The organism is Kibdelosporangium persicum, from assembly GCF_013280595.1.
Taxonomy (GTDB): domain Bacteria; phylum Actinomycetota; class Actinomycetes; order Mycobacteriales; family Pseudonocardiaceae; genus Kibdelosporangium; species Kibdelosporangium persicum.
On the sequence record NZ_JAAATY010000028.1, the window covers coordinates 1 to 57,671 of the forward strand.

22 protein-coding genes (1 of these 22 running past the window's edge) are annotated in these 57,671 nt (G+C 69.5%); 17 read left to right on the forward strand and 5 right to left on the reverse strand.

What is annotated here, in order from left to right:
- The 9 genes from GC106_RS35640 to GC106_RS35680 all read left to right on the forward strand — a co-directional run.
- Positions 1-10,346: type I polyketide synthase (locus GC106_RS35640; RefSeq protein WP_173139716.1), on the forward strand; the 10,346-nt coding region annotated here is incomplete at its 5' end.
- A 57-nt stretch (positions 10,347-10,403) separates the two neighbouring features.
- Positions 10,404-21,596 (forward strand): type I polyketide synthase, encoded by an 11,193-nt coding sequence (locus tag GC106_RS35645; protein WP_173139718.1) that lies wholly within the window; start codon positions 10,404-10,406, stop codon positions 21,594-21,596.
- 34 nt (positions 21,597-21,630) lie between these two features.
- Positions 21,631-30,432 (forward strand): type I polyketide synthase, encoded by an 8,802-nt coding sequence (locus GC106_RS35650; RefSeq protein WP_173139720.1) that lies wholly within the window; start codon positions 21,631-21,633, stop codon positions 30,430-30,432.
- A 7-nt stretch (positions 30,433-30,439) separates the two neighbouring features.
- Positions 30,440-33,385 (forward strand): type I polyketide synthase, encoded by a 2,946-nt coding sequence (locus GC106_RS35655; RefSeq protein WP_173139722.1) that lies wholly within the window; start codon positions 30,440-30,442, stop codon positions 33,383-33,385.
- On the forward strand, positions 33,382-34,227 hold the full coding sequence (locus GC106_RS35660; RefSeq protein ID WP_173139724.1) for a 3-hydroxyacyl-CoA dehydrogenase family protein: 846 nt from the start codon (positions 33,382-33,384) through the stop codon (positions 34,225-34,227). The genes GC106_RS35655 and GC106_RS35660 overlap by 4 nt, the downstream gene beginning before the upstream one ends.
- 39 nt (positions 34,228-34,266) lie before the next feature.
- Positions 34,267-34,521, forward strand: coding sequence for an acyl carrier protein (locus GC106_RS35665; protein ID WP_173139726.1), 255 nt, complete (start codon positions 34,267-34,269; stop codon positions 34,519-34,521).
- Positions 34,522-34,541: 20 nt separating this feature from the next.
- A complete protein-coding gene (locus tag GC106_RS35670; RefSeq protein ID WP_312873148.1) occupies positions 34,542-35,663 on the forward strand; it encodes an acyl-CoA dehydrogenase family protein in 1,122 nt (373 codons plus the stop codon).
- On the forward strand, positions 35,660-36,721 hold the full coding sequence (locus tag GC106_RS35675) for an HAD-IIIC family phosphatase (protein ID WP_173139728.1): 1,062 nt from the start codon (positions 35,660-35,662) through the stop codon (positions 36,719-36,721). Before GC106_RS35670 ends, GC106_RS35675 begins: the two co-directional genes overlap by 4 nt.
- Complete coding sequence (locus GC106_RS35680; RefSeq protein ID WP_173139730.1) at positions 36,718-37,467, forward strand: thioesterase II family protein; 750 nt, start codon at positions 36,718-36,720, stop codon at positions 37,465-37,467. The genes GC106_RS35675 and GC106_RS35680 overlap by 4 nt, the downstream gene beginning before the upstream one ends.
- Before the next feature lie 48 nt (positions 37,468-37,515).
- On the opposite strand, the gene GC106_RS35685 is transcribed toward GC106_RS35680, so the two are convergent.
- A complete protein-coding gene (locus GC106_RS35685) occupies positions 37,516-40,362 on the reverse strand; it encodes an ATP-binding protein (RefSeq protein WP_173139732.1) in 2,847 nt (948 codons plus the stop codon).
- A 659-nt stretch (positions 40,363-41,021) separates the two neighbouring features.
- Between GC106_RS35685 and GC106_RS35690 the strand changes: the two genes are divergently transcribed.
- A complete protein-coding gene (locus GC106_RS35690; RefSeq protein WP_173139734.1) occupies positions 41,022-41,462 on the forward strand; it encodes a hypothetical protein in 441 nt (146 codons plus the stop codon).
- A gap of 227 nt (positions 41,463-41,689) precedes the next feature.
- Here GC106_RS35690 and GC106_RS35695 read toward each other — a convergent pair whose 3' ends face one another.
- The 3 genes from GC106_RS35695 to GC106_RS35705 all read right to left on the reverse strand — a co-directional run bounded on the left by GC106_RS35695 (position 41,690) and on the right by GC106_RS35705 (position 47,214).
- Positions 41,690-44,008 carry a beta-L-arabinofuranosidase domain-containing protein gene (locus tag GC106_RS35695; protein WP_173139736.1) on the reverse strand — a complete coding sequence of 773 codons (2,319 nt, stop codon included), beginning with the start codon at positions 44,006-44,008 and terminating at the stop codon, positions 41,690-41,692.
- Between the two features lie 21 nt (positions 44,009-44,029).
- Complete coding sequence (locus tag GC106_RS35700) at positions 44,030-46,096, reverse strand: family 43 glycosylhydrolase (RefSeq protein ID WP_173139738.1); 2,067 nt, start codon at positions 46,094-46,096, stop codon at positions 44,030-44,032.
- Positions 46,097-46,527: 431 nt separating this feature from the next.
- Positions 46,528-47,214, reverse strand: coding sequence for a FadR/GntR family transcriptional regulator (locus GC106_RS35705; RefSeq protein WP_173139740.1), 687 nt, complete (start codon positions 47,212-47,214; stop codon positions 46,528-46,530).
- A 494-nt stretch (positions 47,215-47,708) separates the two neighbouring features.
- On the opposite strand from GC106_RS35705, the gene GC106_RS35710 reads away from it, so the two are divergent.
- Genes GC106_RS35710 through GC106_RS35720 form a run of 3 tightly spaced genes read left to right on the forward strand, consistent with a single transcriptional unit; the run spans position 47,709 to position 52,580 of the window.
- Positions 47,709-49,070 carry an extracellular catalytic domain type 1 short-chain-length polyhydroxyalkanoate depolymerase gene (locus GC106_RS35710; RefSeq protein ID WP_312873149.1) on the forward strand — a complete coding sequence of 454 codons (1,362 nt, stop codon included), beginning with the start codon at positions 47,709-47,711 and terminating at the stop codon, positions 49,068-49,070.
- A 43-nt stretch (positions 49,071-49,113) separates the two neighbouring features.
- The gene (locus tag GC106_RS35715) at positions 49,114-51,963 is read left to right on the forward strand and encodes a glycosyl hydrolase family 95 catalytic domain-containing protein (RefSeq protein WP_173139743.1); all 2,850 of its coding nucleotides are present in this window, start codon (positions 49,114-49,116) and stop codon (positions 51,961-51,963) included.
- Positions 51,964-52,016: 53 nt separating this feature from the next.
- Positions 52,017-52,580: a DJ-1/PfpI family protein gene (locus GC106_RS35720; protein ID WP_173139745.1), complete on the forward strand. Its 564-nt coding sequence runs from the start codon at positions 52,017-52,019 to the stop codon at positions 52,578-52,580.
- A gap of 17 nt (positions 52,581-52,597) precedes the next feature.
- On the opposite strand, the gene GC106_RS49525 is transcribed toward GC106_RS35720, so the two are convergent.
- Positions 52,598-53,341, reverse strand: a complete 744-nt coding sequence (locus GC106_RS49525) for a FadR/GntR family transcriptional regulator (RefSeq protein WP_312873150.1) — start codon at positions 53,339-53,341, stop codon at positions 52,598-52,600.
- A gap of 296 nt (positions 53,342-53,637) precedes the next feature.
- On the opposite strand from GC106_RS49525, the gene GC106_RS35730 reads away from it, so the two are divergent.
- The 4 genes in view from GC106_RS35730 to GC106_RS35745 are tightly spaced (at most 30 nt apart) and all read left to right on the forward strand, a layout consistent with a single transcriptional unit that may run on beyond the window.
- Positions 53,638-54,990, forward strand: a complete 1,353-nt coding sequence (locus tag GC106_RS35730; RefSeq protein WP_173139753.1) for an ABC transporter substrate-binding protein — start codon at positions 53,638-53,640, stop codon at positions 54,988-54,990.
- The gene (locus GC106_RS35735) at positions 54,987-55,862 is read left to right on the forward strand and encodes a carbohydrate ABC transporter permease (protein ID WP_173139755.1); all 876 of its coding nucleotides are present in this window, start codon (positions 54,987-54,989) and stop codon (positions 55,860-55,862) included. Before GC106_RS35730 ends, GC106_RS35735 begins: the two co-directional genes overlap by 4 nt.
- The gene (locus GC106_RS35740) at positions 55,852-56,787 is read left to right on the forward strand and encodes a carbohydrate ABC transporter permease (RefSeq protein WP_173139757.1); all 936 of its coding nucleotides are present in this window, start codon (positions 55,852-55,854) and stop codon (positions 56,785-56,787) included. The genes GC106_RS35735 and GC106_RS35740 overlap by 11 nt, the downstream gene beginning before the upstream one ends.
- Positions 56,788-56,817: 30 nt before the next feature.
- Positions 56,818-57,671 carry the start of a DUF8034 domain-containing protein gene (locus tag GC106_RS35745; protein WP_173139759.1) on the forward strand. It continues 1,057 nt past the right edge of the window, so 854 of the gene's 1,911 nt are visible here — the first part of the coding sequence; it begins with the start codon at positions 56,818-56,820; its stop codon lies beyond the right edge, outside the window.

The window sequence follows — 57,671 nt, forward strand, 5'->3', positions numbered from 1 at the left end:
TTGTGGCTGGGCATTCGATTGGTGAGATTGCGGCGGCTCATGTGGTGGGTGTGTTGTCGCTTGCGGATGCTGCTCGGTTGGTGGAGGCGCGTGGTCGGTTGATGCAGGCGTTGCCGTCGGGTGGTGCGATGGTGGCTGTTGAGGCGAGTGAGGACGAGGTCAGGGAGTACCTGTCGGATGAGGTGTCGCTGGCGGCGGTGAACGGACCTCAGGCGGTTGTTCTGTCTGGTGTGGACACAGCGACTGTTGCTGTGGCCGAGCATTTCAAGGCACTGGGTCGTCGGGTCAGGCGGTTGTCGGTGTCGCATGCGTTCCATTCGGTGTTGATGGAGCCGATGCTGGACGAGTTCCGTGCTGTCGTGCAGGGCTTGACCTTCAACGAGCCATCCGTTCCCGTGGTGTCCACTGTGGTCGGCGAGCCCACGGACCGGTTGGTTGATCCTGAATACTGGGTCGAGCACGTTCGTGCGGCTGTACGGTTCGGCGATGCGCTGTCTTGGTTGCGTGGCGCGGGCGTCAGGCGCTTCTTGGAAATCGGCCCGGATGGTGTCCTGTCGGCCATGGGTGCCGACGAATCCGGCGACCTGTACGCGTCGTTCCTGCGTAGGGACCGTGACGAAGTCACGACCGCGATGACCGCTTTGAGCACCGCGTACGTACACGGTGTCCCTGTTGACTGGCGCAGGTATTTCGCTGGCAGCGGTGCCCAGGTCATCGACCTGCCGACGTACGCCTTCCAGCATGAGCGGTTCTGGCTGGAGAGTGGTGCGGCGGTTGGTGATGTTGCTGGTTTGGGTTTGTCTGCGGCTGAGCATCCGTTGTTGGGTGCTGTTGTGCCGACTGCGGGCGGCGATGGGTTGATTTGTTTTGGGAGGTTGTCTCGTTCGGCGCAGCCGTGGTTGGCTGATCACACCGTGCTTGGTTCGGTGTTGGTGCCGGGTACGGCGTTGTTGGAGATGGTGGTGCGTGCGGGTGATGAGGTGGGTTGCCCGCGTGTGGTCGAGTTGAACCTGATGGCGCCGGTGGTGGTGCCGGAGCAAGGTGGTCTTGCGGTTCAGGTTGTGGTTGGTGGTGCTGGTGGCGACGGTGTTCGTGAGGTCGCGATTTATTCTCGGCAGCAGGGTGCTTCTGGTGAGATGCCGTGGACCGAACACGCCACTGGTGTGCTCGCTCCACAGGAGGCGCAACCGGCGACAGTGGCCGGTGTCTGGCCGCCCGAGGGCGCGGAACCTGTGGACGTGACCGATCTTTATGGCGATCTGGCTGGTGTGGGATTGGGCTACGGGCCCGTGTTCCAAGGCCTGAAAGCCGCTTGGCGGCGGGAGGACGAGGTTTTCGCTGAGCTTGCTCTGCCTCCGGCGGCGCATGGTGAGGCGGCCGGTTTCGGTTTGCATCCGGCGCTGCTGGATTCGGCTCTGCACGCGATCGGTTTGTTGCCGTCCGATGGGAACTCCGCTACCCGGCTGCCTTTCATGTGGCAGGGTTTCTCGTTGCACGCCACGGGCGCGACCGTGCTGCGTGTCCGGCTCCGCTCCACCGGTCCGGACTCGGTCGAGCTGGAACTGACCGACACCACAGGAACCCCAGTGGCCTCCGTCGGCTCGCTGACACTGCGCGAAGTTACGGCGGGGCAGTCGGTTTCGGCGCCTGCGGTGATGGATTCGTTGTTCCGGGTGGGTTGGGTTCCGGCGGCGTCGCAGGGTGAGGTGGGTGCTTGGGCGTTCCACGATGAGGTGGGCGACGAGGCGCCGCCGGTGGTTGTGCTTCCGGTTCGTTCGTCTGTTGAGGAAGTTCCGGGTGCTGTGCAGGCGGCGCTGACTGACACTTTGGCTGTCGTGCAGGCTTGGTTGGCCGATGAGTCGGACAGCAGGCTTGTTGTGTTGACGTGTGGTGCGGTGAAGGTGGTCGGGGCTGATGTGGTGGATCCGGTTGCCGCGTCGGTGTGGGGTTTGTTGCGGAGTGCTGAGGCGGAGAACCCGGGTCGTCTGGTTTTGGTGGATGCTCGGGACGAGGATGTCGAACGAGCCCTTGCTGCGGTGGGTGATGAGACGCAGTTGGCGGTGCGTGATGGTGAGGTGTATGCGTGTCGTTTGGTGCGGGCTGACAGTGTGGCGGAGTTGGTTCCGTCGGGGGGTGTGGTGGCGTGGCGGGTGGATTCGCCGGTTCGGGGGAATTTGGATCGGTTGGAGTTGCGGCCGTTCCCTGAGGCTGTCGACTCGCTGGAGCCGCATGAGGTGCGGATCGGGGTTCGTGCGGCGGGTGTGAACTTTCGGGATGTGCTGAACTTGCTGGGCATGTATCCGGGTGATGCTGGGTTGCCTGGTTATGAGGCCGCCGGTGTTGTCCTGGAGGTCGGCGAGGCCGTCACTGATCTGTGTGTCGGTGACCGGGTGATGGGCTTGGTGAACGGCGGTTTCGGTCCGATCACCCGGATCGACCGCGCATATGTCACACAGGTTCCGGACGGATGGACGTTCGAGGAAGCGGCGTCGGTGCCGTTGGTGTTCCTGACGGCCTGGTACGCCCTCAATGACCTCGCGGAGCTTTCAGCCGGAGAATCGGTGTTGATTCACGCTGCTGCTGGTGGTGTGGGTATGGCTGCGACGCAGATCGCTCGTCATCTTGGGGCGACGGTGTACGGCACGGCGAGCGAGGGTAAGTGGGATGTGCTGCGTTCGGCGGGTTTGCCGGACGAGCGGATCGCGTCGTCGCGAAACCTGGATTTTGAGGCGAAGTTCCTCAGCGTGAGCGGTGAGCGTGGTGTCGACGTGGTGCTGAACGCGTTGGCTGGTGACTTTGTGGATGCGTCGATGCGGTTGTTGCCGCGTGGCGGGCGGTTCGTGGAGATGGGCAAGACCGATGTCCGCGACGCCGATCAGCACAACGGCGTGAAATACCAGGCGTTCGACGTGATGGACGCGGGTCCTGAGCGGATCGCGTCGATGTGGGACGAGTTGAGCGCGTTGTTCGAGTCGGGCGCGTTGGCTCCGTTGCCGATTCGGACTTGGGATGTGCGGCAGGCGTCGGAGGCCTTCCGGTTTGTCAGTCAGGCCAAGCACATCGGCAAGGTCGTGCTGACCGTGCCACGTGATCTGGACGCCAACGGCACAGTGTTGATCACCGGTGGTACCGGTGGCCTGGGTGCGGTTTTGGCTCGGCACATGGTTGCCGTGCGGGGCGTACGGAACCTCGTCCTCACCAGCCGCCGTGGACTTGACGCGCCAGGCGCGGCCGAGTTGGCCGTCGAACTGGCCGAGCTCGGTGCCGATGTGCGGGTCGAGGCGTGTGACGCGGCCGATCGCGCGGCGTTGCAAGCCCTGCTGGCGGGGATTACCGACCTGACCGGGGTGATTCACGCCGCTGGCGTGTTGGATGACGGTCTGTTCACGTCGTTGACGCCGGAGCGATTGCACAAGGTGCTGCGTCCCAAGGTGGACGCGGCCTGGAACCTGCACGAGCTCACGCTGGACCGGGAACTGGCCATGTTCACGCTGTTCTCCTCCGTAGCGGGCGTGCTCGGCGGACCAGGGCAGGCGAACTACGCCGCAGCCAACACGTTCCTCGACGGATTGGCGGAATACCGTCGCTCGCAGGGACTTGTCGGCACGTCGCTCGCCTACGGCCTGTGGGCAGGCGACGGAATGGGCGACTCGGCAGACGCGGACCGGATGAACCGTGACGGCGTGGGAGCCTTGACACCGGCCGAAGGCTTGGCGCTGTTCGACCTGGCGACGTCGATGTACGCCCCGGCGACGGTTCCGGTGAAGCTGGACCTCGCGACACTGCGGACACACGCCCGTACCGCGGCCATTCCGCCGTTGTTGCAGGGCCTGGTCCGGACGCCGAAGCGACGGGCCGCGGCCAACGTTCAGACCGTGTCAGGCCTGACGGGTGAACTGTCGCGGCTGTCCGGTGCGGAGCAGCAGGCGCACCTGCTCGATTTGGTGCGTACCGAGGTCGCCTCGGTGCTCGGCCACAGCAAGCCAGAGGCGATCGGCTCGGACCGGGCGTTCACCGAGCTGGGCTTCGACTCGCTGACTTCGGTCGAGTTGCGGAACCGGCTGGGCGCAGCGACGGGGCTGCGGCTGGCGTCAACAGTGACGTTCGACTACCCGACTCCTGGCGCGCTGGCCGAGCACATCCGTGGTGAGCTCGTCGGCGATCTGGGTGCTGAGACAGAGGTGCGGGCACGCGTCGGCACCACGGACGAACCGATCGCGATCATCGCGATGGCCTGCCGGATGCCCGGCGGCGTGACCTCGCCGGAGGAGCTGTGGGAGCTGGTGGCCCAGGGCGGCGACGGCATGACCGGCTTCCCGGCCAACCGTGGGTGGGACCTGGACTCCCTGTACCACCCGGACCCGGAGCACCGCGGCACCACTTACGCCGACGTCGGCGGGTTCCTGCATGACGCCGACCAGTTCGACGCCGAGTTCTTCGGGATCTCGCCGCGGGAGGCCGTGGCGATGGATCCCCAGCAGCGGTTGCTGCTGGAGGTTTCCTGGGAGGCGTTGGAGCGGGCCGGGTTCGATGTGTCCTCGTTGAAGGGCAGCGACACCGGTGTGTTCGCCGGTGGTATGCGTGCGGACTACATGTCCGGGCTGAGCTCTGTGCCCGAGGAGATCGAAGGCTTCCTGGGCACCGGCACTTCGGGCAGTGTGTTGTCCGGCCGGGTCGCGTACGCCCTCGGCCTGGAAGGCCCAGCGGTGTCGGTGGACACGGCGTGTTCGTCCTCACTGGTCGCCATGCACTGGGCGGCGCAGGCGTTGCGCTCGGGCGAATGCTCCCTCGCCTTGGCAGGCGGTGTCACGGTGATGTCCACGCCGGAGACGTTCATCGACTTCTCCCGTCAGCGTGGTCTGGCCGCCGATGGCCGGTGCAAGGCCTTCGCCGCGTCGGCTGATGGCACAGGATGGTCCGAGGGTGTCGGCATGCTGGTGCTGGAACGGCTGTCCGACGCCCAGCGCAACGGTCACCGCGTTCTGGCTGTGTTGCGTGGGTCGGCGGTGAACCAGGATGGCGCGTCGAATGGCCTGACGGCGCCGAACGGTCCGTCGCAGCAGCGGGTGATCCGCCAGGCGCTGGCCAGTGCCGGCCTGCGGACGTCCGATGTGGACATGGTGGAGGCGCACGGCACCGGCACGCGGCTCGGTGACCCGATCGAGGCGCAGGCACTGCTGGCGACCTACGGCCAGGACCGGGAAGAACCGATCTTCCTCGGGTCGATCAAGTCCAACATCGGGCACACGCAGGCCGCCGCGGGCGTGGCGGGCGTGATCAAGGCCGTCGAGGCCATGCGGCACGGCATGCTGCCCAGGACACTGCACGTGGACGAGCCGTCGCCGCACGTGGACTGGGAAGCCGGCGCGGTGGAGCTGCTCACCGAGCAGCGGCCATGGCCGCAAGCCGGCCGGCCGCGCCGGGCCGGTGTGTCGTCGTTCGGTATCAGCGGGACGAACGCGCACGTCATCCTGGAGCAGGCACCGGAGCTTCCGGAGAAACCACGGGAGGTCAAGGCTCCCGCGTTGCTGCCACACGTGCTGTCCGGACGGACTGAGCAGGCATTGCGCGTCCAGGCTACGCGGCTGCTCACCGCGGATCTCAGCGAGCCGGTGGACGTGGCCTACTCGTTGGTCACCACACGGACCGCGTATGAGCGGCGTGCTGTGGTGTGGGGTAACCAGGCCGATGTACGGGCTGGGTTGGCCGCGTTGGCCGAAGGGCAGCCCGCGGCGAATGTGGTGACCGGTCGTGCGGTCGCGGGCAAGTTGGCGTTCCTGTTCACCGGTCAGGGTTCGCAGCGGCTCGGCATGGGTGCGGGTCTGTACGAGGAGTTCCCGGTTTTCGCTCGGGCGTATGACGAGGTGTGCGACCTCATTCCGGGTATCCGCGAGGTCACCGATCAGGAAACACTCGACCTGACTGGCCATGCGCAGCCTGCGATCTTCGCGCTTGAGGTCGCGCTGTTCCGGTTGATGGAGTCGTGGGGGATCAAGCCCGATTTTGTGGCCGGGCACTCGATCGGTGAGATCGCGGCTGCTCATGCGGCTGGTGTGTTGTCGCTCGCGGATGCTGCCCGGTTGGTGGAGGCGCGTGGCCGGTTGATGCAGGCGTTGCCGTCGGGTGGCGCGATGATCGCTGTCGAGGCGAGTGCGGACGAAGTCCGTGAGCACCTGTCGGACGAGGTCTCACTGGCGGCCGTGAACGGCCCGAACGCGGTGGTCCTGTCCGGTGTGGACAATGCGGTGCTCGCCGTGGCCGAGCATTTCAAGGCAATGGGTCGCCGGGTCAAACAACTCGCGGTGTCGCACGCGTTCCACTCGGTGCTGATGGAACCGATGCTGAGCGACTTCCGTGCCGTCGTACGGGACTTGACCTTCAACGAGCCGTCCGTTGCGTTCGTGTCCACGGTCACCGGGAAACTCGCCGACCGGTTGACTGATCCCGAGTACTGGGTCGAGCACGTGCGCGAGACTGTCCGTTTCGCCGACGGCGTCCGCGTCCTCGAAGAGGCTGGCGTCACGAAGTTCGCCGAGCTCGGCCCGGACGGTGTGTTGACCGCGATGGGCCAGGAATCGGTCGCCGGTACCGCGGTGTTCGTTCCGCTGTTGCGTAAGGACCAGGACGAATCATGGTCCACGGCGACCGCGTTCGGCCGCTTGGTCGCGAACGGGATGGCCGTCGACTGGGCGAAGTTCTTCGCGGGCACCGGGGCACGTCGTACCGCGTTGCCGACGTACGCGTTCCAGCGCCTCCGGTTCTGGCTCGACGGCGCCCCGCCGGCTGGGGACGCGGCCGGGCTCGGCCTGACCGCGACCGAGCACCCGTTGCTGGGTGCGGTTGTGCCGACCGCGGGCGGGGACGGGCTGATCTTCTTCGGCAGGTTGTCCCGTTCGGCCCAGTCCTGGCTGGCCGACCACGCCGTGCTTGGCTCGGTGGTGATCCCTGGTGCCGCCGTGGTCGAGCTGGCCGTTCGCGCGGGCGACGAGGTCGGCTGCCCGACGGTGACCGAACTGAGCCTCGAAGCACCGATGGTGCTGCCGGAACAGGGCGGGCTCGCGATCCAGGTGGTCGTTGGTGGTGCCGCTGAAGGCGGCAAGCGCGAATTCACCGTGTACTCAAGGAAGCAGAGTGCTTCCGGTGAGGAACCGTGGACCCAAAACGCGACGGGTGTGCTCAGCTCCGACGTGAGCCGTCCCGCGGCTACGGCCGGGGTTTGGCCGCCCGCGGGCGCCGAACCGGTCGATGTCACGGGCTTGTACGACGGTCTGGCCGCCGCCGGGCTTGCCTACGGCCCCGTGTTCCAAGGCCTCAAGGCCGCATGGCGGCACGGGGACGAAGTCCTCGCCGACGTGGCCCTGCCCGCCGACGCGCACGGTGACGTGCCGCGCTTCGGAATGCATCCGGCACTGCTTGACGCGGCACTGCACACGATCGGGCTGCTGTCCGGTGGTGAGCAGGCGACCCGGCTTCCGTTCGCGTGGCGGGACGTCTCGTTGTACGCCACCGGTGCGACGGCCTTGCGTGTCCGGGTCAAGTCCACTGGTGCCGGCTCCGTCCAGCTGGACCTGACCGACACCACAGGCGCCCCGGTGGCCTCGGTCGGGTCGTTGATGATGCGGGAGGTCTCGGCGGCCAACCTCGATACCGGCTCGTCCACTATGGACTGGATGTTCCGGGTGGGCTGGGTTCCGGTCGTGGGTGACGGTGCTCCGGTCGTCTGGGCTTACCACGACGACGACAGCCAGGACGTACCTCCGGTTGTCGTGCTTCGGGCGCCGAAGGCGTCCACAAGTGACATTCCGCGGGCCGTGCACGAGGTGTTGAACGACACCCTCATGACCGTTCAGGCATGGCTGGCGGACGAGCGCAACGCGGACAGCACGTTGGTCGTGCTTACCCGCGACGCGGTGAAGGTCGTTCCCACGGACGAGATCGACCCGGTCGCGGCGTCGGTCTGGGGTCTGCTCCGCAGTGCCCAGTCGGAGAACCCCGGGCAACTGGTGCTGCTGGACGCCGCCGAACAGCACGTCGAGACAGCGCTGGCACGCCTCGGTGAGGAAACACAGTTGGCGGTGCGCGACGGCGTTCTGCAGGCGTGCCGCCTGGTGCGGGCGAACACCGCATCGGAACTGGTCCCACCGCAAGGCGAACGGACCTGGCGGCTGGGCACGCGGGTCCAGGGGAGCCTGGACGAACTGGCATTCCAGCCGTTCCCGCAAGCCGCCGAGCCGTTGGCGGCCCACGAGGTCCGGATCGCGGTCCGGGCCGCGGGCGCCGACTCCCGCGACTTGCTCGACCCGGTGGGCCACGAAGCCGCCGGCATCGTGCTCGAGGCCGGCGAGGCGGTCACCGATCTGCGGGCCGGCGAGCCGGTGACGGGTTTGGTCCGCGGTGGTTTCGGCCCGGTCACGGTCGCTGAACGCGGGTGGATCACGCGGGTGCCGCAGGGCTGGTCGTTCGAGCAGGCGGCGTCGGTGCCGTCGGCGTTCCTCACCGCCTGGTACGCGCTCAACGACGTTGCCGGGTTGAAGGCGGGTGAATCCGTCCTGATTCACGCCGCCGCGGGGGATATGGCCGCCGCGCAGATCGCCCGCCACCTCGGCGCGGAGGTCTATGCCACCGCCGGTGAAGGCACGCACGTACACAGCGTGTGCGACTGGGAGGAGAAGTTCCTCGCGGCCAGTGGTGGTCGTGGTGCGGACGTGGTGCTGAACCTGCTCGCCGGTGACTTCGCGGGCGCGTCGCCGCGCCTGTTGCCGCGCGGTGGGCGGTACGTGGAAATGGGGAAGGCCGGCGTACGTCCCTCAGGCGATCTCGACGGGCAGTATCCAGGTGTGACTCACCAGGCGTTCGACGTGATGGACGCGGGCACCGAGCGGATCGCGGCGATATGGGAGGAGTTGGTCGGCTTGTTCGAGTCCGGCACGCTCACCCCGTCGCCGATCCGCACGTGGGATCTCCGCGAGGCCCCCGAGGCGCTCCGCTTCCTCAGTCGCGCCGACCACAACGACAAGGTCGTGCTGACCGTGCCGCGGGCGCTTGACCCCGAGGGTGCCGTGCTGGTCACCGGAGGTACCGGTGGGCTGGGTGCGGTGTTGGCCCGGCACTTGGTCACCGAGCGCGGTGTCCGGAAGCTGGTGCTGACCAGTCGTCGTGGTCTCGACGCGCCGGGTGCGGTGGAGTTGGTGACTGAACTGGATGCGTTGGGTGCGCAAGTGCGGGTCGAGGCGTGCGACGCCGCGGATCGTGCGGCGTTGGCCGCGTTGCTCGACAGGATTCCGGCGCTGACTGGTGTCGTGCACGCGGCTGGTGTTCTGGATGACGGCCTGTTCACGTCGTTGACGCCGGAGCGGTTGTCGAAGGTGTTGCGGCCGAAGGTGGACGCGGCGTGGAACCTGCACGAGCTGACGCTGGGCCGGGACTTGGCGATGTTCGTGATGTTCTCCTCGGTCGCGGGTGTGTTCGGTGCGGCGGGGCAGGCGAACTACGCCGCCGCGAACTCCTTCCTGGACGCTCTCGCCGAGTACCGGCGTTCGCAGGGGTTGCCCGGCACTTCGTTGGCGTTCGGTCTGTGGTCCGACGGGATGGGCGACGCCGTGGACGCCGGACGGATGGCCCGCGACGGTGTCGGGGCGCTGACCACGGCCGAAGGGCTGGCGCTGTTCGATCTGGCCACGTCGATGCCGGCCCCGGCGACGGTGCCGGTGAAGCTGGACGTGGCCGGGATGCGGGCCACCGGACGGACCGCCGCCGTGCCCCCGATGTTGCGGGCACTGGTTCGCTCGGTCGCTCGCCGGGCTGCCTCGGCGGACGCCGGGGAGCGGGCCGGCGAGCTGAAGCGGCGCCTGACCGGGCTGTCCGCGGCCGACGCCGAACTGACGCTGCTCGGCCTGGTCCGCGGCCGGGCGGCCGCGGTGCTCGGCCACGCCGGTCCGGACGCGATCGAGCCGGACAAGGCGTTCACCGAACTGGGCTTCGACTCGCTGACCTCCGTGGAACTGCGCAACGGCCTGAGCGAGGCCACCGGCCTGCGGCTGCCCGCGACGCTGATCTTCGACTACCCGACTCCCGGCGCGCTGGCGAAGTTCCTGGTGGCCGAGGTGGCGCCCGCGGACGGTGCCGCCGCGGGCGGCGGGGTCGAGGCGGAGATCGCCAGGCTGGCAGCGGCGCTGTCGGCGCTCGACCCGGCGGGCACCGACGGCGGCCGTGTGGAGGCGAAGCTGCGGCACCTGGTCTCGCTGTGGCAGGACAAGACCCGTGCCGCGGCAGGCGAACAGGACAACGCGGACGTCGAGTCGGCCACTTTGGACGAGATGCTTTCCCTGCTGGACAACGAACTCTGACTTCCTTTTCGTTCCAGGCGACGGCCACACCGGACGTCGCCGCAAGGAGGACTCGGCATGACCACCGACCACGACCGGACCCTTGACTACCTGAAACGGCTGACCACCGAACTGCGCGACACCAGGCGCCGCCTGCGTGCCGCCGAGGAGAGCGGGTCGGAGCCGTTGGCCGTCATCGGGATGGCCTGTCGGTTCCCCGGCGGGGTGAGCTCGCCGGAGGAGTTGTGGCAGCTGGTGGCCGAAGGCGGTGACGGCGTGTCCGGCTTTCCGGTCAACCGGGGCTGGGACCTCGCCTCGCTGTACCACCCGGATCCGGACCACCGGGGCACCAGCTACACCGACTCGGGCGGTTTCCTGCACCGGGCGGACGAGTTCGACGCGGAGTTCTTCGGCATCTCGCCCCGTGAGGCGCTGGCGATGGACCCCCAGCAGCGGTTGCTGCTGGAGGTCGGCTGGGAGACGTTCGAGCGGGCCGGGATCGACGTCACCACGCTCAAGGGCAGTGACACCGGGGTGTTCGCCGGGGTGATGTACGCGAACTACACCGCCGCGCTGGGCTCGGTGCCCGAGGAGATCGAAGGTTTCCTGAGCACAGGGACCTCCGACAGTGTGCTGTCCGGCCGGGTCGCCTACACCCTGGGTCTCGAAGGTCCGGCGGTCTCGCTGGACACGGCGTGCTCGTCCTCGCTCGTCGCCATCCACCTGGCGGGGCATGCACTGCGCACCGGCGAGTGCTCACTCGCCTTGGCGGGCGGCGTCACCGTCATGTCCACAGCGGACACGTTCGTCGAGTTCTCCCGCCAGCGTGGGCTGGCCAAGGACGGCCGGTGCAAGTCCTTCGCCGCCTCGGCCGACGGCACCGGCTGGGCCGAAGGCGTCGGCATGCTCCTGCTGGAGCGCCTGTCCGACGCGCAGCGCAACGGCCACCGTGTCCTCGCGGTGGTCCGTGGTTCCGCGGTCAACCAGGACGGGGCGTCCAACGGGCTCACCGCCCCCAACGGCCCGTCGCAGCAGCGGGTGATCCGTGCCGCGCTCGCCAACGCCCGGCTGTCCACATCGGACGTCGACATGATCGAGGCACACGGCACCGGCACGCAGCTCGGCGACCCGATCGAGGCACAGGCACTGCTGGCCACCTACGGCCAGGACCGGACGGAGCCGGTCTACCTGGGGTCGTTCAAGTCCAACGTCGGGCACACCCAGGCGGCCGCGGGCGTCGGCGGGGTGATCAAGGCGATCCAGGCGATGCGCCACGGGGTCATGCCGCGCACGCTGCACGTCGACGAGCCGTCGCCGCACATCGACTGGGAAGCGGGCGCGGTCGAACTGCTCACCGAACAGCGGCCATGGCCTGAGGTGCGACGGCCGCGCCGGGCCGCGGTGTCGTCGTTCGGTATCAGCGGTACGAACGCGCACGTCATCCTCGAACAGGCGCCGGAGCAGGAGCCGGTCGACGCCGATCGGACTCCTCCCGCGGTGCTGCCGTGGGTGCTGTCGGCCAAGAACGAGACGGCCCTGCGGGCCCAGGCTTCCCGTGTCCTGGCGGCCATGGACGAGCTCGACCCGCTCGATCTGGCCTGGTCACTGGCGACGACGCGATCCCCGCTCGAACGCCGGGCGGCAGTCGTCGGCTCGACGCGAGACGATGTCGTCGCCGGGCTGACCGCGCTCGCGGCAGGCGAGCCCGCGGTGAACGTCGTCGAGGGCACGCCGCTGCTTGGCCGCACTGCGTTCCTGTTCCCGGGGATCGGTTCGCAGCGCTGTGGCATGGGGCGGGAGCTTTACGAGGCTTTCCCCGCCTACGCCGAGGCGTTCGACACCGTGGTGGCCGCGCTCGACGAGCACCTGGACCGGCCGCTGGCCGGCGTCGTCTTCGGCGACGATCAGGAACTGCTTGACCGGATGACCTACGCCCAGCCCGCGATGTTCGCCGTCCAGACGGCGTTGTTCCGGCTGCTGGAGTCCTGGGGCGTCCGTCCCGACTTCATGGTCGCCCACTCGGCGGGCGAGCTGACCGCGGCGCACGTCGCCGGGGTGTGGACGCTCGCCGACGCGGCCAGGATGGTCGCCGCGCGCGGCAGGCTGATGGAGGCGCAGCCCGCGGGCGGCGCCATGGTGAGCGTGCAGGCGACCGAGGACGAGGTCCGGGCCGAGCTCACCGACGGCGTCGAGATCGGCGCGATCAACGGACCGGACTCGGTGGTGCTGTCCGGCCACGAGGACGCCGTTCTCGCGGTGGCGGAGAAGTTCGCCGCACGGGGCCACAAGATCAAGCGCCTGCGGATCACGCACGCGTCCCACTCGGCGCGGATGGACGGCATGCTCGCCGAGTTCGGCGAGATCGCCGAGAGCGTCGCGTACGGCACCGCGGCCATTCCGGTGGTGTCCAACGTGACCGGCAAGCTCGCCGGTCCCGACGAGGTCACCACGCCTGGCTACTGGCCGCGGCACGTCCGCCAGCCGGTCCGGTTCGCCGACGGGATCACCTGGCTGCGTTCCGAGGGCGTCTCCCGGTTCGTCGAGCTGGGCCCGGACTCGGTGCTTGCCGGAATGGCCGCGAACATGCTGCCCGCCGAGGGCGTGCTGAGCGTGCCGATGCTGCGCCGCGACCGTGACGAGCCGACAACAGCGATGCGCGCGCTGGCCTCGTTGCACACCCACGGTGCTCGCGTCGACTGGACGGCGTTCTACGCGGGCACCGGGGCACGCACGGTGGATCTGCCCACCTACCCGTTCCAGTGGGAGAGCTACTGGTTGTACCCCAGCGGCGCCGCGGGCGACCCGGCCGGGCTGGGCCTGGCCGACGCCGATCACCCGTTGCTCGGTGCGTCGGTGACGCTCGCCGACGGCGCCGGACTGGTCTTCACCGGCCGCGTGTCACCCGCCGCCCACCCATGGCTGACGGACCACGCCGTCGCGGGCACGGTCCTGCTGCCCGGCACCGCGCTGGTCGAGCTGGCGCTGCGCGCGGGCGACGACGCGGGCTGCGCGCATCTGGAAGAGCTGACCCTGCACGAGCCGATGTTCCTGACGGACGCCCTTGACATCCAGGTCGTGCTGACCGCTCCGGACGAGTCCGGCCGCCGTGGGGTTTCCCTCTACTCGCGCGCCGGCGACGCGGACTGGACGCGGCACGCTTCCGGCACGCTCGCTCCGTCCGCTCCCGCCGCGGACTTCGACCTGACCGAGTGGCCACCCCGAGGCGCCACCGCCATCCCGCTCGACGGCGTCTACGAGGAACTGGCCCGCAACGGCCTGGAGTACGGGCCGGTCTTCCGTGGCCTGCGCGCTGCCTGGAATCTCGGGGACGAGGTCTACGCCGAGGTCGAGCTGCCCCAGGGGACCGGCGCGGTGGGCGACACCCACAAGCAAGCGGCGAAGTTCGGCCTGCACCCGGCGTTGCTCGACGCGGGCCTGCACGCCATCGGCCTGATGACCGGCGAGGGCTCCGGCGCCCGGCTGCCGTTCGAGTGGCAGGACGTGGCCCTGCACGCCGTCGGCGCGACCGCGTTGCGGTTGCGGCTGTCGCCCGGCCGGTCGGGCGGCGTCACCCTGCGGGCCGCGGACGGCACAGGCACGCCAGTCGCCACCGTCGGTTCGTTGGTACTGCGGGAGATTTCGGCGGACCAGTTCACGGCAGCCGCGCCGTCCGGGCTGGATTCCCTGTTCCGGCTGGAGTGGACGCCAGTGCCCACGCCCGACGCGGACCAGGTCGAGTGGGCCTTCCACGACTCACTGAGTGACAGCGTGCCGCCGGTCGTCGTGCTTCCGGTGCGCGCCAACGACGCGTCCGTGATCGACAGCGCGCACAGCGCGACCCACCAGGCTCTCGCGGTGGTCCAGCGATGGATCGCCGACGAGCGGTTCGCCGACGTGAAACTGGTCGTCCTGACCCGTGATGCCGTCCACTGCGACCGGCCGGACCTGGCCGCGGCCGCGGTCTGGGGACTGGTGCGCGCGGCCCAGTCCGAGCAGCCAGGCCGGTTCGTGCTGGTTGACAGCGACTCCGGCGAGCTGACCCCTGCACAGCTCGCCGGAGCGCTGGCCACGGGCGAGGCGCAGCTGGCACTGCGTGGCGACGAGTTCGCCGTACCACGCCTGGCCACGGTGCCTGATCCGGACGAGCTGATCCCACCGGCCGAACCGGCCTGGTGGCTGACCATGACCTCCCGGGGCACGCTGGACAATCTGCGCCTCGAACCGTATCCGCCCGCGCTGGCACCGCTTGGCCCGCGAGAGGTCCGGATCGCCGTGGCCGCCACGGGCCTGAACTTCCGCGACGCGCTGAACGTGCTCGGCATGTTCGACCACGAACCGGGCCCGCTCGGCAACGAGGTGGCGGGCACCGTGCTCGAAGTCGGGTCCGAAGTGGACGATCTCGCCGTCGGGACGGCCGTGATGGGCGTCGCGGTCGGCAGCGCGGGCCCGATCGCCGTCACACCGCGCGGGATGGTGACGCGGATACCGGACGGCTGGTCGTACGAGACCGCCGCCGCGATCCCGGTGGTGTTCCTCACCGCCTACTACGGGCTCAAGGAACTGGCCGGGCTGTCGGCGGGCGAGTCGGTGCTCATCCACGCGGGCGCGGGTGGCGTCGGCATGGCCGCCACGCAGCTCGCCAAGTACTGGGGTGCCGAGGTCTACAGCACCGCCAGCCCCGGCAAGCAGCACATCCTGCGTGAGGCCGGGCTGGACGACGGCCACATCGCCAACTCCCGCACCCTGGACTTCGAACGGCACTTCATGGCGACCAGCGGCGGCCGTGGTGTGGACGTCGTGCTTGACGCGCTGGCCAACGACTTCGTCGACGCGTCGCTGCGGCTGATGCCGCGCGGCGGCCGGTTCCTCGAGATGGGCAAGATGGACATGCGCGACCCCGGCGAGGTCGCCGCCGCCCATCCCGGCGTGGCCTACCGCGCCTATGACCTGTTCGAGGCCGACGAGGACCTCTTCACCCGGATGTGGGCGGAGCTGGTCGACCTGTTCGAGCGGGGCGTGCTCACGCCGCTGCCGGTCCGCGTCTGGGACGTGCGCCGCGCCCGGGAGGCGTTCCGCTTCCTCAGCCAGGCCAAGCACATCGGCAAGCTGGTGCTGTCCATTCCGGCCGGCCCCGAGCCGGACGGGACGGTGCTGATCACCGGTGGCACGGGTGGTCTCGGCGGCCTGCTGGCCAGGCATCTGGTCACCGAGCACGGCGTCCGGCACCTGGTGCTGACCAGTCGCAGCGGCCCGGCGGCGCCGGGTGCGGCGGACCTCGCCGCCGAGCTGACCGAACTGGGCGCCAAGGTCACCGTGGCCGCGTGCGACAGTGCCGACCGGGAGGCCGTGGCCGATCTGCTCGCCGCGATCCCGGCCGAGCACCCGCTGACCGGTGTCGTGCACTCGGCGGGCGTCCTGGACGACGGCCTGGTCGACGCGCTCACCCCGGAGCGCGTGGACCGCGTGTTCGCACCGAAGGTGGACGCCGCCTGGCATCTGCACGAGCTGACCCGGCACCTGCCGTTGCGCTGGTTCGTGTTGTTCTCCTCGGCCGCCGGTGTGCTGGGCAACGCCGGACAGGCCAACTACGCCGCCGCCAACGGTTTCCTGGACGGCCTGGCGGCCCTGCGCCGTGGCGAAGGGCTGGCCGCCCAGTCGATCGCCTGGGGCCTGTGGTCGGCGGGCATGCGTGGGCAGCTCGGCGAAGCGGGCGTGGAACGCATGCGCCGCAGTGGTTTCCCGCCGATCGCGGCCGACGAGGGCATGGCGATGTTCAGCCGCGCGGTCGACGTGGACCAGTCGCTTCTGGTCGGGCTGAAGCTCGACCGTGCCGCGGTGCGGGCCACGGCGGCGGACGCCCCGGTCTCGCCCTTGGTCCGCGGCCTGATCGGTGCGCCCGGCCGGGCCAGGGCCAAGGCCGCCACCACCGCGCAGCGCGGCGAACTGCACGCCAGCCTCGCCGGGCTCGGCCAGGCCGAGCAGGAGAAGCTGCTGCTGGACCTGGTCCGGCGCGAGGCCGCGTTGGTACTGGGCCGTTCCGGCGGCGACACCATCGAAGCGACCCGTGCGTTCAACGAACTCGGGTTCGACTCGCTGACCTCGGTCGAACTGCGCAACCGCCTTGGTGCGGCCACCGGGCTGAGGCTGCCCGCGACCCTGGTCTTCGACCACCCGACCCCGGCCGTGATGGCGGCGTTCCTGCGGACCGAGCTGCTCGGTGACATCGAGAACGTCGTGGCGGCGCCCGTGGCCGTGGTCGCCGGGGACGATCCGATCGCCATCGTCGGCATGGCCTGCCGGTACCCCGGCGGCGTGAATTCACCGGACGAGCTGTGGGACCTGGTCGCCGAAGGCCGTGACGGCGTCGGCGCGTTCCCGGACAACCGCGACTGGGACCTGTCCACGCTGTTCCACGCCGACCCCGACCACCGTGGGACCACCTACGCGTCCGAGGGCGCGTTCCTGCACGGCGCGGGCGACTTCGACGCGGAGTTCTTCGGCATCTCGCCCCGCGAGGCGCTGGCGATGGACCCGCAGCAGCGGCAGGTGCTGGAGACGTCGTGGGAGGCACTGGAGCGCGCGGGGATCGACCCGGAGTCGTTGCGCGGCACCGCGACCGGCGTCTTCGCCGGTGCGCTGGCCAACGACTACATCTCACGGCTGCACGCCATTCCGGAGAACGTCGAGGGATTCCTGACCACCGCGTCCTTCGCCAGTGTGGTGTCGGGCCGGGTCTCGTACGCGCTCGGCCTGGAGGGGCCGTCGGTGTCGATCGACACCGCGTGCTCGTCCTCGCTGGTGGCGGTGCACCTGGCGGCGCAGGCCCTGCGCTCGGGTGAGTGCACGCTGGCACTGGCGGGTGGCGTGAACGTGATGGCCTCGCCGGCCATGTTCGTCGAGTTCGCCCGCCAGCGCGGGCTGGCCGCCGACGGCCGCTGCAAGTCCTTCGCCGCCGCCGCGGACGGCACCAACTGGGCCGAGGGCGTCGGAATGCTTGTGCTGGAACGGCTGTCCGACGCACAGCGCAACGGCCACCGGGTGCTCGCGGTGGTCAAGGGATCGGCGGTGAACCAGGACGGCGCTTCGAACGGCCTGACCGCGCCGAACGGCCCGTCGCAGCAGCGGGTGATCCGCGCCGCGCTCGCCAACGCGGGCGTCGAACCGTCCACTGTGGACGTCGTGGAGGCGCACGGCACCGGGACGCCGCTCGGCGACCCGATCGAGGCGCAGGCGTTGCTCGCCACCTACGGCCAGAACCGGGAACGCCCGCTGCTGCTGGGGTCGGTGAAGTCCAACATCGGCCACACCCAGGCCGCCGCGGGCGTCGCCGGGATCATCAAGATGGTCGAGGCCATGCGCCACAGCGCCGTGCCGCGCAGCCTGTACATCGACGAGCCGACCCCGCACGTCGACTGGTCGGCCGGCGCGATAGACCTGCTCACCGAGCAGGTGGCCTGGCCGGAGACGGACCGGCCGCGGCGCGCGGCGGTGTCGTCGTTCGGCATCAGCGGCACCAACGCGCACGTGGTCCTGGAGCAGGCACCGGAGGTGCCCGCCGGGCAACGGGGGACCGGCGGCCCTGCCGTGGTCCCGTGGGTCCTGTCCGGCCGTACCGAAGAAGCCGTGCGGGCCCAGGCTCAGCGGCTGCTGGATGCCGGCCTGGTCGATTCCGCCGATTCCGCCGACGTGGCGTACTCGCTGGCCACCACCCGCACGGCCCACCCGTCGCGTGCCGTCGTGGTCGGCGACCGAGCGGTTCTGCGGGCCGGACTGATCGCGCTGGCCGACGGCAGGTCCGTGCCCAACCTGGTGACCGGGCAGGCCCAGACCGGGCGGCTGGCGGTGCTGTTCACCGGCCAGGGATCGCAGCGGCTGGACATGGGCCGCGGGCTGTACGAGGCGTTCCCGGCCTTCGCGGCCGCGTACGACGAGGTGTGCGCCCTGCTGCCCGGCATCCATGACATCACCGACGCCGAGACGCTCGACCTGACCGGCAACGCCCAGCCCGCACTGTTCGCGCTGGAGGTCGCCCTCTTCCGGCTGCTGAGCTCCTGGGGAATCCACCCGGACTTCGTCACCGGGCACTCCATCGGCGAGCTGGTCGCGGCGCACGTCGCGGGTGTGCTGTCCCTCGAAGACGCCGCCGAGCTGGTCTCCGCGCGCGGACGGCTGATGCAGGCGTTGCCCACCGGTGGTGCGATGGTCGCGATCGAGGCGGGCGAGGAGGAGGTCCGGCCGCTGCTGTCCGACGAGGTCTCCCTCGCGGCGATCAACGGCCCGGCATCGGTCGTGGTGTCCGGCGCGGCGGCGCCGGCCCTTGGCCTGGCGGCGGAGTTCGAGGCGCGGGGGCGCAAGACCAAGCGCCTCGCCGTGTCGCACGCCTTCCACTCGGCCCTGATGGAGCCGATGCTGGCCGACTTCGCCGAAGTGGCCGCCCGGCTGACCTACCACGAGCCGTCGATCCCGGTCGTGTCCAACGTGACCGGCCGCATCGCCGAGAACCTGACGGACCCGGCCTACTGGGTGCGTCACGCCCGCGAGGCGGTCCGCTTCGCCGACGGCGTCCAGACGCTGAAGGACCAGGGCGTCACCACGTTCCTGGAGCTGGGTCCCGACGCGGTGCTGTCCGCGCTCGTCGACTCGGGGACTGCGGTCGCCGCGCTGCGCAAGGACCGCGACGAGGTCACCTCGCTGCTCACCGCGCTGGGCAGGCTGCACGCCACGGGCACGGCAGTGGACTGGGAGGCGTACTTCTCAGGCACCGGGGCGCGGGTCGTGGAATTGCCCACGTATCCCTTCCAGCACCAGCGTTACTGGCTACGTGACCCGGTCGTGGCCGGCGGGGGCGGCACTGTCGTGCACCCGGTCCTGTCGTCCGCCGTGACCTCCGCGGCGGAAGGCGGGGTGCTCTGCACCGGCGTCCTGCCCGCCGAGGTCTCCGACACGCTGCTGGTCGAACTGGCCATCCGCGGCGGTGACGAGGCCGGCTGCGGCACACTCGAGGAGTTCACGGTCGAAGCCCCGCTGGTGGGTGACCGGGAAGTGCAGGTCGTTGTCGGTGCCGAGGACGACGGCCGCCGCGCGGTCTCCGTCTTCACGAAGGCAGGCCATCAGTGGCAACGGCACGGCACCGGCTTTGTCTCCGACGCTCACGTCCCAGCGACCGTGCTGACCGAGTGGCCCGAGGGTGAGGCCGGGCTTCCGTGGCAGCACGGCGACGACTGGTTCGCCGAACTCACCGTGCCGGGCGCGCGGGAGGACACCGCGCAGCTGCTCGGCATCCATCCCGCTCTGCTGGACCCGGTTCTGGAGCAGCGAGGCTGGGTCGCGTCATGGCGACAGGTCGCTCTGCACGCTATCGGTGCCACCGCGGCGCGCGTGCGGCTGACCGCAGACGGCGAACTGCACGCCTACGACACCACTGGAGCGCCAGTGCTGACCGCGACGGTCAGCTTCGGTGAGCGGCCGGCAGTGCCGGGGGAGACCACCGGATCGCTGCACCGCCAGGTCTGGACCCGTGTCGCCCTCGGCACGGACGAGCTGGCCTGGGTGCCCCGCGAGAACGTGACCGACGACGTTCCGGAAGCCGTCGTCCTGACCTTGCCCAAGCAGGACGACATGGACCGGGCTTCGGCCGCGCGGGAGGCGACCGTCACTGTTCTGGCGGAGATCCAGGCATGGCTCGCCGAGCCCGCCGGGTCACCGCACGCCAACGCGAAACTGGTCGTGCTCACCTCGGAGGCGATCAGCCTGTCCGACGACGTGTTCGTCGATCCGGCCGCCAGCGCGGTGTGGGGCCTGGTTCGTTCGGCCCAGTCCGAGCACCCCGGCCGGTTGGTGCTGGTCGACACGGACGGCGATACCACCGCGCTCGGCCGGGCGCTGGCCACCGGCGAGGACCAGATCGTGCTGCGCGACGGCGAAGCCCACGCACCCCGGCTCGCCACCGTGCCGGCCACCCCCGGGGAGGCGCTCGACCTCGCCCAAGGCGAGGTACTGGTCACCGGCGGCACCGGCGGACTCGGCGCGCTGCTGGCCCAGCATCTGGTCCGCGAGCACGGCGCCCGCCGGCTGGTGCTGACCAGCCGCAGTGGACTGGCCGCGCCTGGCGCCGCCGAGCTGACCGCCGCACTCACCGAACTGGGCGCGACCGTCCGGATCGTCGCCTGCGACGTCAGCGACCGCCGGGCGGTGGAGGACTTGCTCGCGGGCATCCCGAACCTGGCAGGAGTCGTGCACGCGGCAGGCGTGCTCGACGACGGCGTCATCGAGGCCCTTACGCCTGAGCGGGTCGACACCGTGTTCGGTCCGAAGGTCCGTGCGGCATGGAACCTGCACGAGTTGACCTTGCACGCGCGACCGGGCCTGTTCGTGTTGTTCTCCTCCGCCGCGGGTGTGCTCGGTAACGCGGGCCAGGGCAACTACGCCGCCGCGAACGCGTTCCTCGACGGGCTCGCCGCGCACCGCCGTGCGTTCGGTCTGCCTGCCACGTCCCTCGCGTGGGGCCGTTGGGCGGACGGCATGGGCGGCGCGATCGACGACGCGGCGGGACAGCGCTTGAGCCGCACCGGTTTCCTGGCGTTCACCGCGGAGGAAGGCCTGGCACTGTTCGACGCCGCGGTGTCCGCCGACGAGGCCACGCTGGTTCCGGTGAAACTGGACTCGACGGCGTTGGGCGCGGTGGCGGCCGCGGGTGTGTTGCCGCCGATGCTGCGTGGCCTGGTCAAGGTGCCGCGCCGCCGGGTCGTGGCCCACGACGCCGAGGCGTTGCGGCGCAGGCTGGCCGGGCTGGCCGGGCCGGAGCAGGAGCACGAACTGCTCGACCTGGTGCGTGGCCAGGCGGCGTTGGTGCTCGGCCACACCAGCCCGACGGCGATCCAGCCGGGCCGCGGTTTCCTGGATCTCGGCTTCGACTCGCTGACCGCGGTCGAGTTCCGCACCGCACTCGCCGCCGCGACCGGGCTGGCGCTGCCGTCGACCGTGGTGTTCGACTACCCGGCCCCGGACGCGCTGGCCAAGTACCTGCAGACCGAACTCGCGCCGCGGGCCGGTGCCGCGGGGACCGCGCTGACCGAACAGATCACCAGGCTGGAAGCCATGCTCGCGGCCACCGACCCCGGTGCCGCCGACCTGGACGACATCGACCGGCACCTGCGGCGCCTGGTGTCCGGCTGGACGGCCAAGCGCCCGGCCCAGCCGGAAGCCGACCTCGACGCCGCCACCCCGGACGACATCCTCGCGCTGATCGACACCGAGTTCGGCTCGCGCTGAGCAGCCCCGAAGCCGTCATAGGAGCCAGAAACCGATGCCAACGGAAGAGCAGTACGTCGACTACCTCAAGCGAATGGCGGCCGACCTGCGGGAGAGCCGTCGGCAGCTGCGGCAGGCCGAGGAACTCCAGACCGCGCCGATCGCGATCGTCGCGATGAGCTGCCGGTTCCCCGGCGGGGTCCGCTCACCCGGGCAACTGTGGGATCTCGTCGCCAACGGCGTCGACGCGATCTCACCGTTCCCCACCGACCGGGGCTGGGACATCGACGGGCTGTACGACAGCGATCCGGAGCGGTCCGGCACCAGCTACGTGCGGGCAGGCGGCTTCCTGCACGATGCCGCCGACTTCGACGCCGAACTGTTCGGCATCTCGCCCAGGGAGGCCGAGGCGACCGACCCGCAGCAGCGGCTGCTGCTGGAGACCGCGTGGGAAGCCGTGGAACGCGCCGGGATCGATCCGTCCTCGTTGAAGGGCAGCGCGACCGGGGTGTTCGCCGGTGTCGGCTACACCGACTACGCCTCACGGCTGACCGCGCCGCCCGAGGAGTACGAGGGCTATCTGGGGACCGGTACGTCGGGCAGCGTGGCCTCCGGCCGGATCTCCTACGTGCTGGGCCTGGAGGGACCGTCGGTGTCGATCGACACCGCGTGCTCGTCGTCGTTGGTGGCAGTGCATCTGGCCATGCACTCGCTCCGGACGGGGGAGTCCACCCTGGCCTTGGCGGGTGGTGTGACGGTGATGTCGACCGCGGCGCCGTTCGTCGAGTTCTCCCGTCAGCGCGGACTGGCCCCGGACGGCCGCTGCAAGCCGTTCGCCGCCGCCGCGGACGGCACGAACTGGGCCGAGGGCGTCGGTGTGCTTGTGCTGGAGCGGCTGTCGGACGCTCAGCGCAACGGTCATCCCGTGCTCGCCGTGGTTCGCGGCAGCGCGGTCAACTCCGATGGCGCGTCCAGCGGACTGACCGCGCCGAACGGCCCGTCGCAGCAACGGGTGATCCGTGCCGCGCTCGCCGACGCCCGGCTGTCCACATCGGACATAGACGTGGTCGAGGCGCACGGCACCGGGACCAGGCTCGGCGACCCGATCGAGGCACAGGCGCTGCTGGGCACGTACGGCCGGGACCGCACGCAGCCGTTGTGGCTCGGCTCGGTCAAGTCCAACATCGGGCACACCCAGTCGGCCGCGGGTGTCGCCGGGATCATCAAGATGGTCGAGGCCATGCGGCACGGGGTGCTTCCGGCCAGCCTGCACGTCGACCGGCCGACCCCGCACGTCGACTGGTCGATGGGCGCGGTGTCGCTGCTGGCCGAACAACAACCGTGGCCGGAGGTGCAACGGCCGCGCCGCGCGGCGGTGTCGTCGTTCGGCATCAGCGGTACTAACGCGCACATCATCCTGGAGCAGGCCCCCGAGGCTGCCCTGCCGTCACGTGACGTGGTCGCGCCACCGGTCGTGCCGTACGTGCTGTCCGGAGCGTCACCGGCCGCGGTCCGGGCTCAGGCGGCCTCGCTGCTGCCCAGTGTGGACGAACCCGGCGGTGAGCCGGTGGACCTCGCGCTGTCGCTGTCCACCACCCGTGCCGCGCTGGAACACCGAGCGGTCGTCGTCGGTGCCGATCGCGACGAGCTGGCCGCAGGGCTACGAGCCGTCGCCGACGGCGATGCCGGCGCGATCACCGGAGTCGCCACCGCGGGACGCCTGGCCGTCCTGTTCACCGGCCAGGGTGCGCAGCGGATCGGCATGGGCCGTGAGCTGTACGAGGCCTTCCCGGTCTTCGCCACGGCGCTCGACGAGGTCTGCGCGCACCTGCCAGGCGTGCGCGAGGTCATGTTCGGCGATGACACTGAGCGGTTGAACCGCACGGAGTTCGCTCAGCCCGCGCTGTTCGCGATCGAGGTGGCACTGTTCCGCCTGGTCACCTCGTGGGGTGTGGCTCCTGACTTCCTTGCCGGCCACTCGATCGGTGAGCTGGCCGCCGCGCACGTCGCCGGGGTGCTGTCGCTCGCCGACGCGGCCAAGCTGGTGCAGGCCCGTGGCCGTCTGATGCAGGCGCTGCCCGCGGGTGGCGCCATGGTCGCCGTCGAGGCGACCGAGGAGGAGATCCGCCCGCACCTGACCGACGACGTCTGCCTGGCCGCGGTCAACGGCCCGCGTGCCGTCGTCATCTCCGGTGCCGAGGCCGCCACCCTCGCGGTGGCCGGGCGGTTCGCCGACCGCCGGACCACTCGGCTGAAGGTGTCGCATGCCTTCCACTCCAGCCTGATGGACCCGATGCTGGCCGACTTCGCCGAGGTCGCCCGTGGCCTGGTGTACGCCGAGCCCACGATCCCCGTGGTCTCCACGCTGACCGGTGACCTCGCCGACCGGCTGACCGATCCGCGGTACTGGGTCGAGCACGTCCGCGAGGCCGTCCGATTCGCCGATGCCGTCCAGACTCTGCACGGGCGCGGCGTGACCGCGTTCCTTGAGGTTGGCCCGGACGCCGTGCTCACCGCGATGGGCCGGTCCACGCGCCCGGACGAGACCGTGTTCGCCGCCGCCCAGCGCAAGGACCGCGACGAGGTCCACACCCTTGTCAGCGCACTGGGAATGCTGCATTCCCACGGCATCCGCGTCGACTGGACCGCCTATCTCGACGGCAGCGGTGCGCGTGTTGTCCCCCTCCCGACATACCCGTTCCAGCGTCGGCGCTACTGGCTGGAGGATTCCGGCGCCGGGGAAGCGGTCACCGGTACCGAGGACGCCCGGTTCTGGACCGTCGTGGCGAAGGGTGACGTCGACGAGCTCGCCGCGGAGCTGGACCTGCCTGGTGCGCAGGCGCCGCTCGGCGAGGTTCTGCCCGCGCTCGCCCGCTGGCGCCGGGCCCGCGCGGTCGAGTCCGAAGTGGACGATCTGGCCTATCACATTCGGTGGAAGCCTTTCACCCCCACGGCCCGTACGGCCACCGGTCGCTGGTTGGTGGTGTCCTCCGCCACGGCGAACGACTGGACCGAGGCCGCTGCGGCGGCGTTGTCCGGCGCTGAGGTGGAGCGGGTGGTGCTCGACGCGCCTGACCACGCGTATGTGGCCGCCGCGCTGGACGGTCTCGCCCCGGTCGACGGCGTGCTGTCGTTGGTCGCCTTGGACGAGACCGAGACCGATGGCTTGTCGTTCGGTGCCGAAGCGACCATGTCGTTGGTGCGGGTACTGGCCGAGCTGGATCTTGGCGGTCTACTGTGGACGGTCACGCGGCGGGCCGTGGCCACCGGCCCGCACGAGGCGCCCGCCTCCGCACCCCAGGCCCAGATCTGGGGTTTCGGCCGGGCCGCGGCGCTGGAGCACGCCCGGCTGTGGGGTGGTCTGGTCGACGTCCCGGCCGAGCCGTCCGACCGGGTGCGCGGGCTGCTGCGCGACGTGATCACCGGTGACCTGGGCGAGGACCAGGTCGCGCTGCGGTCCGCGGGCGCGTTCGGCCGCCGCCTGGTGCACGCCGAGCCCGTCGAACCGAAACGCACCTGGAAGCCACGCGGCACGGTGCTGGTCACCGGCGGCACCGGCGGCCTGGGCGGCGTCCTCGCGCAATGGCTGATCGGCTCGGGTGCCGAGCACGTCGTGCTGATCTCCCGGCAAGGCGACGACGCACCCGGCGCCGCCGCCCTGCGTGCGGAGCTGGGCGACAGGGTGACCATCACCGCCTGCGACGTCGGCGACCGTGCCGCCCTCAAGGCCGTGGTCGACAGCGTCCGCGCCGACCTCCGCGCGGTGTTCCACGTCGCCGGTGTGCTCGACATCGGCCAGATCACGGCCCTGGACCGCGACCGCTACGCCGACGTGCTGCGCTCGAAGGTCGCGGGCACGCGGAACCTCGAAGAGCTCACCGAAGGCCTCGATCTGGACGCCTTCGTGCTGTACTCCTCGATCGCCGCGTCCATCGGCAACAGCCTGCAGAGCGCGTACGGCGCGGCCAACGCCTACCTGGAGGCCGTCGCCCAGCAGCGCCGGTTCCGTGGCCTGGCGGGCACGTCGGTCGCGTGGGGCCGCTGGGGCCGGGTCGGCATGAGCGTCCACGAGGAGATCGGCCAGGTCCTCGAAGACCTCGGCGTGCCGGCCATCGACCCGGAACTGGGCATGGCGGCGTTGCAGCGGGTGCTGGACCGTGACGAGACAGCGGTGACCGTGGCGGCACTGAACTGGCCGAAGTTCGCGCCGCCGTTCCGCGCGCTGCGACCGCACCTGCTGGTGGACGACCTTCCCGAGGTCGTCGCGATGGCCGAGGCCGAAGCCCGCCTGGCCGAGGAGGGCGCCGAGGCCGCCGAAGCCTGGCGGGCCCGGCTCGCCGGAATGCCCGCGGCCGAACGGGAGCGTGTGCTGCTCGACGTGGTGATCACCCACACCTCAGCCGTGCTGGGCCATGACGGCGACGGCGTGGGGCCGCAGCAGCTGTTCACCAAACTGGGCATCGACTCGCTCACCGCTGTCGAGTTGCGTGGCCGGGTCAACGCCGAGACCGGCTTGGCATTGCCGCCGACCGTCGTGTTCGACCATCCGAGCCCGGCCGCCCTCGCCGCGCACCTGCTCGCCGAACTCGGCCCACGGGCCGGTCAGGCGCTGACGGGCCCCGCGCGCACGGAGACCCAGCGGGGGCAGGAGATCGCCGTGGTCGGCATGGCGTGCCGGTTCGCCGGCGGCAGCGACACCCCGGAGCGGTTCTGGCAGCACCTCGTCGAGGGCAAGGACCTCATCCGGGAAGTCCCGCCGGAGCGCTGGGACGCGGCCGACTACTACGACCCCGACCGCACCGCACCCGGCAAGGCCTACACCCAGCAAGGCGGGTTCGTCTCGGACATCATCGACTGGGACGCGGCGTTCTTCGGACTGGCCCCGCAGGAGGCGCGCCGGCTCGACCCGAGCTTCCGGCTGCTCATGGAGCTGGTCTGGGAAGCGCTGGAGGACGCGTCGCTCACCGCCGAGCAACTACGGGGCAGCCGCACCGGCGTGTTCGCCGGGCTGATCGACACCATGCAGTACACGACGGTCCAGTTGCGGGCCGACGGTGACGGCGCCTCCAACGACCCGTACTTCACCCTGGGCAGTTCGCTGTCCGCCGCCGCCGGGCGGATCGCGCACCAGCTCGACCTGAACGGGCCCTGCCTGACCGTGGACACCGCCTGCTCGTCCGCGCTCAGCGCCATGCACCTGGCCGTGCAGAGCCTGCGCCGGGGCGAGTGCGACATCGCGATCGTCGGTGCCACGTCGGCGATGACCAGTCCGGAGGTGTTCGTCCAGTCCTGCAAGATGAGCATGCTCGCCGCGGACGGCCGCACCAAGACCTTCGACGAGTCCGCCGACGGCTACGTGATCGGCGAAGGCGGCGGCGCGGTCATCCTGCGCCGCGCGCAGGACGTCGGCCCGGCCCAGCGGGCCCGCGCGGTGATCCGCGGCACCGCGACCAACCAGGACGGCCGCAGCAACGGTCTCACCGCGCCCAACCGGACCGCGCAGACCGCGGTCATCCGTGCCGCACTGGCCGATGCGGGCCTGCGAACGGACCAGGTCGGCTACGTGGAGGCGCACGGCTCGGGCACGCCGCTCGGCGACGCCATCGAGTTCACCGCGTTGCAGGACGTCTTCAGCGACCGCGCCGCGCCGGAACCGCTGCTCGTGGGCGCGGTCAAGACCAACGTGGGGCACACCCAGGCCGCGGCCGGGATGGCCGGCTTGATCAAGACCGTGCTGGCGCTGGAAAACGGCCGGCTGCCGGGCAACCTGCACATGACCAACCCGAATTCGGTGGTCACAGTGGACGGTCCGGTCCGGCCGGTGGAGGCCGTGCGGCCGTTCCCGGCGGACGCCGACGGCGTGCTGCGTGCGGGCGTCAGCTCGTTCGGCTGGTCCGGCTCCAATGTCCACTTTGTCCTGGAACAGGCACCCGGGGCCACGGTTTCCCGCCCTGGCCCCGAATGGCAGCTGCTCACGTTGTCCGGGCACAACGACTCGGCGTTGCGGGCCAACGCCGCCGCGCTGGCGGACCACCTCGAAGCCCATCCGGAACTGGAGCTGGCCGACGTCGCCTACACCACCCAGGCGGGGCGCAGTGCGCTGCCGGTACGGTCCGCACTGCTGGTGCGCGACCTCAACGATGCCATTGCTTCGCTGCGCACGGACATCACCGGTTCGGTCGTGGAGGACAACCGTCGCTTCGGCCTGCTGCTCCCGGGACAGTCCGGCGCGTGGCGTGGCACGACTCGCGAGCTGTACGACACCGAACCCGCGTTCCGTGCCGCGATCGACGAGTGCGCCGGCCTGCTCAACGGCCGGGTCGACCTGCTGGACGCGCTCCACGGCGACGCCGCTGCTGATGATGACGGCGCTGCGGCCGATGGGGCTGCGGCGTTCGCGGTGCAGTACGCGCTGGTCCAGATGCTGGCCTCGTGGGACTTGGTCCCGGCCGTGGTACTGGGCCAGGGGAGCGGCGAGTACGTCGCCACTGTCGTCGGCGGGATCGTCTCGCTGGCCGACGGTCTCGCACTCACCCTTGACGGCACAGTGCCCGCGACCGCGTCCGACCCGGTGATCACCGTCGTCTCGCCGCGCACGGGCGATGCGCTGACTGCCGCCGAAGCGCGCGACGCCGCCCACTGGGCACGAGCCGCCGACCGCTTCGCCGATGGGCTGCTCGGCCTGGGCCGCCATGCCGAAGTCCTCGTCGAGGCCGGTCTGGGCGACGCGGGCGCCGAGGCCGCAGGCGAACACCTCGCCGGGACGCCGGTCGTTTCCCTGCTGCCCGCCCCGTCGCCCGGCACGGACCGGCGCAGCTGGCTCAAGGCACTCGGCGCACTGTGGGAGCACGGCGTGCCGGTGGATTGGGCACGTGGCGCTGGCGAGGACCGCAGGTTCGTCACGCTGCCCGCGTACCGCTTCCAGCGCAGCCGCTACTGGCCCGAGACCACAGGGCGCGGCGAGAACTGGTCGATGGACAAGACAGCCCCCGCGAAGCCCGTCTACGACGGCCTCAAGACCTACACACCGACCTGGCGCCGCGACAACAGCCGTCCGGCCCCGGCCACTGGTGGCCCGCTCGTGCTCTTCGCCCAAGCCGGTCCGTTCGCCGAGCGGTTCACCGCGCTGGCCACCGAAGCCGGGCACGAAGTGATCCACGCCGGCACGGAGGACCACCGGAGCCTGCTGGCGGGCATCACCGGCGCGCCGGTGCGGATCGTGCACGCCCACGGCCTGACCGACACCGGCCTGGAAAGCGGCTTCTACAGCCTGATGCGGCTGGGCAAAGCCATCGGCGCGGAGTGCGCCGACCGGCGGGTCGAACTGGTTTGCCTGGCCGCGAACGGGTTCGACGTGCTCGGCGGGGACGCAGGCGATCCGCATGCCGCGACCATCGCGGCGATGACGGACGCCATCGCCGCGGAGTATCCGCTGGTCCGTTCGCAGTACGCGGACTTCGCGGCGGACGGCGACCTGGCCGCGCAGGCGTTGCGGGAGCTGGACATCCTGGCCGCGTCCACTTCGGACACCGTGGACGGTGTCGGCGTCGCCGCCTGGCGCGGCGGCCGCCGCTGGGTCCGCGACTTCGATCCGGTGGTGCTGCCGGAGGCCGACGACGCCGAAGCCTGGCGTCCCGGCGGGGTCTACCTGATCACCGGCGGCCTGGGTGTGCTCGGCTTGGCACTGGCCCGGCGGCTGGCGCGGAGCGGCGCCCGGCTCGCCCTGACCGGGCGCACCGCGTTGCCGCCGCAGGACACCTGGGACACCTGGATCGCCGAGCACGGCGTGGACGACAAAACCAGTGGAGTGCTGCTGGCCGTACGGCAGTTGCGTGCTCTCGGTGCCGAAGTGCTCGTCGTGCAGGCCGACGTCAGCGACCCGGAACAGGTCGGGCCGATGCTGCGGCAGGTCCGCGAGCACTTCGGCGAGCTGCACGGCGTCATCCACGCGGCGGGCGTCGCGGGCGGCGGGCTGTTGCAGAACAAGACCGAGGAGCAGGCCGCGGCCGTGCTCGCCCCGAAGGTCGCGGGCACCCTCGCCCTTGCCGACGCGCTGCGCGCCGATCCGGTGGAGCTGCTGGTGCTCTACTCGTCCTCGGTCACGCTGACCGTCGGCGTCGGCGAGACGGACTACTCCGCGGCGAACGCGTTCCTCGACGCCTTCGCAGCCGTGACGGCCAACACCGGCGAGGTGGCCAAGCGGGTCGTCTCGGTGGCCTGGGGACCGTGGCAGCTGGACGCCTGGACATCGGCGGGGCTGGCGGGTTCGGCCGAACTCCAGCAGAACGCCAAGCGGTTCCGTGAGGAATTCGGCATCCCGGCCGAGGACGGCACGCAGCTGCTGTCCCGCATCGTCGCCTCGGGCGAGTCGCAGGTGACCGCGTTGCCGATCGGGCTTTCCGACGCGCTGGCCGCGTTGGCCCAGCTCGGCTCGGTCGACGCGCTGGTGGCCGGAGCAGACGGGGAGCTGGGCGGCAGGGAGCGCTACCCGCGCCCCGAGTTGCGTACCCCCTACGTGGCTCCCCGCACGCCGGCCGAGGAACGGGTGGGCGCGATCTGGGAGGACTGCCTGGGCATCGAGCGGGCCGGCGTCAACGACCGGTTCTTCGATCTCGGGGGCACCTCGCTGATCGGCATGGTGGTGATCAGCCGGGTCGCCAAGGAGTTCGGTGTCGAGCTGGCCCCGGCCAGCCTGTTCGAGAAGCCGACCATCGCCGAGTTCGCGACGCTGTTCGGCGAGCCGGACGCCGCCGCGCCGCCCCCCGCCGCGGTGGCCGAGGACGCGTCCGCGCGCGGTGAGCGCCGCCGGGCTCGTGCCGCCAACCTGCGTAAGCGCCAGAACCGGACCGGGAAGTGACCGACAGATGAGCATGCGGGAACGCGACACCGGCGACGACATCGCCATCGTGGGCATGGCGGGCACCTTCCCCGGTGCCCCCGATATCGCGAAGTTCTGGGCCGATCTGTGCGCCGGGCGCGACGGCATCACCAGGATGAGCCGGGCCGAACTGCTCGCCGCCGGAGTGGAGCCGGAACTGGCCGACGACCCCGCGTTCGTCCCGGCCGCCGGGCTGCTGCCGGACATCGACCGGTTCGACGCGGACTTCTTCGGCTACAGCGCGACCGACGCGGAACTGCTCGACCCCCAGCACCGGCTGTTCCTCGAATGCGCATGGCATGCCTTGGAGGACGGCGGCATCGACCCCGATCGGATCGACGGTCCCGTCGGGGTGTTCGCCGGTGGCGCGCCGAGCAGTTATCTGCTGTCGAATCTGTTGCGCGACGAGTCCGCCGTGCTCACCCACGGCCCCGGCCACCTGGTTCTGCAGAACGAGAAAGACCTGATCCCGTCCCGTCTGTCGTACGCGCTCGACCTGACCGGGCCGTCGGTGAGCGTGCAGAGTTGCAGCTCGACCGCGCTCACGGCGGTCGCCCAGGGCTGCACCAGCCTGCTGACCGGCGAATCGGACGTGGTCGTCGCCGGAGCGGTGTCCGTGATCGTGCCGCAGACCCCTGGCTACCTTTACGTTGACGGCGGCCAGTTCTCCCCGGACGGGACGAACCGCGTCCTCGACGCGGGCGCCAACGGCAAGATCCCCGGTGACGGCGTCGGCGTCGTGGTGTTGCGCAGGCTGGAGGACGCGCAGGCCGACGGCGACCGGATCTACGCGGTCATCCGCGGCTGGGCGGTGAACCACGAGGGCAACCAGGGCCGTCAGCGGTTCGACCTGCCCGGCGTGCCGGGGCAGACCGCTGTGGTCGCCGAGGCACTGGCCGCGGCGGGCGTGGACCCGGCCGAGGTCGGCCACGTCGAGGTGGGCACGATGGGCACACCGTTCGGCGATGTCGCGGAGATCTCGGCGCTGCAGAAGGTTTTCGACGTCGACGGCGTCGAGCGGGTCACGCTCGGCTCGACCGACGCGAACCTCGGCCACATCAACCAGGCGGGCGGGATCGCGCGGCTGATCAAGACCGCGCTCGCGCTGCACCACGGGAAACTCCCGCCCGCGGTGAACTTCGCCACGCCGAACCCGCAGCTTCCCCTGTCCGGCGACAAGCTTTCCGTGGTCGCCGAACTGACTGACTGGCCGCGCGGCGACCGTCCCCGGATCGCGGGGGTGACCGCGCATGGCTACGGCGGCGCCGATGTGCACGTGGTCGTCGAGGAAGCCCCGGAGGAGTCGCGGGAGAGGGAAGCTGAGCGGCCGCACCAGCTGTTGGTGTGGTCGGCCCGTACGCCCGAAGCCGTGGCCGCCGCGACGTCCCGGCTGGCCGCGAGTAGTCCTGAGTGGACAGACCTGGCGGACGTCGGCTACACGCTCCAGTTCGGCCGCAAGGCGTTCGAACACCGGCGGATGACCGTGGTCTCGTCGCCGGCCGACGCGGCGGAGGCGCTGGCGTCGGAGACCCGTGTGCTCGCAGACGCCGCAACGGTCTCGCGGCAGGCGGGGTTCCTGCTGGCCGGAGTCGGCGAGCAGTACGCGGGCATGGCGGGCGGGCTGTACGCCACCGAACCGGCGTTCCGCACGGCGATCGACGAATGCGCCGAGCTGTTCCGTGACCAGCTGGGGTTCGACCCGGTCGCGGACCTGGTCGGGCCGAGATCCGCCGGCGGCGGCGACCTGGCTCGGTTGCTCGGCCGGGTGCCGGACACCGAGTCCGCCGAGACGACGACCGTCCAGCCGGGTGTTTTCGCGATCGACTACGCACTCGGCACGCTGCTGCGAGCCTGGGGAGCCGAACCCGCGATCCTGGCCGGGTACAGCGTCGGCGAGTTCGCCGCCGCCGCACTGGCGGGCAGCCTGACGCTGCCGGAGGCGACCGCGCTGGTCGCCACCAGGGCCCAGCTGATCTCGGCGCTGCCCGCGGGCGCGATGGCCGCGATCCCGCTGTCCACGGACCAGCTGACCCGGATGGCCGGTGACATCACCGCGTCCGGCCTGGACATCGCCGCGGTCAACGGGCCGCGGATGCTGGTGGTGTCCGGCCCGGTGGACGCGGTCGCCGAGCTGACCGAAAAGCTTGCCGCGCGGGAAGTTCCCGCCCGGCCGCTGCGTACCACGCACGCGTTCCACTCGCGGGCACTGCGCCCGGTCGCGGCCGAACTCACCGCGTGGGCCCGTAAGAACCTCAAGCCGCGCACCCCTGACACGCCCTACCTGTCCAATGTCACCGGCGTGCCGATCACCGGCGAACAGCTGGCGGACCCGGGCTACTGGGCCGAGCACATGTGCCGCCCGGTGCGGTTCGCCACGATGATCGCGCACATCGCGACGCAATGGCCGGACGCCGTACTCGTCGAACTGGGCGCGGGCCAGTCACTCGGCTCGATGTTCCGCGGGCACCCCGACTTCCCCCAGGATCGCTGGGCGCGGCTCGTCCCCTCGCTGCCCGGCGAGGCCGATCCGAGGCCCGGCACCGAAGTGCTCACCGAGGCGCTCGGCCGGCTGTGGCTGTCCGGTGTGGACATCGACTGGCGGGCCTACCACGACGGCCGTGAGCCACGGAAGACGACCTTGCCCGGCTACGCCTTCCAGCGTGAGCGCTACTGGATCGAACCGGCCGCCGGGCTGTCCGGCACGGTGGTCCCGTACGGGACACGTGCCGCTCAACCGGTGTACCTGGTCGACGGCGACGTCACCGGGACCGGCCGGGCGCTGGCCGTCCGGCTGGGCAGGGAACTGGGCGCCACAGTCGTGTTCGCGGACGAGTTCGGCGGACCGGCCGACCAGGTCGCCGAGGCGGTGCGGCGGGCGCACGGCCGCGTCGACGGTGTGCTGGATCTGACCACAGTCAAGGAGAATCGATGACTTTTGTCGGTGTCGTCGGCGCCGGTGTGATGGGCACCGGTGTCGCGCAGAACCTCGCCCAGAGCGGGCATTCCGTTGTCCTGGTGGACAACGACCCGGATGCGCTGGACCGGGCGGTGACCAGGATCGAGCTGGACTGCCGGATGAGCCGGATGCTCGGCGGGCCGGAGGTCGACCCGGCGGCCGTGCTGTCCCTGATCGCCACCGGCACCTCGCTCGGCCTGCTCGCCGAGACCGAGGTGGTGATCGAGAACATCACCGAGAGCTGGGAGCTCAAGAGCGCCCTGTACCCGAAGCTCGACGCGGCCTGCAAGGCGGGCACTGTGTTCGTCGTCAACACGTCGGCGATTCCGATCACCAAGATCGCCTCGCTGACGTCGCGCCCGGACAAGGTGATGGGCGTGCACTTCATGAACCCGGTGCCGATGAAGCCCGCGTGCGAGTTCATTCCGGGCTACCACACCAGCGAGCAGACCAAGGACACCGTCCGCGCGTTGCTGGAGTCGATGGGCAAGAAGCCGATCCCGGTCAACGACGCCTCCGGGTTCGTGTCCAACCGGGTGCTCATGCTGACGGTCAACGAAGCGGCTTTCCTCGTGCACGAAGGCGTCGCCGACGCCGAGACGGTCGACGAGGTGTTCCGCAGCTGTTTCGGTCACCCGATGGGGCCGTTGGAGACGGCCGACCTGATCGGCGTGGACACGATCCTCTACAGCGTCGAAGTGCTCTACGAGCAGTTCAACGACAGCAAGTACCGCCCATGCCCGTTGCTGAAGAAGATGACGGACGCGGGTCTGCATGGCCGCAAGAGCGGCAAAGGCTTCTACACCTACGCGGGCTGACCTGTCCGTACTTCCCCGACCAGACGAGAAAGGCCCATCATGTCGCAGGATGCCCGCAACGAGATCCGCGCCTTCATCACCGCCAAGTTCCCCCGGATGACCTTCACCGACGAGCAGGACATCTTCGCGCTGGGGTTCGTCAACTCCTTGTTCGCGATGGAGCTGGTGATGTTCATCGAGAAGGCGTTCGGCACGCGCATCCCCAACGAGGAGCTCAACCTGGACAACTTCCGCACGGTGGCGCGGATGGCCGACCTCGTGCGGCGGCAGCAGTCGGCCGCGACGGCGCGCTGAGCGCGAGCGGGGGTGTGCAGGTGGAGACCTGGGACCTGGCCGAGGTCGGGCGGTTCGTCGACGATGAGGTCGCGCCGCACGCGAACGAGTTCGACCGCGCGGAGCGCATGCCCGAGGACGTCCTGGGCCGGGTGGCCGAACTAGGCCTGTGGGCGCCGTTCCTGCCGGCGGAGTCCGGCGGCTGGGGCATGGACATGGTCACCCTTGGCCGGGTGCACGAGGAGATCGGCCGCGGCTGTTCCTCGCTGCGCAGCCTGCTGACCGTGCACACGATGGTGTCCGCGTCGGTGCACCGCTGGGGCAGTGACGGGCAACGGGAGCGCTGGCTGCGGCCGCTCGCGGAAGGCAAGGCGCTCGGCGCGTTCTGCCTCACCGAGCCCGATCACAGCGGGAGCGATTCCACCGCCGAGGGCACCAAGGCGGTGCCGGACGGCGACGGCTGGATTCTCGACGGCCGCAAGAAGTGGATCACCGGCGGCCAGCTCGCCGACCTGTTCATGGTCTTCGCGGGGACCGGCGGTGGGATGAGCGCCTTCCTGGTGGAGGCCGATCAGCCGGGCGTGGACGTGACTCCGCTGCGGCACGTGATGGGCACGCCGGCCAGCATGCTCGCCACCGTCGAGTTCACCGGCGTACGGCTGGAGGCGTCGGCATTGCTCGGCCCGCGGGGCTGGGCGGCGGGAACGGTGATGACGAGTGCGCTGGATCTGGGCCGCTACAGCGTCGCGTGCGGCTCGGTCGGCATCATCCGCGCCGCCCTCGACGCGTGTGCGGCCTACACGTCGGCCCGCACCGCCGGTGGCGCCGCATTGCGGGACCTGCCCCAGGTGCGGGCGATGGTCAGCAACATGGTGACCGCCCGGGACGCGGCACAACTGCTGTGCCAGCGGGCGGGCGCGCTGAAGGACGCCGGCGACCCGGCGACGATCATGGCCACGTGGGTGGCGAAGTACTTCGCGTCGACAGCGGCCGTGCGAGCGGCGAACGACGCGGTCCAGATCCACGGCGCTAACGGTTTCAGCGCCGACTATCCGGTGGCGCGGTTGTACCGCGACAGCAAAGTGACCGAGGTCATCGAGGGCAGCACCCAGATCCAGGAGCTGACCATCGCGGCCGAGGCGTATCGAGAGGTGGCGCGGTGACGCAGGCGGACACCGCGGCTTCGGCGAAGCCGAAGCGCGGTCGGATCAAGTGCGTGGTGTGGGACCTGGACAACACGCTGTGGGACGGCACGCTCCTGGAGGACAGTCAGGTGCGGGTCCGTCCGGAGGTCGTCGCGGAGATCAAGCGGCTCGACGAGATCGGCATCCTGCATTCGGTGGCCAGCCGCAACGACCACGAAGCGGCGACGGCCCGGCTGGAGGCGGCCGGACTGGCCGAGTACTTCCTGTATCCGCAGATCAACTGGAATCCGAAGTCGCAGTCGGTCGAACGGATCGCCAAGGCGCTCAACATCGGCCTGGACGCCATCGCGTTCGTCGACGACCAGCCGTTCGAACTGGCGGAGGTCGCGCACGCGCTGCCCGCGGTGAAGACCGTGGACGTCAGCAGGCTCGCCGCCGAACTGGCGTCCGACGAGTTCCGGCCGAAGTTCGTCACCGACGAGTCCCGTGTGCGCCGCGAGCTCTACCGCGCGGCCGCGGTGCGTGACCAGGTGGAACAGGAGTACACGGGCACCAACGAGGAATTCCTGTCCACATTGGACATGGTGTTCACGATCAGCCGGGCGCGGCGGGAGGACCTGCAGCGGGCGGAAGAACTGACCGTACGCACCAACCAGCTGAACTCGACCGGGCGCACGTACTCCTACGAGGAACTGGACGAGCTGCGCACGTCGCCGGACCACCTGCTGCTGGTCGCGTCGCTGACCGACAAGTACGGCGGTTACGGCAAGATCGGCCTCGCGCTGGTCGAGCGCGGGCAGCCCGCGTGGCACCTGCGGATGATGCTGATGTCGTGCCGGGTGATGGCGCGCGGTGTCGGCACCGTGTTGCTCAACCACGTGATGCGGCTGGCCAAGGAGGACGGTGCCAGGCTGCGGGCGGACTTCGTCGAGACCGGACGCAACCGGGTCATGTTCGTGACCTACGCGTTCGCCGGTTTCACCGAGATCTCCCGTGACGGCAACCAGTTGGTGCTGGAGTCCGACCTCAGCCAGATCCAGCCGTCACCGACGTACCTGGTGGTGAACGTCGAGTGACCGCGGCGAACACCATCTCGCCCTGGCTGCCGTACGGCCGATCCGGGACCGGGACGCGGTTGTACTGCTTCCCGCACGCGGGCGCCAGCGCCGCCGTCTACGCGAACTGGCGGGACGCCGCAGGGGATGATCTGGTGGTCTGCCCGGTGCAGCTGCCCGGCCGCGCCGCGCGCGGCCGGGAGGCCGCGCACCACGACGCCAGGAAGCTCGTCAACGACGTGCTTTCCGGACTGGGCAGCGAGTTCACCGGTGACTACGCCATCTTCGGGCACAGTGTCGGCGCGTTGACCGCCTACCTGGTCACCCGGAAGATCGTCGAACAGGGCGGCCGGCCGCCCCGGCACCTGTTCGTCTCGGGCCGGGCGGCGCCGCACCTGCCCAGCACTCGCAGGGAGTTGCGTGCGCTGCCGGTCGACGACCTCGTCGTGGAACTGCGCGCGCTCGGCGGCTTCCCAGACGTGCTTCAGCGTGACCGTGCCCTGCTGGAGATGTTCCTGCCGCTGCTGCGAGCGGATCTCTCGGTGAACGAGACCTACCGGCACGTTCCCGGACCGCCGCTGCCGATCCCGTTGACGGTGTTCGGCGGGCACGGCGACCCGCGCGCCGACGACGCCGAACTGGCCGCGTGGCGGGAGCTGTCAGCGGACTCGGCGCTGTTCACCTACCCCGGCGGGCACTTCTACCTGGAGAAGCGGGCGCCGGAGCTGCTCGGCGTCATCCGCGAGCGCCTGACCGTGAAGGTGTGAACCAGGTGAGGCGGAGCGCGCACGCTCCGCCTCACCTGGGCCCGGCGATTACGGCACCCGCGACATGGCTTCCCGGCGCGAGAGAGCGAACCTGGTGCCGATGCTCCGGTCCGGTGCGGGAACGATCGTGGGCATGTACGGCGCCATGCGCTTACCCGCTGCCGCCGTGACGTGCCGGTGGTGATGCATGCGGAGCGGGTGCTGCGGATCATGGTGCCAGCCTTCGACATTGGCGAGGCTGTCGATCCACGACGCCGCGTTGCGGTGCTTGGCCGCCCGTTGTGCGCGCGGCAGCTCCAAGTAGGAGATGTCGCGGATGAGCACCTGGGAGAACTCGTACGTCTGCTTTTCCGCCACGACGCGGTAGGGCGCCCGGCGCAGCAGTCGCTTTCGTTCCAGCCGTGCCAGGCAGTGGCTGATGTCGTCGATGTGGTCCTCGCCGTACTCGCCGACCGCGGCGATACCGGCCGCGGTGATCATCTCGCCGAGCACCGCGGCGTCCTTGAGCACCGTCTTCTCGTCCGGGGACAGCGTGGTCAGCTGGGCGGTGAGCACTCTGCGCACCTGGTCTGGCGGCAGTTCCTCATGGAACCGGCCGGTGCCGATCGCCGCGGCGTACTCCATGGCGAACAGCGGATTGCCGTTCACCTTGGTCAGGATCGACTGCCGCAACTGCTCGGGCCAGACACCGTTCGGCGTGCCCAAGCCCGAGTTCAGCAACTCCGCCATGGCCGAGTCCGGGAGCGGCTCCAGTGTCACCGTGGTCGCGTTGCGCGCCGTGCCCTGCCATCCCGGGTGCGCCGTGAGCAGCTCGGGGCGGGCGGTGACGATGACCAGCAGGGGAACGGAACCGAAGCCGTGGGAGAGCCTGGCGACGAACTCCAGCAGTTGCTCGTCGGCGAGGTGGAGGTCTTCGAAGACGGTGATCAGCGGCTGCTTCGCGGCCATCGCTTCCAGCAGGGCGCGCAGTGCGAAGAACGCCTGCTCGATGTCCAGCCCGTCGTGCGACGGGGACAGCACCAGTGGCCTCAGCCAGGACATCAGCCGCTCGCTGTGCTCGCAGCCGACGCCGTGGCGGTCCAGGGCATCGCTGAGCTTGGCCTGCGCGTCCGGCATGGTTTCGCCGGGCCGGATGCCGAGGCACTCACGGGCGATGCCTGCCAGGGTGCGTGCGGCCACATCCTCGCAGAGGTCGGGAATGTGCGCGGTGAGCACCTTGGGACGCGTCCGGGTCACCCCGTTGCCGGCGTCTTCGCCGGGAGTGCCGCTCGCCGCCACCGACTGGACGAACTCCTCGACCAGCCGCGACTTGCCGATACCCGCCTCGCCGAGGATGGTCAGCAACTGCGGGCGCGCGTGCCGTTCGGCCTGGTTCAGCATGCGGTGCAACAGATCCAGGTCCACGTCGCGACCCAGGAACGGCGCGCGGACGTGCCGCTGTGGACCGGGAACCGGGGTGTCCCGGACCGCTTCGACTCGCCACATCGAGGCCACCTCCGACTGCTCGGAGCAGATGACCAGTGACGCGCTGGCCTGCCGGGTGACGTCGCAGATCCATACCGTCGCGTGGTGTGCCGCGTTCGTCATCAGTACGCAGGTGTCCACAACCGTGCCGGTGATGGTCGGCGTCGAGTCGCCGTCGAGGGGGTACTTCGCCAGCACCTCACCGGTGGCGACGGCCAGCCGGACGTCCGCGCCCGCGGTCGTCAAAGAGTCCAGTGCCAGAAGACGGTCCCTGATCCGCAAAGCCGCGCGCACCGCTCGCGGCGCGTCGTCGTCACGCGTGCGGGGCACGCCGAAGACGGACAACAGCAAGAGCGAACCCGTGGTCCCGACGACAGTCCCGCACGCCCGGTCCACCACCTCGCGCACCACTTCCGCGATGTCCCCCAGCAGTTGCTCGACTTCCTCCGGGTCCCGGTCGATCCGCTGGCGGAGAGTCACCGCCATCACGCTGACAAGCCGCCGTTCCGTCACCGCCTCGGGAGCCACCGCCCGGCGGACATTCTCCTGCGCAGGCACCACGGCTGCCGGCGCGGGAACGGGGGCCGCGGGGCGGAAATCCTCAGCCGTGGCCAGGAAGGCGCTGCTCGGCGGTTCCTCGTCGGGCTGCGCGGGCTGAACCGGTGCGGGCAGTTGCAGGGCGGAGTCGTGCTCCAGGATCGCCCGCTCGAGGTCGCGCAGTTCACGCCCGGGTTCAAGGCCGAGATCGGCCTGTAGCGCGTCGCGGGTCCTGCGGTAGACCTGGAGGGCGTCCACGTGCCGTCCCGCGCGGTAGAGCGCGGTCATCAACTGGCGGCACAGCCGCTCGCGGTGGGGCTCCGATCCGAACACCTGCTCCAGTTCGGGCAGGATCTCGATGTGCCTGCCGTGGTCGAGCTGGATGTTGAAGTAGTCCTCCTGCACGGCCACATGCATGTCACGGATCTTCGTCAGTTCGGGCCAGTTGACGCCGGACTCGACCAGATCGGCCAGTACCGGGCCGCGCCACAGGCGTAACGCCTCGCGCAGCGCCTGTGCCGCCTGGTCGCTGTGCCCCTGGGCCAGGCTGGTGCGTGCGGCCTGTGCCAGCGTCTCGAACCGCAAAAGGTCGACGCGCTCCGGCGGGACGCGCAGCACGTACCCGGGGGCATGGGTGAGTAGCAGAGCGGACTGCTTCTGGTCGGCGTGCGCGGCGAGTACGTTGCGCAGTCCGGAAACGGCATTCTGCACCATCTTGCGCGCCGTCGGCGGGACCTTCTCCGGCCACAGGGCCTTGAGCAGCTTGCTTGTCGCGACCACCTGGTTCGCGTGCAACAGGAGGTAGGCGAGTACCGCGCGCTGCTTGGTGCCTTTGATCGGTGCAACGACGCCGCGATTGACCACCTCAAGCGAACCCAACACAGTAAATTGCACGGTTTTCCCTCGACTCCTCGCACTTGGCCAACTGGCTTGCCGGACTCGCCGATCACGTGACCGAAACGGTAGTCGCCCGGTCCTGTTCCCCAGAGTCGCCGTCCGGCGGCCTTGCCGCAATAAGAATGCGTGGAACCTGCGCTTTCGAATAGATCGTATTGGTCCCGTCGTTTGTTCTTGACAGGCTCGGCACGGTTCTGGTAGCTAACAATTCTTCCTGTTGTAATCTGCGTCACACTTTACGCGGACTGAATCTGGTTGGCGGCTGTGTTGCCTCCCGAGAACCTTCACGTGAACAGCGGTTTTCCTCGACCGTACCCGCTGTCTGTCCTCGGCGGGGAAGTGCGATGGCATAAAAGTGAAATGTCGCGTGTATAAAAGTGCAACATCGTCAGAACGGGCAAACGGTATTCGTTGTCGCGACTTCCGTCGTCGCGCCGTTCGCCGCCCGGCAATTGCGCGCGCCGCACGCCAGTGCGTCGTGATTGGACAGGGCGAACCATAGTCCAAATGGACTTGAATGGTGGCGCCTCGCCCGGTGCCGGTCGTGACCGCCGGGTGTCAGTCGCAGCGGATGCCGGTCTCCGCGTCCGGAGCGGGGCTAGGATGTCGGCGCGCGTCCAGGGCCGGCGCACACGGCGACCATCGCAGGGGACCAGATGAGGCGACAGGTGATCTGTCTCGACGTGCGCGTGGATACCGGCGAGACGCAGGAGCAAGTGGCCACCCGGGTCGGGCGGGCACTGAACTGCACCTTCACCGAAGTCGAACAACCGAAAAACCGGTATCCCCATGTCGCCACCGTGTTCGGCCTCCGGCTGCGGCTGATCGGCGCGCTCGGCATCGGCCGCAAGGAGGTGTGCAAACTCGTCGGTCACGTCACCGACGAAGGCTTTCGCACGCCGGGCAAGGGCCTGTCCGAGCACGACCAGGTGGACATCTCCGCCTACGTCGTCGACCTGCTCACGATGCGTACCGGCCTGCGGTGGTACCAGCCCACCGCCGAAGACCGCGCCGCCGAGAACAAGTGGGCCGCCGCGTACGACGACTGGCTCGGCGGCGTGGACGATCAACGCCGCATACAGGACCTCTACGAATGACTTCGCGCGCCAGGAGGCGGTGGAAGCCATGAGCGTGCTCCGCGCACAGGCCATCGCCGCTGCTACCGCCCTGCTGAAGAACGGGCAGCGGCATCAAGGCGTGGGCGGACGGAACGCCGCCGCGCGACAGCGTTCAGGGTCGTATCCGCCCGGCTGAAGCACGTTGATCCGAGGCTCGGGTGCCCGGAAGGTTTCCCGGCGGGCGTCCGAGCCTGTCTACGGCGGGTTCAGTTGGCGACCAGCCGCCAGCGGTTGTCGGGTGACCCGTTGTCCGAGTCCTGCACGGCCTGGGCACCGGCACTGCTGGAGCCGTTGAGGATGCCCAGGAGTTTGCCGCTGTTGACGTTCCGGATCTTGTACGTGCCGTCGTTGTTGTCGATCAGAGTCCACTTGTGGTCGGCGGTGCCCGTGTCGGACCACTGCAGGACACGGGCGTTGTCCGCGGTCGACATGTTCTCCACGCCAAGGACCTTGCCGCTGTTGAGGTTGCGGATCCGGACGTTGCCGCCGTCGGTGATCAGGTGCCAGTTGTGGTCAGGGGTGCCGGAGTCGTGCCACTGCAGGGCCATGGCACCGTCCGCGAGGGACATGTCCCGGATACCGAGCACCATGCCGGTGGCCGCGTTGACGAGCCGGTAGCTCGTGGAGCCGCCGCCACCGACGCTCCAGTAAACGGTGTAGTTGTAGCCGTGGGCGTCGTGGAACGCACCGAGGTTCACGGTGGTCCCATCGGCTGTGGCGGTGAAGGCGAGCGACGAGTTGCTGGTGCGGGTGATGGAGTTGACGTTGAGCGAGGGCAGCCGGTTCAACGCGGTGTTGCCGTAGTTGCCTGCCAGGACGGCGGGGCCGTAGGTGACCGCCGCGACGTTCGGATTGTCGTTGGCGGGCCGCATGATCACCCGCATGGGCAGGCGGAGGGTGACTGTGTCGCCGGATGTCCATGTCCGGGTGAGGTTCGCGTAGCTGCCGGGAGTGGCCGTGATGTTCTGGGCCACGCCGTTGACGCTGACAGTCGCGTTGCTGGTCCAGCCGGGGATGCGCAGGCGCATGGTCCAGGAGCCGCCGACGTTGCCGCTGACGGTGAGGGTGGTCGTGTCGGCGGCCGGGTAGTTGGTGGTCTGGGTGACCGTGATGTCGCGGGCCGACCAGGTCAGGACCGACGGCGTGTAGAGATTCACCGTCAGGGTCGTGCCGTTGTGGAAGTAGATGGAGTCGGCGAGCTTGGTGTTGGTCTCCAGGCCCGTGCCCTGGCAGCACCAGAAGGTGCCGTAGTCGGTGCTCCAGTTGCCACCACCCCAGGCAGGCCCGGTGTTGCCCCGGCGGTGACCGGGGTTCAGTCCGGTGAAGTAGCAGATGTGGCCGTGGCTGTCGTTCGGGTTCTGCTGGCCGATGAGGTGATTGAGCAGCGCACGTTCGTAGTAGTCGAAATAGCCGGCGTCGTTGGGGTCGAGCAGCCAGAGTTCCCGGGTCAGCTTCAGCATGTTGTACGTGTTGCACGCCTCGGCGGTGTCGGTGTGCAGATAGGAGGCGATGGCGTTGGGGGCACGGAAGTGCTCGGCCTGGCTGTTGCCCCCGATGACGTACGTGTGCGCCGAGACGGTGATGTTCCAGGCGTTGCGGGCGATGTCCCGGTATCGCGTGGTGCCGGTGGCCTTGTACTCACGAATGGCACCGATCCACTTGGGAACCTGCGTGTTGGCGTGCAGACCGTTGAGCTGGTCACGGCCTGCGGCCAACGGGTCGAAGACGGCCGCGTGGTCGAACCGCTGCGCCGCGGCGAGCCAGCGGGAATCACCCGTCTGCTGGTACAGGTCGGCCAGCACGGCGTTCATCCCGCCGAACTCGGTTCGCAGCACGGTTTGCATCTGGCTGTAGGACAGCCTCCCGGTGCGCCAGTCCACCCAGCCGGCGAACCGGAGCAGCACGTCACGCGCCTGGGTGTTGCCGATGTACCGCCACACGTCCAGCAGGCCCGCCAGCGTCTTGTGGATGGCGTAGTAGGAGACGGCCTTGGGCGTGCCCGCTTCCAGGGCGTCCAGGTCCGACTCCGGGAACCCGGACAGGTAGCCGGCGCTGAAACCGGCCGCGGCGTTGTTGGCCTGGCACTTGGCCAGTTCGGCGACCATGTGGTTCGCTCTGTCGCGGCAGGTGGTGTCACCCAGGACTGCCCAGGCCTGCGCCCACGCCGTGAGGAAGTGCCCCTGGCTGTGGGTGCGGAACGGGAAGTTCGGCGCCTCCCAGCCGCCGAGCGGCGTGGCGCCGTTGGTCGGCAGCCGGTGGTTGGCCCGGAAGGTGTACAGCAGCCGGTTGACGTCGACGAATCGAAGGTAGGACAGGGTACGGTCCTGGTTGCCCAGCCAGCGGCCCGCGGTGAGCCGGACCTCGCCGAGGTCGAAGGGATGGGCCGAGACCCCGATGTCCGCGCGGACCGGCGGAACGGCGGCCGCCTGCGCGGGCGTGGTGAACAGCGCCGGCGCGGCGCCGGCGACACCGGCGACGCCCAGGGCCTGAAAGAGCTTCCGCCGGTTCAACGGTGAGGACGACATTGTTCTCCCAAGGATCGCGGATTACGGCGTGGTCAGATCGAAGCGCCGGACGGTGACCGCGCCGCCGAGGGCCTGAGTGGCGTGGTTGAAGATGCCGTAGCGGTAGCCCATGAAGAACTGCCAGGCGTTGTTCAGGGTGAAGGCGGGGCCCAGTGCGGCGAAGGTGACTCCGTCCGTGCTGTAGGAGAACCGGGCCTGCCGGTTCGCCCCGGGACGGATGTCGGCCTGGACGCGTAGCCAGATCCGGCCACCGGACACGGTGGCACTCGCGGCTTCCGTGCCGGTACCTGTGGTGTTCCAGTTGCTGTCCATGGTCAGGTTGTTGGTCATCACGACCCGTGTGCCGCCGTTGTCGCGTTTGACCCCGATCCACGCCGACGATTGGCGGAGCATGGCCAGCCCGGCGCGGTCGCCGTCACGCATGCCGCCGTAGTCCAGTTCTATCGTCGCCGTCGACGTAGGCCCCTGGATGCGGTGCGTCAGGGTGTTGCGGGCGGAGTACAGGTCGTTGGTGACCGTCGCGGTTTGCAGCCGCAGGCCATTGTTGACCGACCAACGGGTGTTGTCCGGGTTGTGGTTCCACTCCCATTGCGGCCCAAGGGTGGTGCCTGTGAACGTGTCGGTGCCCGTGAGGGGTTTGACCGCCCGCGGCGGCTTGGGCACGTTCGGGTAGGGGTAGTTCACGCCCCACGTGCCGTTGACGGTCTGCAGGACGGGCCATCCGTCCGAGCTCCAGGAGATCGGCGCGAGAGCGGGCACCCGGCCGCCGGGGTAGGCGTCCACAAAGGACATGTAGTACCACTGGCCGTTCTGCGTCTGCACGAGCCCGCCCTGGTGCGGTACACCCCCGCCCGGGATCGGGCCGGGGAGGTCGAGCAGGAGCTGCCGCATGGTGTACGGGCCGAACGGTCCGTTGTCGGACTTCAGGATGTACTGCCCGTTGGCCGGGCGCGTCAGGAAGATGTAGTAGCTGCCGTTGCGCTTGTAGAAGCGGGCTCCCTCCAACGTGCCGACGTTGGAGGGCGTGCTGAACACCTGCTGTGCGCGGACCTGGCTGCGCCCGTCGGCCGACAACTGGGCGACGCTGATCGTGGTGTTGCCGTAGGCGACGTACATCGTGTCGTTGTCGTCGATCAGCAGACCGGCGTCGTAGTAGCAGTTGTCGATCGTGGCGTGCCGGGTCCACGGCCCTTCGACGGTGCTCGCCGTGTAGATGTAGGTGTTGTCGAAGTCGATGCAGCCCGCCCAGTAGAAGGTGTTGTTGCTGGGGCGGTGGTTGAGGGTCGAGGCCCAGATGCCGCGGACGTAGCCGCGGCCACCGCTGAGGTCGTACTTCGACCCGAAGTCCAGGCGGGGGACCGCGTGCCCGGCGAACTCCCAGTTGACGAGGTCGTAGGAGCGCAGGACCGGGGCGCCGGGGGAATAGTGCATGGTGGAGGAGGTCGCGTAGTACGTGTCGCCGACGCGGATGATGTCGATGTCCGCGAAGTCCTGCCAGACAACCGGGTTCGTGTACGGCGTCGACGGCGGCCAGTCGCCGGTGCCGACGCGGACGAGCCGCCATTGCTGGTTGGCGCCGTTCCAGTCGGTGTACTGCACGATGGCGGCACCGTCCGCTGTGGACGCGTTCTGCACTTCGACGGACTTGCCGCTGTTGCGGTTGATCAGGCGGACGTGTCCGCCGTCGGAGTCGCTGAGCCGGAACTGCTGGTTGGTGCCGTTCCCGTCGGCCCACTGGACGATGCCGGCGCCGTCCGCGGTGGACCGGTTGGCGACATCGAGAACCTTGCCCGAGTGGCGGGACTTCAGCCGGTAGTACCCGTCGCCGGAATCGACGAACTGCCACTGCTGGTTGGTGCCGTCGCCGCGGGTCCACTGGGTGATCCGGGCGCCGTCGCCGGTGGCGAAGTTGTAGACGTCCAACGCCTTGCCGCTGTTACGGTTCACCAGGACGTACCACGCGCTCGTGTCGACTGTGGCCGCCGAACTCGGAGTCGCACCCAGCGCGGCCACGAAACCGCTCGCCAGGACCGTTGCCAGTGTCAACGCCAGCCTTGACCGCCAGCCACGTCGCTGTACGGCGGACATCGGTATCTCCTTCCAGCCAAGGGATGAAGCAACGAGCGCCTCTCGGTGTCGACAGACGGCTGTTGTGGGTGGTCAGAAAGCGTGGTGGCGGCAACGCTGTTTCGGACGACACCGGGCCATCGCGGGCGCCAGGAGCTTCGTCAGCCGTTCAGCCCGCGGCACCTGTGGTGCGCCGGGCCGTAGTGTTAGCGCTAACATAGTCGTCCGTTCGTCGTGCAGGCGCGAATCGGCTCATGGGTGGGCGAGGTCAGGGGTTCCAGGTGCAGGTAACCCCGGCCGGGCTTGCTCTAGACTCTGGACGACGACTTCCTGATAGTCAAGACAAGTCGCACGTCTCGCAACCGGCCTGGCGCCTGGACGATCAACTGCCGCGACTGTCTACTATGGAATGTAAGGCTGACGTCGAAACTTTCGATCGCTGAACCGTGCGGTCACTGTTGTGCGGCGTGGACCTGACGCAGCCATCGCTCGGTGGTGCTGATGTGGATGAGGGCTGTTGCTTGGGCGAGAACACCATCGCGGTCGACGAGCGCCGCGTAGATCGCCTCGTGTTCGGCGAGGGTGCGGTCCGCGGCGTTGGCGTCGACCATTCCGCGCCATACCCGCGCACGGAGCGTGCGGCTGGAGATTCCGTCGAGCAGCGTGGTCAGCGCCTCATTGCCGGTTGCCGCGACAACCGCGCGGTGGAATGCGGAATCGTGCTGGTTGAGCAACTCGACGTCGTCGCGCACGGCGTGCATCGCGTCGAGATGGCCGCGGATCTCGGCGAGGCTGTCGGGGGTCACCCGGTCGGCCGCGAGCCCGGTGGCGATCGGTTCGAACAGCCTGCGCACTTCGGTCAGTTCGAGCAACGTGTGGCCCTGCATGAGTTCCACCGCCAGGCTGAGTCCTTCGAGCAGCACGGCGGGGGCGAGGCTGGTGACGTACGTGCCGTCGCCGCGGCGCACGTCGAGGACCCGTGCGACGGCCAAGGCCTTCACCGCCTCACGCATGGGGCTGCGGGAAATGCCCAACTGTGCTGCGAGTTGCTGTTCGGGCGGCAGTTTCGAGCCGGGCGGCAGCTCGCCGGACTGGATGAGCGACCGGATGCGCGCGATCGCCTCGTCAGTGAGTGACACCCTGCCGACCGTAGGCCAGACATATGATGTCTGCAATCGACGGGCACGGTGACATCCCACGTCGTCGTGCCGAGATCGTCTGTACTTCTCGCACGCCACATCTGGGGCTGGACGGATGTGCGCATCTGCTCTATACATACATATGTTGTTTGTGGCCCTGGTCGGTCGAGTGGGCCAGCCGCGACAGAACCGGACCGCCCGGCGATCGGTGTGTCGAGTGCCGGTGTGGTCGTCGCTCGCGGACGGACAAAGGAGTCCACAATGGAATGGCGGCAGACCGCTGCGACTCGTCGAGATGAGCGCTCCATCCTGCTTCGCGCACGGTTGTGTTAGCGCTAACGCCCAAGGTGAGTAACAGCCCGGACGGCCGGAAGTGGCTTGTGGGCTGTGGTCCCGCCGCGAATGCCACCCACGCACTCGGTGCGGTCATCCCTCAGCGCTACGCGCTGACGACGCCATAGCCTCAGTTCTTCCCTGCACTGAAGGACGTCATGGTGAAACTCGCTGCTGCGTTCCTCAGACGAATGCTGTACGCCCTGCTGGCCGCGGTGTTGCCGTTGTCGCTCGTGGGCGGGGCTGTGGTCCTCACGGCCCGACCGGTAGAGGCCGCCACGCTGACCAGGATCACCGGGTTCGGCGCCAATCCCACCAACCTCAACATGTACGTCCACGTGCCCGACAGGCTGGCATCCCAGCCTGCCCTGCTCGTGCTCGTCCATTACTGCGGTGGGTCGGCCAGCGGGGTCTACAACGGCAACGGACGCGATTTCGTGACCGCGGCCGACCGGTACGGGTACATCGTCGTCCTGCCCGAGGCGACTCGCGACGGCCGTTGCTTCGACGTGTCCACAAAGGCCGGTCTGACCCGCGGAGGCGGCAGCGACTCCACGGGCATCATGTCGATGGTCGCGTGGGCCCGGCAGCGGTACGCCGTCGATCCGGCCCGCATCGTCGTCAGCGGCTTCTCCTCGGGAGCCATGATGACCAACGTGCTGGCCGCCCAGTACCCCGACGTGTTCGCCGCGGGCTCCGCCTTCTCCGGTGTACCGGCCGGATGCTTCGCCACCACCGACGGCTCGCTGTGGAACAGTCAGTGTGCGGGCGGGAACGTCCGCAAGTCCGCGCAGGAGTGGGCCGATCTGGCTCGGTCCATGCACCCCGGCTATCAAGGGCCCTATCCGCGGATGCAGCTGTGGCACGGAACTCAGGACACCACGCTGGCGTATCCCAACTTCGCCGAGGCGATCAAGCAGTGGACCGCCCTGCACGGCCTGAGTCAGTCCCCGTCCTTCACCGACCGTCCACAGTCGACATGGACGCGTACCCGCTATGGCGACACCGGTGTCCGGGCCACCGTGGAGGGAGTCAGCATCTCCGGCACTGGCCACACCCTGCCACAGCCCGGAATGCTCGCCTACGCCATCTCGTTTCTCGGCCTCGACGGCGGCGCCGGGGGCGGGAGCAGCGGAGCGTTGCGTGCCGTGGGCGCGGGAAAGTGCCTGGACGTGCCGGGGCAGGCGACGACGGCCGGCACACGGCTGCAGATTTGGGACTGCCACGGCGGGCCCAACCAGATCTGGAGCCATACCGCGGCCGATGAACTGACCGTCTACGCCGGTGATTCGCTGCGGTGTCTGGACGCCGAAGGCGGCGGGACCGCGGCGGGCACGGCGGTGATCATCTGGACATGCCACGGCGGGCCCAACCAGAAGTGGCGCCTCGGCGCCGACGGTTCCGTCACCGGAACGCAGTCAGGACTGTGCTTGGAGGTCGTAGGTGCCTCCACAGCCAACGGCGCCCCGGTACGGCTGGCGACCTGCGACGGACAAAGCGATCAGCGATGGGCCCGCACATGAGTCCGGTCAGCGCCCGCACAGCAAGGACCAGTGGAGGATCGACATGCCGGATGTGACGCGACGGCAGGCGATGAAGTTCGGCGCGGCGGGTGCGGGAGCCGTGCTGTTGCCGGGCCAGTGGGTGGCGGACGCACGCCCAACGGCGTTACAGGCGGCCGACGATCTGGCCCTGTGGTACGACAAGCCGGCTGGCACGGACTGGCTCCGAGCGCTGCCGATCGGCAACGGGCGGCTCGGGGCCATGGTGTTCGGCAATACCGACACCGAGCGGCTGCAGCTCAACGAGGACACGGTCTGGGCCGGCGGCCCACACGACTACAGCAACCCGCGCGGCGCGGGAGCCCTGCCGGAGATCCGGCGCCTGGTGTTCGCGAACCAGTGGACGCAGGCACAGGACCTGATCAACCAGACGATGCTCGGCAACCCGGCGGGCCAGCTGGCGTACCAGCCGGTCGGCGATCTCAGGCTCACGTTTCCGGCCGCCGGCGGGGTGTCCGGTTACCAGCGGCGGCTGGATCTCACCACCGCCACCACGGTCGTGACCTACGTCGCGAACAACGTGCGGTACCGGCGTGAGGTTTTCGCCAGCGCTCCGGATCAGGTGATCGCCGTACGCCTGACCGCCGAGACGCCGGGCTCGGTCTCCTTCACGGCCTCGTTCAGCACCCCGCAGCGTGCCACGGCGTCCAGCCCGGACAGCACGACGATCGCGTTGGACGGCCGTTCCGGTGACCAGCGGGGCATCGCCGGCTCCGTGCGGTTCCTCGCACTGGCCAAGGCCGTGGCGGAGGGCGGCAGCACCACCAGTTCGGGCGGCACGCTGCGAGTGTCCAATGTGAACAGTGTGACGCTGCTGATCTCGATCGGCACGAGCTATGTCGACTACCGGAACGTCAACGGCGACTACCAGGGCATCGCCCGCAGGCACCTCAACGCCGCGCAGGGCACCGCGTACGACGCTCTCCGAGCCCGGCACGTGGCCGACTACCAGAAGTTGTTCGGGCGCACCACCTTGGACCTGGGCCGCACCTCGGCGGCCGACCAGCCGACCGACGTCCGGATCGCCCAGCACAACAACACGAACGACCCGCAGTTCGCCGTGCTGCTCTTCCAGTACGGCCGGTACCTGCTGATCTCCTCCTCGCGGCCCGGCACTCAGCCGGCCAACCTGCAGGGCATCTGGAACGACCAGATGGCCCCGTCGTGGGATTCGAAGTACACCCTCAACGCCAACCTGCCGATGAACTACTGGCCCGCCGACACGACGAACCTCGCCGAATGCCACGAGCCGGTGTTCAGGATGATCAACGACCTCACGGTGACCGGTGCCCGGACCGCCCAGGTGCAGTACGGCGCCCGCGGCTGGGTCACGCACCACAACACCGACGCCTGGCGGGGATCGTCGGTCGTCGACGGCGCGTTCTGGGGGATGTGGCAGACCGGCGGCGCCTGGCTGGCCACGATGATCTGGGACCACTACCGGTTCACCGGCGACGTCGCTTTCCTGCGCGCCAACTATCCCGCGATGAAGGGTTCGGCCCAGTTCTTCCTGGACACCCTGGTCACCGAACCGGGCCTGGGCTACCTGGTCACCAATCCGTCGAACTCGCCGGAGCTGGCGCACCACGCGAACGCGAGTGTCTGTGCGGGGCCCACGATGGACATGCAGATCCTGCGTGACCTGTTCGACGGCTGCGCTCGCGCCAGCGAGGTGCTGGGTGTGGACACCGAGTTCCGGGGACAGGTCGTGGCCGCTCGTAACCGGCTGGCCCCGATGAAGGTCGGCTCGCGCGGGAACATCCAGGAGTGGCTGCACGACTGGGTGGAGACCGAGCCGGGCCATCGGCACATCTCGCACCTGTACGGCCTGCATCCCGGCAACCAGATCACCAAACGCGGTACGCCCCAGTTGTTCGAGGCCGCTCGCCGGACCTTGCAACTGCGCGGCGACGCGGGCACCGGCTGGTCGCTCGCCTGGAAGATCAACTACTGGGCACGGATGGAGGAGGGCGGCCGGGCACACGACCTGATCCGGTACCTCGTGACCCCGGACAGGCTCGCGCCCAACATGTTCGACCTGCATCCGCCGTTCCAGATCGACGGCAACTTCGGCGCGACGTCCGGCATCGCGGAGATGCTGCTGCACAGCCACAACGGTGAGCTGCACCTGTTGCCCGCGTTGCCGTCGGCGTGGCCCACGGGGAATGTCCAGGGCCTGCGCGGGCGCGGCGGATACACGGTCGGCGCCGCGTGGAGCGCGGGCCGGGCCACGGAGCTGTCCGTCACGCCAGACCGCGACGGCACTGTCCGCGTCCGCAGCCGGATGTTCGCCGGTGGCTACGAGCTGCATGACCGAACCAGCGGCGCCCAGATCCAGCCGCAGCGGATCGAGTCCGACCTGATCGAGTTTCCCGTCCAGGCGGGCCACACCTACCGCGCGACGGCCGTCGGGCCGCCGCCCTCGGATCCTGAGCCAGGCGTGTACTACCGGTTGACGGCCGCCCACAGCGGCAAGGCCCTTGACATCAACGGCGCGTCCACGGCCGCCGGCGCGACGCTGATCCAGTGGTCGGCCACCAGTGCTGCCAACCAGCAGTTCGACTTCGTGGATTCCGGTGGTGGCCATTACCGCGTCCGGGCCCGGCACAGCGGTCTGGTGCTCCAGGTCGCCAGTTCGGGTACCGGCGCCGACATCACCCAGCAGCCGGACACCAACGCCACGAACCAGCAATGGCGGGTGGTCGATCACGGCGGCGGCGTGGTCAGCCTCGTCAACCGGCAGAGCGGCTTGGCGATGGACGTGTGGAACACGTCGACCGCTGACGGCGCCCGTGTTTCGCAGTGGACCGTCACCGGCGCGGCCAACCAGCGGTTCCACCTCCAACGGTCCTAGCGGCAAGGTGGTGCTGGGAAGCGTTTCACCCAGTGAGCAAGGAAGGAGTGAGCATGGCACGAGTGCTGGTTCTGACGGCCGACGCCGCTGAGGAGCTCGACTCGATGTACCCGGTGTTCCGGTTGCGGGAAGGTGGTCACGAGGCGATCGTGGCCGCGCCCACGACGCGCGCGGTGAAGCTGGTGGTCCACGACTTCGAGCCGGGCTGGGACGCCTACACCGAGAAGCCCGGCCACCAGTTGCCCGTGGATCTGGCGTTCAAAGACGTGGATCCCCAGGACTACGACGGACTCGTGATCCCGGGCGGCCGGGCACCGGAGTACATCCGGCTGGACGAGGACGTGGCCCGGATCGTCAGGCACTTCTTCGAGCACGGGCTGCCGGTCGGCACCATCTGCCACGGCCCGCAGGTGCCCGCGGCGCTGGGACTGCTGCGCGGTCGCACCACGGCCGCGTACCCGCCGTTGAAGGCCGACATGGAGCAGGCGGGTGCCACGTTCGTGGACGGACCGGACGTGGTGGACGGTGCGATGGTGTCCTGTCGCGGCTGGCCGGACCTGCCCGAGTGGTCGCGCGCGTTCATGCAGGTGCTGGAGAAGGCGGACGTTCCGGCTTGACGGGCCTGCGGAGGAGGTCAGCCGAAGACGCGGCGCTGGATCTCGCGACGGTAGTCCTCCAGGGTGTTGTCCAGGTGCACAGCGGCGGCCTGCGCCGCCGCTTCCGGATCGCCGTCGCGGATCGCCCGGTAGATCGCGGCGTGCTCCTTGATGGCCTCATCCGCGTGGCCGCCGACGGTGCCGTGCAGGCCGATGGTGCTGGACTGGCGTTGCAGGCGGCGGGCCTCGCGCACCGAGGCGACCAGGAAGTGGTTGTGCGACGCGGCGGCGATGCCGAGGTGGAAGTCGTCGTCGCCGCGGTCGAACAGCGCGGCCTGCCCGGTGAGGTGGCCCTGCCGGCAGGTCTCCGCGGCGGTTTCGATGGCGCGCAGTTCCGCTGGAGTCGCGCGGGTCGCCGCGAGCCGGCTGGCGGCGGTCTCCTGGAACCGGCGGAACTCGAAGAGCATGTAGACGTGGTCGAGGTCGGTGGGCAGGAAGAACCCGTTCCATCGTGCCGGGCCGAGCATCCCGTCGTCGTCGGCGACGTAGAGCCCCCGGCCCTTCTGGGCCCGGACCCGGCCGATCGCGGAGAGGATCTTGACTGCCTCCCGTACCACGGTACGGCTGGAGCCCAGCCGGGTGGCGAGTTCGTTCTCGGTGGGCATCCGGTCACCCGGCTGCAGTCGCAGTTCGGCGATGAGCTCCAGGATCCGCTCGGCCACCGTCTCGTAACCCGGCTTGTACGAACCGGCGTGCTGTTCCTCCGCGGATACGCTGTCCACCTATGCCTCCTCTGTTCCGGACCCGCCTCGGAAGAGTGTGACTCATCAGAGGGTCCCTGTAGACCGTACATGTGCCGTGCCAGGCGAAGACGGCATTCGGGCGGCTCCGGCTGAGAGGATCGGGGTATTCGACAGGCTTATCTCTTGACCTGCGCGCCACGGGCCGCTGTTATGTGTGTGATCTAAGCGACCGACCCTGCACCGGTGAACCCCCGAGAGCTGCCTCAACGCGGCGGACGCCTGTCTTCAACTGCGGGATAAGTCAGACACATTTCCACGACGTGGTGGAGTAACTCATGACGGCGAAGCTCGACAGCGGAACAAGTCAAGGCAACGGCCGCAGGCGAATCGCTTCGCTGGCATGTGGCGTCGCGCTCCTGCTCAGCGCATGCGGCAGCGGCGGCGGGGCGGTGAGCACCCGGAACGAGTTCAAGCCGGTGGAACAGACGGGTGGCAAGGTGACGGTGTGGGTGGATTCCACCCGCCTGGCCGCCGCGCAGCTGTACCAGAAGCAGCATCCCTCGGTGCCCATGGAGATCGTCACCTACGACGGCAACGCCAACGGCTCGAACTACCTGCAGACGAAGGTGAGCCTGTTCAACCGGACCGGCGGTGGCTGGCCGGACGTGGTCTTCAGTTCGCAGAACAACGAGACCACCTGGGCGGTGCAGGCAAAGTTCACCGCGCCGCTGAACAAAGGGCTGCTCCCGCAGTCGCTTCTCGACGGCTGGGCGCCCGGTGCGAACGACCCGTGCACGGTCGACGGCACGCTGCACTGTCTGCGCAACGACCTTTCCCAGACCGTGCTCTGGTACGACGCGACCCTGATGAAGCAGTGGGGCTACCAGGTTCCCACCACGTGGGAGCAGTACGAGGCCCTCGGCAAGCAGGTCGCCGCCGAACACCCCGGCTACCTGGTCGGGTCCGCGGGCGACACGTTCACCCCGGAGATCTACCTGTGGGCGGGCAAGTGCGGCGCCAACCAGATCACCGGGCCCAAGGCGGTCACCGTGAACACCACCAGCCCGGCCTGCACCCGGATGGCGGCGCTGCTCGACACGCTGATCAAGAACGGGACGCTGTCCGTCAGCAGCGTGTTCAGTTCGGACTTCGGCAAGAACCACGCCGGCAAGATCCTGATGATGCCCGGCCCGGCGTGGTACGGCGGCGCGCTGTTCCAGGGCACGTTCAAGGTTCCGGCCGGGCGGATCGCGGTGGCGCCGATGCCGCAGTGGTCCGGCGACAACACCCCCTCGGTCGGCAACGTCGGCGGTGGCACGTGGCTGTTGTCCGCGCACAGCGCCAACCTGAAGGCCGCCACTGACTTCCTGACGTGGGTGACCACATCGGACGACTATCAGGGCAAGGTCGCCCCCGGCTACCCGGCATACGGGCCCGCGGCCAGGACGTGGCTGGCGAACCAGAACTCCTCCGGGTACTACGCCGGTGACATCGCCGCACCCCTGCAAGCCGCGGCGGGACAGGTGTGGCCCGGGTGGGGGTACGGGCAGTTCAGCCAGGAGGCGATCTGGGCCGCGACGGTCACCCCGGGCCTGAACGCGGGCAAGTCGATCGTGTCGATGCTCCCGGACTGGCAGAACGCGATCGTCAACCGCGCGCGGGCCGACGGTTACCAGGTGAACCAATGAGTTCCCGGGTCCGGTGGCGCGTCCGCGCCGGTCACGGTTTCGTCGCTGCCTACGTGGTGTTGCTGGTCGCCTTCGGGCTCGTGCCGACCGGTTACGCGATAGCCTTCGCCTTCACCGATTCCACTGGCGCCTTCGCCGGACTGGCGAACTTCGCCGCCGCCGCGAGCGACTTCCGGTTCGCCGCCGCTGCCGGACACGTCGCGGTCTACCTGGTCCTCTGGTTGGTCACGCTGGTGGTGTTCGTGGTCGGGCTCGCGCTGCTGCTGCATCGCGTGACATCCCGGAGCCTCAGCAGGTCTTTGCGTTTCCTGTACTACATCCCCGGCGCACTGGCCGGCTCGGCGAGCGTGCTGGTCTGGCTGTTCCTGCTGGACCCGGCGGTCAGCCCGGCCGGCTTCCTGCTGCGGGCGTTCGGTTTCGACACCTTCGGTCAAGTGGTCGCCCCCGAACACCTGCCGGTCCTGTTCACGCTGATCGCGTTCTGGACCGGCGCGGGCGGGTGGATCGTGGTGATGTACGGGGCCTTGAACACGATCTCCCCGGATCTGATCGAGGCGGCACGGATCGACGGTGCCGGCGCTTGGCAGACCGCGCGGCGCGTCCAGTTGCCGTTGCTGCGCAAGTGGATCGTCTACATGGTGATCCTCGCGTTCGCCGGCGGGACACAGCTGTTCGTCGAGCCACAGCTGTTGTCGCAGGCGAGTGTCGGTGTCGCCGGGCGTGACTATTCGCTCAACCAGCTCTCGTACGACTTCGCCTTCCGTAACGACAACGTCAACACCGCCGCCGCCGTCTCGGTCGAACTGCTGCTGGTCGGGCTTGTCGCCGCAGGGGTGTTCGTCGTCAGGTCGAGGTTCTTCGATGCCGACTGACACCCGGCGGTCCGCCCCGCCCCTCCACCCGGCCGCCGCGCCGCGACCGGCGACCTCGCGCCCGCACGGGAAAGCACGCAGTCCGCTGGCCGCCCTGGTCCTGGGATTCTTCCTGCTGTTCTTCGCGTTGCCGGTGCTCTGGCTGGTACTGGCGGCAACCAAGACCGACGACCAGCTCGTGCACGGCGATCCGCTGTCCTTCGGGTCGTGGCAGGCGTTGCGGGCGAACTGGGAGGCGCTGACGGCCTTCCAGGACGGCGCGATCCTCGTGTGGCTGGGCAACTCGGCGCTGTACGCGTTCCTGGCACTGGTCATCACGCTCTGCGTGGCGATCCCCGCGGGATACGGGCTCGCGAAGACGGAGTTCCGTGGCCGGAATACCCTGCTGGTCGTCACCCTCATCGTGATGCTCATGCCCAACGCGACGTTGGTGGTGCCGCTGTTCCTCGAGCTCAACGCGGTCGGCCTGATCGGCTCGATGTGGTCGGTCATCCTGCCGTACTCGTTCTACCCCTTCGGGGTGTACCTGGCGTACATCTTCTTCACCACCGCGTTGCCCACGGAACTGCTGGACGCGGCCAGGCTCGACGGCTGCTCCGAGTTCGGCGTGTTCCGCCGCGTGGCCCTGCCGTTGGCCGCCCCGGTGATCGCCCTGGTCGGGTTCTTCGGCTTCGTGGCCAACTGGACCAACTACTTCCTGCCCTACGTCCTGCTGCCCACGAGCGGCCAGTTCCCGGTCCAGGTGGGCCTGGGCGAGCTGCTCAACAACGTCCCCCAGTTCAACCCGACCGTCGGCGAACTCGCCGTCCAGCGCCCGCAACTGGCGCTCGCGACACTGCTGGCGATCACCCCGGTCCTTCTCGTCTTCCTGTTCTCCCAACGATTCCTCGTCGCCGGAATGCTCGCCGGCGCGACCAAGGAGTGATCGACCGGCCCCGGAACGGAGAAATCCCGGATGCACCCCGTCATCACCGCGTCTGTCCCCCTGCTCGAGCCACCGCACTGGGCGGTCGCGCAGCGCGACCTGTTCGACCTGCTCGACCACGCCTGGCGCCGGTTCGAACGCGACTTCACCGGCCCGGACGGCCGGCTGACCTACCAGGACCGGCTCACCTCGCGCGACGGCGTGGACGACTTCTACGAGACCTTCTTCAACTGGCCACAGCTCTACCTGCTCGGCGGGGCCGACGATCTGCTGGCCGCGTCCGAGAGGCACTGGGAGGGCGTCACCCGGCAGCTCACCGAACTGGGCATGCTGCACAACGAGTACGAGCGCGGCTACGACTGGTTCCACCAAAGCGAGAGCCTGCAGCTGTTCTACTTCCTGTGCATGGCCGCGCCCGATCGCTGGTCCGAGCGAGCGCTGCGCTTCGCCGACCTGTACGTCGACCCCGAGTGCGGCAACTACGACCCGGAACACCGGGTGATCCGACGGCCGCACAACGGTAGCGACCCGTTGCGGGAAGGGCTGTTCGACGGCCCGGCCTATCCCTGGCTGACCGAGGAAGCCCGCATGTACGGCTTCCCCTTGGACTGGGTCCTGCCACCCGGCACGGACGAACCGGCGCGCGACCGCGACCCGCGCCTGGGGGAGGAGATGCGCCGCAGGATGGGCATCGGCGACACCGCCGTGAATCTGGCGGTGTCCGGACTCGTCCTGAACGCGCTGATACTGTCCGGCCGGCCACGCTACCGGGACTGGATCGCGGACTACGTCGGCGCATGGCGAGAGCGGGCCGCTGCCAACGGCGGCATGATCCCTGACAACGTCGCGCCTGATGGCACGGTCGGCGGGTTGTTGGAAGGCCG

What these genes read in the sequence shown, in the direction of transcription:
- GC106_RS35735 (WP_173139755.1), top strand. Translation starts at nt 54,987, where the DNA reads ATGAGTTCCCGGGTCCGGTGGCGCGTCCGCGCCGGTCACGGTTTCGTC.
- GC106_RS35700 (WP_173139738.1), bottom strand. Translation starts at nt 46,096, where the DNA reads ATGTCCGCCGTACAGCGACGTGGCTGGCGGTCAAGGCTGGCGTTGACA.
- GC106_RS35690 (WP_173139734.1), top strand. Translation starts at nt 41,022, where the DNA reads ATGAGGCGACAGGTGATCTGTCTCGACGTGCGCGTGGATACCGGCGAG.
- GC106_RS35645 (WP_173139718.1), top strand. Translation starts at nt 10,404, where the DNA reads ATGACCACCGACCACGACCGGACCCTTGACTACCTGAAACGGCTGACC.
- GC106_RS35660 (WP_173139724.1), top strand. Translation starts at nt 33,382, where the DNA reads ATGACTTTTGTCGGTGTCGTCGGCGCCGGTGTGATGGGCACCGGTGTC.
- GC106_RS35715 (WP_173139743.1), top strand. Translation starts at nt 49,114, where the DNA reads ATGCCGGATGTGACGCGACGGCAGGCGATGAAGTTCGGCGCGGCGGGT.
- GC106_RS35740 (WP_173139757.1), top strand. Translation starts at nt 55,852, where the DNA reads ATGCCGACTGACACCCGGCGGTCCGCCCCGCCCCTCCACCCGGCCGCC.
- GC106_RS35650 (WP_173139720.1), top strand. Translation starts at nt 21,631, where the DNA reads ATGCCAACGGAAGAGCAGTACGTCGACTACCTCAAGCGAATGGCGGCC.
- GC106_RS35730 (WP_173139753.1), top strand. Translation starts at nt 53,638, where the DNA reads ATGACGGCGAAGCTCGACAGCGGAACAAGTCAAGGCAACGGCCGCAGG.
- GC106_RS35665 (WP_173139726.1), top strand. Translation starts at nt 34,267, where the DNA reads ATGTCGCAGGATGCCCGCAACGAGATCCGCGCCTTCATCACCGCCAAG.
- GC106_RS35720 (WP_173139745.1), top strand. Translation starts at nt 52,017, where the DNA reads ATGGCACGAGTGCTGGTTCTGACGGCCGACGCCGCTGAGGAGCTCGAC.
- GC106_RS35655 (WP_173139722.1), top strand. Translation starts at nt 30,440, where the DNA reads ATGAGCATGCGGGAACGCGACACCGGCGACGACATCGCCATCGTGGGC.
- GC106_RS35695 (WP_173139736.1), bottom strand. Translation starts at nt 44,008, where the DNA reads ATGTCGTCCTCACCGTTGAACCGGCGGAAGCTCTTTCAGGCCCTGGGC.